Raw genomic sequence first — 56167 nt, 5'->3', positions numbered from 1 at the left:
TTTCATCGGCGGCAACAACTGACGATCCGAAAAGAGGCCGGTGGAATGCTCCACCGGCCCTTGAGTACCGCATGCGCTGCGGGGTGGTTCGGCCTCAGAAGCTCTTGCGCAAAGTTACGCCCCAAGTGCGCGGATCGCCCGGGAGTCCCGCGATCAGGCCGGTATTGCCTGGGCCGACGAAGAGCTGGTCGATGTAATTCTGGTCGAATGCATTGCGCACCCAGCCATAAATGTCGAACCCGTCGTCAGTGCGGAAGCCAACGCGGAAGTTCGACAGCGAATAACCATCAACCCAAGTGTAGATCGAGGGCGTCGGGTTCGACGAGAAGTTCGAGCGATAGCTGCCGTCATAGCCGAAGTAGACCTGCCCCTCCTGCTCGAGAAACGTGACTGGAGCATTGGCTTCAAGCCCGAAGGACAGTGACCACTTCGATACACCAGGCAGGCGCTGGCCCGAAATGTCGCAGTTGGCGGGGCTACTGGCTCCGCCCGAAAGCTCCGGCGGGCACGGAGCGTCGACGAACTTGCGGTAAGTGGCGTCGGTGTAGGCTCCGTTCACATAGACATTGAAGCGCTCGCTCGGCCGGACCGAGAAATCGGCCTCGACTCCCTGTGAGCGAACCGCTCCGGCGTTGGCGAGATAGCCGCGCAGAACGCCGAACTGGCCGTTGTTCACGTTGGCCTGATAGTCCTTGATGTCCGTGCGGTAGGCCGACAGATTGAGGATGGCCCGCCGGTCCCAGAACTCGGTCTTGAGGCCTGCTTCGTAGTGCTGCACCGATTCCGGCTTGACAGTAGCCGCCCCGAGGATCGGGTTGTTCGCGGCATCCGTGGGCACCCCGTTCTGGTTGATGCCGCCTGACTTGAAGGTCTTGGCGTACGTAGCATAGAACAGGATGCCGGGTGCGACCTTGTAGCTGGCGGTAAAATCGTAGCTGAAGTTCCAGTCGCTGAACTTGGGGGAGATGGTCTGCGGCGTGAAGATGCCGAGTTGCGCCGTCTTCACCGGGCTGGTCGTTCCGTCGATCAGGATTTCGCTGCCCGAGGCCGTGAAGACGCGCCGCTGGTAGAAGCCGTCCTTCTTGTCATAGTTCACGCGCACGCCCGGCTGCAGGGTCAGTTCCGGCGTCACTTTCCAGCTCGCCTGCCCGTAAACCGCCACGCTGGCATTCTTGAGATACTGCGTGTTGAGCGCCGTCAGCCCGTTCAGCACGTTGGAGTTATAGAGGGCATTGCTTGGCGCAAGGTTCCATTTGGTCGACGCGCTGCCATGCTGCTCGGTGCCCTGCGTGTCGATACGCTGGTAGAACCCAAAGGCTCCCAGCACAAAATCAAGGCGATCGCCGCTGTAGTTGTAGCGCAGCTCCTGCGTGTATTGATCCTGTTGCGACGGGTTCTGCGACTTTGTGACGATCGGCAGACCGGTAAAGTCACGGTCGTTCTGAGGCTGCCAGTCCCAGAAGCGCCAGGCAGTGACCGAGGTCAGCGTACCCGGCCCGATGTCCCACTTGGCCTTGAGCGAGACGCCACCGATCTTGTTGCCCGCCTGAAGGGTGGCGTCGAGGTCGGTCAGCCTGTCATACGGATTGGTGCTCGGCACGGTATAGCCTTGTGCCGCGGCAAGCGCTGCAAACTGACGATCGGCAGCGCGCTGCGTGGTTCCGGTCCGGACATAGACCGAACCGCAGCAGGCGGCGTCCTGTTCGTTATAGTCACCGGCGAGCGTGATGCTCAGCGCGTCGCTCGGCTTGAACAGCAGTTGGCCCCGCAGGCCGAGGTTGTCCTGCCCCTGAATCCACTGATTCGACGTCACATTGTAGATCGTACCTCTGCGGTTGGTTGAGGACACCGCCAAGCGCGCTGCCAGAGTATCCGTGATCGGCCCAGACACCGCAGCCTTCGCCTGCACGAAATTCAGGTTGCCGAAACTTACTTCCGCCTTGCCTTCAAAGTCGAAGGTCGGCTGGTTGGTGGTGATGTTGATCGCGCCGGCTGTAGTGTTCTTGCCGTAGAGCGTGCCCTGTGGCCCGCGCAGGACCTCAATCTGCTTCACGTCCAGGAAGTCGAACGTCGCCGAGGCGACGCGCGCGTTGTAGACGTCGTCGATATAGATGCCGACGCCTTGCTCGATGCCGTCGTTGGTCAAGCCGAACGGCGCGCCAAGGCCACGGATGTTCACCGCTGTGTTGCGCGGGTTCGATGAGTAGAACTGCAGCGTTGGCGTCAACTGCTGCAAACGGCCGACGTTGAAGGCGCCGGTATTGTCGATATGCTCGCCCCCGACGACAGAAATTGCCAGCGGCACATCCTGCGCTGTTTCCTGGCGCCGACGCGCGGTAACGACAATCTCGCCGCTGTCACTGGCCCCCGTTCCGACGGAAGTCGTCTGGGCGTCCTCGGGTGCGGGCACTGCGGCGTTGGTGGTGGTGGCAGGCGCTTCGGCAGCGTAGACGCCATGCGAAGCCAGGGCGAGCGGCGCAACGCCACCCGCAAGAAGGACGCGGAAATTCATCGTAGGACCTCATGTGTTCCCGAACGATGCTTCCGGTGGTCCGGTCAGCGGTGCGGTAGTTCTGCTTGTTTATTGGTATTGGCTGCGTGGAACGATCAGTTCGGCTTGAGCCGTCGCTTCTCGGTCACGTCAATCTGGACGACACGCCCTTCATGGACGGTCAGTTGCACGGCCCCGTAGCGCAGCCCGGTCAGGGCTTCGCGCACGCTTGCAATGCTTTCTTCGAGATGGCGTTCGGACTCACCCTGGTTGCCAGCTCCTGGTTTGGTGGGTTCGGTCATCTCCCGTTCGATCCTGTTGGCGCGAAGGGTGCCCGTCGATTGTGTTCGCATGATTGCCTTGCCCCTTTCCTGCGCGGTTTCCGGCGAATCGTCGCCGTTGCTCAGCTTCTATACTCAAGTTTTTTAGTAGACATTAAACTTCGTCTGTTACGGCTCAAAGCTTTCCTTTTGCCGATGCGATAGGCTGTCGCGCACTTGGCGCCGTCCAGTTCGATTAACTCTATCGAAGAGATAGACAATGCTCATGCGACGAACGGGCGTCAGCGCGCGACAGTTCGCGCGGCAGCCCTGCTGGAGCTTTCGACACCCCGCCCCGGCGGCTCAGTCGTTCTTGATCAGACGCAGTATCGGCGGCGCCCTCCGCGGAGCGTGCGGTTCGTCGTCCTCTAGCCTGTGAGCGAGGCATTCCACTGCCATGGCAAGATGGAGGGCGGCCATAGCCTCACCGTGCGTGTCGAGTTCGTCGAGCGCAGTCGACAGGGCTTCGAAAACTTCGACTAGTGGCTTGGCTGCTACCTGCATGGCGTAGACTGTTCCTGTTGCCCCGCACAACCGGACGGACCCTGTTGCATGCCAACTCCTAACCGCGAATTTGCAGCCAGAAAGGGAAGATTGCACCGGAAATGAACAACCGGAAACCGAGGTGGAAACAGATGGAGGACGTTGCCACGGAGATTTACTTACCTCTCTGACAGTTAGTCAGCCCCCTCCTTTGCGCTGCAGCATGCCTGCGACCTGCCGCCGCCAGAATCAATCGCCTCCGCTTTGGCAGTATCGACAGGCCCGGCGCCTCCGCGCTTTTGCACCTGCTTTCCAGTATGCTTCGGCCGCCGAATCAGCAGCGGGTTTTCCCCACAAGAGCGACAAAGCAAACATGCGCTCGACGGACGAAAGGATCGGCGCAGACCGCAAATCACCAAGAACTGTTAAGGTTCGGATTCGAACCAATCACCTACCGGCAGCGCTCCATGGCTTCTCTCGCCAGCCGCGCGAGTACCGGAAATGCCTCCGCACGGTCCTTGGCATGCGCTGATGCGGCAGTACCCCGAAGGTAGCGCCCCTTGATGCCGTGGAAAATCGCGGCGAGCCGGAAATAGTTGAAGGCGACATAGAAATCCCACGACGCAATCGAGTCTCGCCCTGTCCGGCGGCAATAGGCAGCGACGTACTCGGCCTCGCCGGGAATGTTCAGTTTTGCCAGGTCCGCCCCTTCCAGCCCGGCCACGATATTGGGCGGCATGTGGTACATCATCGCGTGATAAGCGAAATCGGCCAGTGGATGCCCCAGCGTCGACAGCTCCCAGTCGAGCACGGCAATCACACGCGGTTCGGTGGGGTGAAAGATCATGTTGTCACAGCGGAAGTCCCCGTGAACGATGCTGGTCTCGTCCCCTTCGGGAATGGCTGTCGGCAGCCAATCGACCAGGGCATCCATGTTCGGATCCCGCCCGGCAAGTTCGTCCTCGAGGTACTGCTTCGACCAGCGGCCGACCTGGCGCACGAAGTAGTTGCCAGGCTTGCCGTAGTCGCCCAACCCCACAGCTTCATGGTCGATCGAGTGCAATTGCGCGATCGTTGCGTTCATCGCGTCGAAATAGGCCGGCCGCTCTTCGCGGGAAACGTCAGGAAAGGTCGCATCCCAAAATATGCGGCCCTCGACCATCTCCATCACATAGAACCAGCTGCCAATGACACTTTCATCGGTGCACAATCCGTGGACATGCGCCACCGGAAAGCCAACGGACCCGAGAGCCAAGAGTACCTTGGCCTCCCGCTCGACCGCGTGTGCCCCCTTCAGCACTGGCCCTGGTGGCTTGCGGCGCAGGACATAGGCGCGGCCTGGCGTGATCAGCTTGTAGGTCGGGTTCGATTGCCCGCCCTTGAACTGCTCCACCTCAAGCGGCCCCGAAAAGCCCTCGACATTGGCCTCCATCCACTTCGCAAGCGCGGCCTCATCGAAGCGGTAGCCCTCGCGAACCGGCGTGGTGCCGGCATTTGCCTCCTGCGCCGTGCCGCCCATCAGTGTGCCGTCCCCGCCTGTGCGTGGCGCCAGTCGCGGCGGATCTTCTTGGCAAGGCTCCACTTGTGGACCTCGGTCGGGCCATCATAGATGCGGAACGCGCGCACTTCACGGAACATCTGCTCGACGATCGTGTCGGAGGTGACGCCCGTTCCGCCCATCACCTGCACGCACTTGTCGGCCACGCGCATCAGCGCCTCGGACACAGCAACCTTGGCCATCGAGCTTTCGACCGTGCCGAGCGAGCCGGTATCAAGGACGCCTGCGCACCAGTCGATCATCAGTTCGGCCTGCTTCAGGTCGATCATGTTCTCGGCCAGCATGAAGCCCACGCCTTCGTGATCGATCAACTGCTTGCCGAACGCCATGCGCCTGTTGGCATAATCGGAAGCGATCTCCTGCGCGCGGATGCAGCCGCCGAGCCAACGCATGCAGTGCGATAGGCGCGCCGGGCTCAGGCGAACCTGGGCATACTTGAAGCCCTCGCCCGGCTCGCCCAGCATCTGGTCTGCCGAAACGCGAAGGTCCTTGATGTCGATCACCGCATGGCCGCCGGGCATGTTGCTGTCGATGGTGTTCGGCACGCGCACGATCTCGATCGCCGGATCGGGCAGGTCGACGAGGAACATGCACGCCCCGCCCTGCTCGTCCTTCGCCATGACGATGCCGACCTTGGCACCCTTGGCACCGGTAATGAACGCCTTGCGCCCGTTGATCACCCAGTGGTTGCCGTCGCGGCGGCAGGTCGTCTGCATCATCGAAGGGTCGGAACCCGCTCCGCCGGTCTCCGCAGGCTCTGTCATGAAGAACGCCGACCGCGCCTTGCCCGACACCAGCGGCTTGAGGAACCGTTCCTTCAGTTCGGGGCTGCCAACCTTGCCGAGCAGGTACATGTTGCCCTCGTCCGGCGCCTGCGTGTTCACTGCCAGCATGCCGAGCGGCGAGAGGCCCGAACGGATCAGCACGACCGCCGTCTCGCGCTGGTTGAGGTGGCGACCATCGGCCAGGATGTGGGGCGTAAGCACGCCCGCCGCGCGGGCCTTCTCGCGCATTTCCATGACCATCTCGTCAAGCGGCGCGCCGTGATCGTCACGACGTGGATCGTTCTCGTACGGGATCACTTCCTCGCGAACGAACCGCTCTACCCGATCCGCGATTTCCAATGCGGCGTCCATGCCGATGCCAGTTGCCATTTGCTTCACTCCTCAATCGCGGGATCGGTTGACAGTTTTCAGCGCGGCGCCATGCGGATTGCGCCGTCAAGGCGGATGACTTCGGCGTTGAGCATCGGATTGGTCACGATGCTTTCGACCATGCGCGCGTATTCTTCGGGCTTGCCCAGACGGCTCGGGAACGGGACCTGGCTCCCCAGCGAATCCTGCGCTTCCTGCGGCAGGGACTGCAGCAGGGGCGTCAGGAACAGACCCGGCGCGATCGTGTTCACGCGGATGCCGTAGCGCGCAAATTCCCGCGCAATCGGCAGCGCCATGCCGACAACGCCGCCCTTTGACGCAGAATAGGCGGCTTGCCCGATCTGCCCTTCGAACGCTGCGACGCTGGCGGTGTTGATGATGACGCCGCGCTCCTCGCCAACCTGCTCGGCATCGAAGATGCGGGCCGCGAACTTCGAAAGCACGTTGAACGTGCCGATCAGATTGATCTGGATGATCTTGCTGAAATCCTTGAGCGGTATGGCCTTGCCATCGCGGCCGATGACCTTGGCGGGTGGGCCGATCCCGGCGCAATTCACCAGAATGCGTGCCTTGCCGTTCATCGCCTCAGCTTCAAGGATGGCGTTGTCGACCGCGTCTTCGTCGGTCACGTCAACCTTGAAGAAGCTGCCTCCGATGGTTGCCGCGTGCGCCCGCCCCAGGTCTTCGTTCAAATCAAAGATCGAAACTTTCGCGCCAAGTTCAGCGAGTCGCGCCGCAGTCGCTCCGCCGAGACCGGAAGCACCACCGGTTACGATCGCAGCCAGATCATTGATTTCCATAGCCAATCCAATCCTATCAGCAGCAAGCCAGAAGCTTTCCCGACCTACTGGAACAATATATACTCACGAGTAGGTATTGTTCTTTTGGGTATGGTGTCAATCGCAAGACTGCCCTACCCTGCGCGCGACAAAAGCGCCGCTCGCGTCGAGTTTCCAACTGGCAGAACACGCAGGTAACCGTCCTTGGCCCCACGATCGCCCTTCAAGACCGCCGCAGAACGCAGCGAAGAACGTGAAGCCAAGCGCATGGCCGTGCTGACCGCTGCAGTGCGCATGTTCAACGCGCGCGGCTATCACCAGACTTCGCTGGACGACGTGGCCGCCAGCCTCGGCATCTCCAAGCCGACGATCTACCACTACCTCGGCAACAAGGAGCAGGTGTTGATCGAATGCCTCACCATTGGCATGAACCAGTTGCTAGCCGCAGCCGAACAGGCGCGATTGATCCATGGCCTCGGCCTGGAGCGTCTGCGCGCGTTCCTGATCGACTATGCCGAGATCAACATGAACGACTTTGGCCGCTGCAACATCCTGACGGCCAACGAAGCCCTGTCGCCAGACGCCCGTGAGACGATACGCCTTCGCAAGCGCCGCATCGACGCAACACTGCGCGAGCTTGTCGCCGAGGCGATAGCCGATGGATCCGCCGCCCCGTGCGACCCCAAGCTCGCGTCGCTTACCTTGGCGAGCGCACTTAATGGCCCCTCCCGCTGGCATCGCCCCGATGGCGAACTGCCCGAGCGCGAGATTGCCGTAAAGCTGGTCGACTTCCTCACAGCGGGCCTTGCTCCGCGCTGATCAATTGCCGTTGTAGAAGTTGCGGAACGAGGCAGGTGCGCCGCACTTGCCGATCGCCGTTTCCACATGCCGCATGCGCTCACGCACCAGCGAGGCCGAGGTCAGCGCGAACTGACGCTCATAGCCGACCTCCGCCGCCGTGAAAGGCTTCGTGCCCGCTAGGACGCTCGTGCCGCCAAGGCCGAAGACCATGAAGTTGAGCATGTCAGCCAGTTGCTGGTTGTCGCTGATCCGGCTCTTGGCGATGTTTGGCAGCCGCAGTAGATAGGCGCGGGTATCGGCCGTGCACATCATGTAGCCTACGCGCCCGCGCAATTCCGGCAGCCTGGCTGGCGCAGAAAGGCCCTGCACCCCGTGGCACCCGGCGCAATGTTCGACATAATCGGCCTTGGCCAGCTCAGGATCGCCGATCGCCGCCAGTCCATTCGCAACCGTCTCGGCGCGGGGATCGCCCGCAGATACCGCAGGCATCGCAATTGCCAGCGCCGCGATAACTCCGGCCAAGGCCAACACGCGCATCGCCCGATCCTCAGGCCGCGCCGATCATCATCGCGGTGGAGCAGTGATACTCCATGCTGCTCGTACCGAAGCACCATATGATATTGTTGTTGAGCTGCGGCAGATAGAGCTGCGTCTCGCGATCGATATTGTCACAATTGCACTGGCCGCAGGCGGGCTTTCCGCAACAATCGCGATAGGCGATCATGTAGGCCTTGCCGTCATCCGGATTGATGCACGAACCCACCCACGAAACCGGCGATGGTTCGGCGCCTGCCGGGCAAGTGTGTATGCCGCCACCACAGCAGGTGCATAGCGCGCCATCGATGGCGCAATAACGCCAGTAGTTGCACTTGGTCTGGTCGGTCGTCTGCGCGCTGCGCGCAAACTCGGTCTTGGCCTCGGGCGAACGATCAGGCTTGGCCGCTTCGGCGCGGCTCACCGGCAGCAACGGGAAGACCGGTGCAGCCACCAGCGCCGCCCCCATCCGCGCCAGGATGCCACGACGCGATGTTCCGCCAGCAAAGCGCCGCAAAAGCTTCTCGCCCATCGCATCGGGATTGAAACGCTTCATCGAATGCCCCCTATGATCCTTTGGATGCGCGAGACCGATCAGGCCGCAGCGACGGTCTTCAGCTTGCCGATGTAATCCTGCACCGTGGCGATCCCCATTTCATGCGCCACCACCAGGCTCTCGAGATGCTCGCGGCTGTTTACCAGGCCCTTTGACAGGATCGTGCCGTCCGCATCGAGCAGCACCGCGTAAGGCAGCTTGCCCACTTCGAACGCCTGCCCCACCTCGGGACCGTTGATGAAGCGATAGCTTTCCAGCCCCTGCGCCGCAATCAGCCCGCGCTGCACCTGCGCGTCGTCGTCGCCGACGAAGGTCAGTTCGACCCGCTCGTCCTTGGCAAAGGAGCGTGCCGCCGGGATCAGGCCCTTGCACAGCGGGCACGTTGCCGAGACGAACATCAGCAGCCGAAGCGGCACGTTCCTTGCTGGCCCGCCCACCATCACATCCTTGCCATCCAGTGTGCGCGCCGGAACCGCAGGAGCCGTGCCCCCGACCGCAGGCCCGCCGCTGGTCTGCAAGGCGCCCGCCGGAGCCACCCGCATGTGCAGCACGCCCACCTGCCGCGCCAGCGCCAGCAGCGCCACCACCAGGGCTATGATCACCAGCCATGACAGGACCTGCCCAACGATCAGTGCCGTTATCATCGCGAATTCCTTTCCATGGCGAGAGGCCCTTGGGCCAGCGCCGCCAATGTGTTGGCCAGAAGGGTTATAAGATAAAGTGCCGTGCCAGCGGCTAGACCGATCAGCCATTGTGCCGAAGCGAACTGCGGCTGTGGCAGCAGCGCGGGAACCAGCAGCAGAGCCAGCACGAGGTTGCGTGTCACGAGCGCGCGACTGAGGGGCTGGCGAAGTTCTGACCGGCCGCACCCGCAATCGATGTGCGAACGGCCCCGGCCGATGTTGATCGCCATGGCCGCCGCAAAGACCAGCAGCAACAGACCGGCCGGCACTGCTGCAAGGCGAACGCCGCAGATCAGCGCAACCCCAACCGCCACTTCGGCAAAAGGCAGCGTCGCCGCGACCACCGGAACCAATGCCTCCGGCAGCAAGCGATAGTTGGCGACGACGCCGGAAAATATCCGCCGGCTGCGCAACTTTGCAATGCCAGCGCCAACGAACACCGCGCCAACACCGATCGCGCCTGCCGTGCCGGCGATCCCCATTGCTGTCTGCATGCTCAAGGCGTCGCCGGTGATCACATCGGCTCCACGACGGTGATCAAGCCGCCACCGGCGTTTTCGATCTCGTGCTTCACCTCGCCTGTCTTGGAATCAATAACCTGCGCATCGCCCTTGTAGCCGTTGACCATGATCATGGCCGCATCGTCCTGCGTGATCTGGATGTTGCCCGGCTTGCCTTCCACGGGAATGCGCTTGACCAGCTTCCTGGCCGCCAGGTCCACGCCCCAGATTTCCTCGGCGCCTTCCTTGTGGCTCCAGTATTCGCCTTTGTGCATCAGTACCCACAGCGTGCCGCTGGGCCTGTGCAGCGCAACCGGCTGCATCCCGCCGGGATACCAGGCAATATCGAGCGGCTTGACATCGGCGGACTTCATCCCGCCCGCTTCCTGGATCGAAAACGGCGTGCTGACCTCGACCTTGGCACCGATCGAAGCCGTGCGGATCAGGCCGGTATAGCTGACCATCACCGCCTGCTTCTTCTTGCGATCATAGACGGTGTTCGAAAAGATCGGGTCTGCCGCAGCGTCGAAGAACGGCTCGGTCCGCGTGATGTCCTGCGTTGTGCCCTTGATGGCCACGGTCGCGATCGTGCCGTCTGCGCAGAGCGAGGAAAACCCCACGCCCGGATTGGGAATCATCCCCGCGCACCCCGGCAGTTCCACCGCACGCACGAACTTGCGCTTCACCATGTCGATGATGTTCACCGACGAGGCCGGATCGAAGTTGTAGTCGTAGGCGGTCTTGCCATCGTCAGTCAGCACGAAGTTGGTCGTAAACCCGCCGACGATCAGGCGCCCCGGCGTGGGGATTTCGCTTACCAGCTTCAGAGTCTTGCTGTCGTAGACCGAAACCAGATCCTGGCGCGTGCCACGGTTGACCTTGGACCAGATTGTTTCGGCAACGTAGTAGAACTTGCCCGATGGGTCGATCGCCATATCGGAATCGCGGCTGGTGTTGACCATGCCGACCATCTTGCCCGTGCCAGCGTCGAAGATGCTCGAACCTGCCGATCCCCAGCCGCCACGGACGTAGAACCAGCTTGCCTTGGGCGGCTCCAAGGTCATCACGCCAGGCTCTTCGGCCTCCGGCACCACGGTTTCGGCGAATGCCGGCATGGCATGAAGACCTGCCAGCGCTCCGGTCAGCATCGAACCCAAAACAACTCGCGCCACCTTGCGTTGAAGCGTCATCTCGGCCCCCTTTGCCAGTCCGCAGGGCAGAGACTTGACGCATGTCCAGATTCGGTCAACGCCTTTTTTGCGTGTGCGAAACGATGCGCTACCTGCGGTTGGTCAAGCCCGCAATTTCTGCCGAAGTTATCGACTTGGCAAGCGATACCAGCGCATGTGTCGCAATTGCGGTATAGGCGCTCATCCGGGAGGCCCAAGGCTTTTGGTATCCGAGGAAAGGCGTCGCCCCCTCCATGGACGCACTGATGTACAGCGCGACATCGCGGACCTCCTGCGCGCTCAGTGACGGGTTCAGTTCAGCGATATACTCCGCGATGGATTCGTGCACGCGCTGATAGAACAGGCGTACACGGTCGGCCACGAATTCGTTGTGGTTGGCCAGAGCCCACAGCTCCGTGAACAGCCTGGTGGTTCGCTTGCCCGCGATGTCGTCGAGGCACATGACGACGATCAGTCGCAGCCGCTCCTCGGCGTCGAGACCAGGCTGACGGACGGTGCGCTCGAGAAGCTTGTCATAGTTCCCGATGATGTCATCGAGCAGCGTCTGGATCAGCAGTTCCTTCTTGGGAAAGTGGTAGCTGACATTCCCCACTTTCATCCCGCATTCCGCAGCGATCCGCCGAATGGTAAAGGCCCCTGCCCCCTCATCGATCAGGACGCGCAGCGCCGCCTTGATGATCGCGTCGACCGTCTCCGTCCCACGAGCGTAGGTTCCCGGCCGCCGGGCGGATGGCAAGTCGGTGTCTAAGGTCTCGGGAAGCGCAGCCATTACGCACCGCGCATAACACCGCGCCGCCCAGAGACCAAGGTCGCGCTTGCACCGATTGCCGCCCAACGGTTACTTGCCCAACAAGGCGCTTGACCCACACCGGATGCCTGTCCAGATTCCGGAAGTCACAAGCCGGTGCCATCAGGCGTCCCGCTCTGCCCTTCCGGATCATCCAGGGATTTCAGGCGATGAGCATTACCCTCACCGTAAACGGCCGCAAACGCGTTGTCGAAGCCGAGGCAGACAAGCCCTTGCTCTGGGTACTACGCGAAGATCTCGACATGCCGGGGACCAAGTTCGGCTGCGGCGCTGGCCTGTGTGGTGCCTGCACCGTTCACCTCGATGGCGATGCCGTTCGCTCGTGCCAGACGCCGATTGCCGATGCCGCCGGCAAGTCGATCACCACGATCGAGGGCATCGGCCTCAATGCGCTCGGCAAGCGCGTGCAGGACGCATGGGTCGCGCTCGACGTGCCGCAGTGCGGCTATTGCCAGGCCGGGCAGATCATGTCCGCCACCGCACTGCTCAAGCAGAACCCGAAACCTACACCGGCCGATATCGACGGCTGGATGAGCGGCAACATCTGCCGCTGCGCAACCTATATGCGCATTCGCGCCGCCATCCGCACCGCCGCAGGCCTTCCGGCTGAGGAGACCGCAGCATGAGCGACCAGTTGACCCTCTCCCGCCGCTCGTTCATCGCCGCCTCGCTGGCTGGCGGCACGGCACTCACTCTCGACGCATCGGTCGTCCTCGCCGCTGCAACGGCCACTGCACCCGCCGACGTCCTCAACGTCTTCGTCCGCATCAATGCCGACAACACCGTGACCATCGGTGCCAAGAACCCGGAGATCGGACAGGGCGTAAAGGTCATGCTGCCCATGCTGATCGCCGAGGAAATGGACATTGCCTGGGAGCAGGTTCGCATCGAGCAGACCGATGCAAACGAAAAGATCTATGGCGTACAGACCGCAGGAGGCAGCACGGCAACACCGCGCAATTGGCTACCCATGCGCCAGGTCGGCGCCGCAGCCCGCGCCATGCTTGTTTCCGCTGCAGCAAAGAAGTGGGGTGTCGATCCCGCCAGCCTCACCACGGCCAGGGGTGCCGTGATCCAGCCGTCCTCCGGCAAGAGCCTGACCTACGCCTCTCTGGCCAGGGCCGCCGCTGCCGAAACCCCGCCCGATCTCGCCAAGGTCCAGTTGAAGGACGAGAAAACCTTCACGATCATCGGCAAATCCAAGCCCGGTGTCGACGTGCCGAAGATCGTCAAGGGCGAGCCCCTCTACGGCATCGACACCAGCCTCCCGGGCATGGTTCACGCCGCCATCGTCAAGTGCCCGTCCCACGGCGGCACGGTCGCCTCGTTCGATGACGCGGCGGCAAAAGCCATCCCCGGCGTGCTCGGCGTCGTCGCCGTCAACAGCGGCTTCGTTCCACAGGGCAAGTCCGACACGGTGGTCGTCATCGCCGACAGCTGGTGGAAAGCCAGCAAGGCACGCGAAAAGCTCGCCGTGAAATGGGACGACGCTGCCGTCACAGGCTTCTCAACCGCCAAATACGAAGCCGACGCCGCGAAGATCGTCGACAACGCCCCGCAAGCCAGCCTGTTCAAGGTCGGCGATCCGGACGCCACGCTCGCCAAGGCGGCAAAGGTGGTCAAGGCGGACTACGAATACCCCTTCCTCGCCCACGCATCGCTCGAACCACAAAACTGCACGGCGATGTTCCAGAACGGCAAGCTCGAGATCTGGGCGCCCAGCCAGGCGCCCGCGGGCGGGCGCGAGGAAACCGCCAAGCTATGCGGCCTGAACGCCGATGACCTTACCATCCACCTGACACGGATCGGTGGCGGCTTCGGACGTCGCCTGATGAATGACTACATGGTGATCGCCGGCCAGGTCGCGAAGGCCATGCCCGGAAAGCCGGTCAAGGTCCTCTACGACCGCACGGACGATTTCCGCCACGATTTCTACCGCCCCGCCGGCTGGCACCGCTTCACCGCCGGTCTCGACGCCAACGGGGCGCTCATTGCCCTCAAGGACCACTTCGTGACGTTCGGCGCTGATGGCAAACCGATCCGCGCCGCGCAGATGGCGCCGAGCGAGTTCCCCGCGCCGATCGTGCCCAACGTCGACCTCGGCGCCAGCTACATGGCGACCAACCTCGCCACCGGCTGGCTGCGCGCGCCGACCTCGAACGCCATGTCGTTCGTGTGGCAGTCGTTCATGGACGAGGTTGCCGAAGTCGCAGGGCTCGATCTCCCCGAGTTCATGCGCCGCACCCTCGGGGCACCGCGCGAGATCCCGGGCGAGCGCGTGAAGTTCCACACCGGCCGGGCGCGCGGCGTGATCGACGCGGTGTGCAAGTCCGCTGGATGGCAAGGCCGCAAAAAGGGCCGCGGCTTCGGCTTCTACTTCAGCCACCTTGGCTATTTCGCTGAAATTGTTGATCTTTCGATGAAGGACGGCAACATCCAGATCGATAAGGTCTGGGTGGCAGGCGACATCGGCGCCCACGTCATCAATCCGATCAACGCGCTGAACCAGGCGCAAGGCTGCGTGATCGATGGAATTGGCCAGGCGCTCGTTGGACAGAAGATCGTGCAAGAGAACGGCGCAATCACCGCCGAGAATTTCGGGGACTTCGCCCTCATGCGGATTGATGCGGCGCCTCGAGAAATCGTGGTCGAATTCGTTAAGACAGACTTCCCGCCGACCGGTCTTGGCGAACCGGCTCTTCCTCCGGTCATTCCTGCTCTGGCGAACGCAATCTACTCGCTCACAGGAAAACGGCATCGCCGCCTTCCGTTGGAGATGATATAGCCCGCGGCGCATGGTCGCGACGACTCCCTTAGACATTCTTCGCTTCTTGTCCGCTCGTGCGGATGAAGGCGTGGAGACCGTGCTCGTCACTCTGGTTGCGGTGATCGGCGGATCCTCGCGCGGCATTGGCACGCAAATGGCCGTCGCGGCAGACGGTCGACGGGTTGGTTCGTTCTCAGGCGGTTGTATCGAAGACGCCGTGGCGGCGGAGGCACTGGAAACGCTGGCCGACGGCTGGGGGCATGTGGTCCGTTACGGTATCGGTTCACCCTATATCGACATTCGCCTGCCGTGCGGTGGGGGAATAGATCTCCTGTTCACGCCTCGCCCGGATACTGCGTCGATCCGCAAGGCTCTCGATTTGCTGGGAGAACGCCAGCCAGCCGCACTTCGGTTGGAATGCGATCGGGTCACAGTGGTGGCAGACGCGCAGGAAGCGCCATGGAATGGCGAATGTCTGACCCACTGCTACCAGCCGGCATTACGCATTCATGCATTGGGCCAAGGCGAAGATCTTACGGCTTTTGCCAGATTGGCCAAAGCCTTCGGCGCACAAGTTCATGCACTATCCCCTGACGTCGGCACTTGCATGGACCTTGCCGCTCTCGAGATCGCGGCCACCCGCATCCAGGTGCGCTCAACCTTACCATTGACCGCGTCCGATCACTGGTCCGCTATCGTGTTCCTGTTTCACGGGCGCGATTGGGAAGAGCATCTGCTGCCGCAGGCGCTTGCGCTCCCGGCATTCTACCACGGCGCCATCGGCAGTCGGCGCACACATCGCGCAAGGCTTGATGCCTTGCAGGCAAGCGGCGTCCCCTTGGAACAGATCGCGCGTCTGCGCGGCCATATCGGGCTTATTCCTTCCACCCGCGATCCGGCAACGCTTGCCGTTTCCCTGCTCGCCGAACTCGTTGCCGAATACAACACTCTCGCGCATTGGACCTACTGGACAGGCGAATCCCTGGCCGACGCAGAGCAATGACAGTTGCCGACATCTTCGTCGTTCTCCTCGCTGCCGGGCGCGGAAGTCGCTTCGGCGGCAGCAAGCTTGCCGCGACGCTTGCAGGCCGGCCACTGGCCCGGCACCTCGGTGACCGTCTGGCAGCCTTGCCGTTCAAGCGAAAGCTGATCATCTGCTCCGAAGCTACGCCCGAGGTCGAAGGCTTCGAGAGGATCGCGCTCGAACCAATCGGCGCTCCACTGTCCCGCTCGATTGCCACTGGCATTGGCGAAATTCCCGATGCCTGCGCTGCCTTGATTGCCCTCGCAGACATGCCGCTCGTGCCGACCAGCCATTTCGAAAATCTCATTCAGGCGTTCGATGGCGATCACATTAGCACCAGCGTGGCCGATCGCACGATGGTTCCTGCCATCTTCGGCGCGCGGCATTTTCCGGCTCTGCGCTCGCTCCAAGGTGATCGCGGAGCCGCTGCCCTGCTGCGCAATGCACCAGCAATCCCGCTGGATCAGCATCTTGCCCTTGATATCGACACGCCCGAAGACCTGGCGCGCGCTGAAGCGATCATTCAGGGGCGATAGGTCTTCTCGACATGCCCCTTGATGTCTTCGGGGTAGAAGTAGACCGCCCTCATCTTTCCTGCCGCATATAGCTCGGCCTGATCGTTGAAATGGGGTGACCCTTCGCGGCCACTGGCCCCGCCCGACGATACCGCCATGGCCCTCACTTTCGGGCCGAACTCGACCACGGCCACAAAGCTGTTCCCGCTCGTGCCGTACCACCGCCTGGTTCCCGGATATTGCTTCGTCCCAAACGATGCCAACGAACCCCAGCGGGCCGAAGAGAATGCCACGGGCAAGCTGGGCTTGTCGTCAGTAAACGGCTGGATGATGTCCGAAGTGGTGCGCTGATAGCGGTTGACCTCGCTCCAAGGCACTTGCCACCCGCCAAAGTCGGCCTGCAAGCGCGCAACCGCGCGTGCAAGCGCCGCCCTGCGCTGCTGCTCCGTCGTCGCCCGCATCGCGGCGAAGACGTTGCCGGTGCGCGGCAGCGACTTGCGCACGTCAGCCTCCAGTTCGTCGCCCCAATAGTGTGCAAGGCTCATGGCCTGTGAACCTGCCGACCATCGCCGGTCCCAGCCCTTGAGTAGCGCAACCGGCCCGCTCAGCGGATCTGTTGCAGCCACCTGCGCCAGCCCCGTAATCAGGTCTTCGAACAGCGGCATGTGCGGATCGTAGGCGAGCGCCCGCAGGCTTTCCAGATCGAGCCCCTGCGCCTTGCCCAGCAGCTCAAGCGCATGGTCGCCGCGTGGATTGGCCCCGACCTGGTCGAACGTCGCTGGCCAGCGCGCCGCATTCAGCGTGCCTTCCCCTGCCGCGCGCCACGGCGCATCGTTGGAATTGTAGACCCAGCCTGACTGCGGATTGACCACGTCAGGCCGCTCTGCCGGCCCATATAGCCCCTTCCAATCGGCTCCAGGATCGCTCCCATCCACCGGTTCGCGATAGTCGAACCTCGCATCCCGACGGGGCGCGAATTGCGGCATGAGCAGCGCGATATTGCCGGCACGATCGGCGTACAGGGTGTTGTTCGACGAATTGGCGCGATACTCGGCGATCCTGAGAAATTCCGCCTTATCGCGGGCCTTTGTGCGCAACCATGACTGGCTGAGCGCAGCTATTGGCCGGTGCATCAAGGAAAGGGCAATCCACTTGCGGCTTTTTCCCTCACCGCTCTGCCGCACTATTGGTCCATGGTCGCTGGCGTAAGTCCGGAAGGTTCGCTCGGCCAGGCTTCCATCCGGTTTGCGGAAGCGCAGAACGATCGGCTTCACCGCGAACGGCTTGAATGCAGATCCGCGCTTGTAAAGCCACTTGCCCCGCCTTCGCGCGATTGTCTCGACGAATTCGTCGACGTTGTCGGCACCGCTGGTGGTGTGCATCCAGCCAAGCTTCTCGTTGAAGCCCTGATAGATGAAGAACTGCCCCCAGGTTGAGGCGCCATAGGCATGCAGCCCTTCCCCGCTCTTCATCTCCAGCTCGGATCGGAAGAAGAGCGAGGTATGCGGGTTTATAAGCAGCAAAGCATTGCCATTCGCCGTGCGCTTGGGCGCTATCGCGATCCCATTCGAACCGCGCGGCTCGTCGTCCCGCAGCATTTCCCTTGCCAGCGCCAGGGGGCTTGCTTCGCCACCGTAGAACGCGGCGAGAGGCTTGAGCGCTGCCTTCTCGATGTCCCCACCGATCGATCCTTCGGTAAATGAGAGCGCCATCCATGGCTCGAAGCGGGTCAGGACTTTCGGCGTGTCTTGCGGGTGGGTCGCGATGTAATGGTTCAGGCCGGCCGCCCAGGCATCCATGAGCTTGCGCAGCCAAGCCGGCGAAGCCGCATAGTCGCGCTTGAGAGCGTCCGGATCGATCCACAACCGCTGTCGCAGGTCCTGCCACAGAAAGTCCTCGCCCTCGGTCTCCGCCCGTCGCCCCAGCGCAGTCAGCAGGTTCGCCTCGATGCGCGGGAAATCATCCTCCGCCTGCGCATAGATTGCGCCGAATACGGCATCGGCATCGGTCCTGCCATCGACATGGGCAATGCCCCAGTCATCGCGGGTTATCTTGACGTCATGGCTGCTTGCGTGCGCAGGTCGGGCAGCCATAAGAAGGGCCAGCAAGGCGCTGCGGGAAAGGGCTCCGAAGGTCATCGACCTGTCCTAGCGCCTTTCCCGCAGCATGGCGAAGGAAGAGAGCGGGACCCTTCGCCAATTCGGTAACCGGGCACGGCCTCAGGCAATTGTCCGCACCGCGAAAGCCGCCGCCGCCGCTCGTGTCTCGACGCCCAGCTTCTCGAAAACCTGCTCCAGATGCTTGTTCACCGTGCGCGGGCTGATCCCCAGGATCTCGCTGATCACCCGGTTGGGCTTGCCATAGCTGATCCACAGCAGAACCTCGGCCTCTCGCTGGGTCAGCCCATAACGGTCTCGCAGGCGCTCCAGGTCGGCGCCTTCGCGGATGAGATTCAACCGCACCAGCACCTCCCGCCCCTCGCCCTCGTCGCGACGTAAGGGTCCGACGAGGACCAGCTCGACGACCTGCGCCCCGGCCTCGAAACGCAAGGTCGCGTCCGGATTGTCACGCAGGGCCATCAAGCGGGCAACCGGCCCGGCAAAGTCCGGTGGCAACCGATCCCCGCCGCCCATCGACGCCATCAGGTGCTCCACTTGCGGCGTTGCCCAAAGCAGCTGCCCCGCACGGTCCACCGCGAAAAGATGCCTGCCGGTTGCGTCGAGAGCGGACCTTCCCGCCTGCGAGACCCGCGCGCCCGCAAGATGCACCCGCATCCGCGCCAGCAGTTCCTCGATCGCAATGGGTTTGCGGACATAGTCCACTCCGCCCGCGTCCAGCGCCCGGACTGCATGTTCGGTCTCGGTAAGACCGGTCATGAAGATCACCGGGATGTCCGCCAGCCGCGGCTGCTTCTTGATCGCTCGCGTCGTGTCGAACCCGTCCAGTCCCGGCATGATCGCATCGATCAGGATCAGATCCGGAGCAACGTGCTCCAGCAGCTCGAGGGCATTCTCACCATTCGTGGCGATCAGCACGGTCATCCCGGCCCGTTCGATCGTGTCGATCAGGAAATGCAGGGATTCGGGATTGTCGTCGACGACAAGCACGGTGTCGCGCCCGGCCTGCCCGGCAATGGTATCACTGAACATTGACGACGCCTCGTCGGAGGGCTTCGCGCAGGCCCTTGAAATCGAAGCATTCGAGACTGGAACGAAGGTGTGCGACGAAGCGGGCTGCATCGGGGACGGCATCCTCAAGCTCTGAGAGGCGGGTCTGGATCGCGCGGACATTGCCGATCCGCGCGAGGCTTTCGATCTCGGGTACAAAAGGCAGTGCTGCAGCCGGCAAGTGCAGTTCCACCGTCGCGGCAGCGGGCGATTTTCGCGGACTGCCATCCTGCACGGTCCAGGTCAGGTCCAACTGCCAGGAAAGCGCATCGAGCAGGCTGTCGAGTTCAATCGGCTTGGTCAGGAACATGTCGTGCGGATCGTGCCCGTCTCCGCCCCGCCTGAACTGGTGCGCGTCGGCCGAAACCATGACAATCCGCAAGGAACCGCCGTGCGCCGCTCGTAGCAGACCGGCCGTCTCCCACCCGGTCTTGCCGGGCATCGAGATGTCCATGAACACGATGTCGGGCCGCGTCGCCGCAGCCAGCGCGATCGCGGTGTCCCCGTCGCGCGCACCGGTAACCACAAAGCCCAGTGGCCGCAGCAGGTTCTCGATGACCGAAGCCTGCGCTGCATCGTCGTCAACTACCAGCACCCGGCGCCGCTCGCCTTCATACCCGGTAATGACATCCGCGCGATGGCTCTGCACCGGTTGCGTAACCGGCCGGGAAAGCATCAGCCGCAGGGCAAACCGCGTGCCCTCCCCCAGCGTGCTGTCGACGGTCAGGTCTCCGCCCATCACGTGCACCAGCGTCGAGGTGATCGCGAGGCCAAGACCTATCCCCGGCTGCCCCGCCACGGAATTGCTGTTCCCTCGCTCGAACGCGCCGAAGATACGGTCCATGTCCTCGGGCGCGATGCCGATGCCGGTGTCGATCACCTCGAACGTCGCGATCTCGCCGCGCCAGCCGATGCGGAAGGTCACCGAGCCGGCCGGCGTGAACTTGATCGCGTTCGAGATCAGGTTGATCAGCACCTGCCGCAACCGCTTCTGGTCGCCCCGCACGAACTCGGGCAGTTGCCTTGGCGTCTCCAGGCGGAACGTCAGCCCCTTGGCCTGCGCCTGCGGCCGGAACATGTTGGCGATTTGCTCGACGAACGCCGGAAGGCGGATCGTATCGCGCGACAAGCGCAGCACGCCAGCCTCGACCTGTGCAATATCCAGCAGCCCGTCGACCAGATTGGAAAGGTGCTCGCTCGACCGGCAGATGACCTTGCCCACCTCGCCCGGATTCAGGTCGCTCCCGCGCTCCAGCAATTGCGCGTAGCCGTAGATCGAATTGAGCGGCGAGCGGATTTCGTGACTCACCGAAACGAGGTAACGGCTCTTGGCGGCGTTGGCGTTCTCGGCCACCTCGCGAGCCTTCTGCAGCGCAGCGTCGGTCGCTTCATGCGCGACGATCTCCTGCTCCAGTTCCCCCAGATGCCGCCGTGTCTCGTCCAGCGCGGCCCGCCGGCTTTCATGCGCCAGCACGATGAACCAGGAGCCCACGCCCGACATGAAGAAGAACACCAGGAACACCGCAAACAGGATCGACCAGACGTGGGTCGAAAGCGCCGGATAGTAGCGCGCATACTCGCGTCCGATCAGGCCCAGCACCAGCATGTTGGCCAGCGTGAACGCTCCGGCCACGCCAACGAAATGCCCGGTGGTGGTGTGGACATGGCGCGCCAGGACGCGCGGCAGCAGGCGCTCGGCGATGTTGGTGAACTGCTCGGTGGCGCGGGCACCCTGCTTGCATGCATCGTGGCACCGCGTCTCCAGCGTGCAGCACAGCGAACAGATCGCGCCGGAATAGAACGGACAATGTGCAGTATCGGCTCGCTCGAACCTATTCTCGCAGATCACGCAGGCGACCCCCGCCGGAGCCCCGGCCTCTCTCCTGCGGGCAAGATAATAGCGCCCGTGCGTAAGCCCGGCGAGCAGCGGCGCGGCAAGGCATGCCACGACCAGCCCGATGACCGGCGAAAAGGCCTGCGCCACTTCCCCCGCAAACCCGAGCTGGCATACCGCCGAAGCGATCAGCGACAACAGCATCGCCCCGATGCCGACAGGGTTCACATCATAGAGATAAGCCCGCTGAAACTCGGGGTCGGCCGGGTTGAGCCGCAAGGCCCGTGACACCACAAGGTCCGCCGCGAGTGGTCCGATCCAGCTTGCTGCAAGGCTTGCATAGAGGATCATCACCACGTCGAACGAACGGGTGATGCCAAAGAACAGCAGCATGGCTGCCAGCCCGACATTGAACAGCAGCCAGACATGGCGGGAAGAGTACCCCTGCGTCAGCCGCGCAAACAGGTTCGACCACGCAACCGACCCGGCAAAGGCGTTGGTCAGGTTCGCACGCGTCTGACAGACCACCGCGAACAGCAGCACCAGCAGCACCCCCGCCTCGCGGCCACCTCCGATGGCGGCGAAAGCCTGCACGTGGATGCGACTGACTGATGCCGCGGCATCGGGCGCAATTCCCCGGCCAATCGTCCAGGCTGCCAGCACCCCGCCGATGGCCATTTTCAGGCCGCCAATCACGACCCAGCCCGAACCGCCGAGCAGCACCGCGCTCCACCATCGCTGCACCCCGATCTGCTCCGGCGGAGGCAGGAAGCGCAGGTGCCCGGCCTGTTCACCGATCCGCGGCAGCAGCGAGAGCATGACCGAAAGCGCAAAACCGAACGAAACGAGGGCAGAGCGTGGCGCGTATACCCCGTTGAACCCGCTCCACACGTCTCCGACGTCGCCAATGTTCCAGGCAATGTAGGCAACCGGCACCAGTTGCAGCGCAATCCACATGGGCTGCGTCCACGCCTGAAAACGTGCGATGAAACGCATGCCCTGGAGCGCCAGCGGCACCACGACGAAAGTCGCGACAAAGTAACCGAGCTCGAGCGGCAAGCCCGTCGCCTGCCGCAGCGCGTCAGCAAGGATGCTCGCTTCGAGCGCGAGCAACAGGAAGGTGAAGGTGGCGTAGATGAGCGTGCTGATGGTCGAACCGAGGTAGCCAAAGCCATTCCCGCGCGAAATCAGATCGACATCGATCCCTCGCCGCGCAGCATTCAGGGTTATCGGAAGACCGATCAGGAGCAGGATCAGGCAACCCGTAACAATCGCCGCAATGCCGACCTTGAGGCCGTACAGCACGGTGATGGCCGCTCCGATTGCCTCGTAGACCAGCGAGGAACTCGTCCCCAGCGCTGCTGCCACCACGCGCGAAGCCGGGCCTTCTCGCGCTTCCTCACCGGTATGGCGATGTGCGAAGTCATCGAGCGTCTGGACCGCCGCCCACTGATTGTAGGAGCGACGCTCGGGAACGATCGTGGTGGAGCGCGACATGCCCGATGCAGCCGCCCGTCCCGCAGAATCCAGCCTGGCTCGTTCCATGCAGGTGATAGTGGCCAAGACCGCGCCGTCAGAGGATGGGCCGATCTACGTACACCCAAAGGTGCGAACCCGCCCCGAAGGCCGCTGTAGTACGTCAAATGACCCATAGTCGCACGGCATGCAGCGGTTAGCTTCGCCCCATTCCGGATCGAATACCGGGGAGAAATGCATCGGCGCCGCGAACAGAGCTCAAGCCAGAGCCAGCGCTGCACCGATGCCGAGGGTGACTGAAGCCACAAGAGACAAAACAACAAAGTGAGGGTTTCATGACGTTTTCCCTGAAGCGCGCAGCGCTCCTTTCAGCCAGCGCGCTGGCCAGCATCGCGGCTCTTCCTGCTATCGCACAGGAAGCCCCGGCCGCCGACGGCGCCGAAGTTTCAGCCGAAGCTGACGCTGCAAGCGAGGGCGGCACCATCGTCGTCACTGCCACGCGCCGGGCCGTTTCTCTCCAGGATGTTCCGATCAACATCACTGCAGTCGGTGGTGCCGAACTGACGGAAAAGCGGATCGACGATGTCCGAGGCCTCGCAGCCTTCACTCCCGGCCTCACGATCCTCGACACCGGTCCGCGTTCTACCGGCTCGATCGTGATGCGCGGCCTTTCTGCCGCGGACGTCGGTGTGACCGGGAACAACTCCGACAACGCCGTCGCCATCTATCTTGGCGAGGTGCCGCTCTACCAGGATTTCAAGCTCCTCGACATTGCGCGCGTTGAAACGCTGCTTGGCCCGCAAGGCACCCTGTACGGCGTCGGAACCCTTGCCGGTGCCATCCGCTACATCCCCAACCGGCCGGACCCGACACGCTGGTCGGCCAGCTTCCACGGCCGCGTCTATGACGTGGCGCAGGCAGACGATCCCGGCTTCCAGGCTGACGCCACGATCAACATTCCGATCATTACCGACAAGGTCGCATTGCGCTCGACGGTCGGGTACTACAACGATCCGGGCTTCATCGATTATGTCGCGCTGTTGCGGGAACCGGGCGTCTCACTACCCCAGCCTGGCGGCCCGACCACGTCGCGCACCGATCCGCTCGGAACCCCGGAGCAGATTGCGGCCAACCTCTATACCTACAAGGATGCCAACTTCGAGCATACCTTCACCACCCGCAACACGCTCGCGCTGTTTCCCTCGGAAACCATTGGCATCTACATCAACTATGCTTTCCAGGACACGTCGACCAACGGTCGTCAGGTCAATGGCGCCGGCGTCTTCGGGACCGGTCGATACGAAGCGGTTTCGCGCTATCTGGAACCGTCAAGGCGCAAGGTCCACCTGGTCAGCGGCGAAGTCCAGATCGAGTTGGGCGACATTGCCCAGATGGTCTCGGCAACCGCCTATTCGCATCAGAAAATCCGCAGTTCAGCAGACGTTACCGACCTTCTGCTCGACCTCGATTATGGCTATGAACTGTTTCCGCAGTTCTCGGGCTTCACCCGCTCGGCAACCGACATCAAGCAGTTCAACCAGGAAGTGCGCTTCGTCTCGACGCACGGCGGACCGTTCAGCTGGGTGGTCGGCGGCTTCTACAACGAGCGCAAGACCAGGGGCACATACCGAGAAGTGACCCCCGGCCTGCCCGAATTCTACTTCGGCCCGGTAACCTATTCGCCCGCCTATCCCGAGCCGATCGAGTACGCGAGCTTCAACAACAGCAAGATCATCGAAAAGGCCATATTCGGCGAAGGCACCTTCGAGATCACGCCGCAGTGGCAGGTTACCGCCGGTGGCCGCTATTTTGATTATGATGCAAAGACGGACGGTGGCATTTCACTGCCTCTGCTCGAACCGGTACCGGTGCTGCGCTTTGATACGGGCGGCGGTGACTCTGGCCAGGACGGCGTGGTGTGGAAGTTCAACACGTCATTCAAGATCACGCCAGACCTGATGGTCTACGGGACCTACAGCGAAGGGTATCGCATCGGCGGTCCAAATAGCGTCCCGCCTTGCCCTGAAGACCTTGAAGACGTCCAGAACGCCTGCGCCTTGCCGAACGAACAGTTCTACGGTCCGGACAAGACCCAGAACAAGGAAATCGGCATCCGCGCCACGCTGTTTGGCGGCAAGCTTCAGACCACGATTTCCGGCTACCACATCAAGTGGGAAGGCATCCAGCTCGCCTCGCAAACGCAATACGGCATAGCCGGAATCACCGCCAACGGGGGCTCTGCGGTATCGAAGGGCATCGAAGCCACCTTCAATGCCAAGCCGGACGACGGGGTGACCATCACCGGCAGCTACTCCTACAATGACTCACGGTTGACCGAGGACGTGGTCGGCCTGCTGACAATCCGCAACCAGAACCTCAATCGGCGGCCCAAGAACATTCGCGTCACCGTCTTCGATGGCGATCGCCTGCCGGGCACGGCACGGCATACCGCAAGCCTCGGCATGACTTACGACATGAACGTTGGTTCCGACGCGGTTCTTTCGACCAACTTTACCGCCACCTACCAGGGCGAAGTCCTTTCGCGCATCGGTGGCCGCGCCGGGGGCGAAACCATTGCCGATTACCTCCTGGCCCGAGCGTCGATCGGCTACCGCCGCGACAAGTACGAGGTCCGCATCTACGCAGACAATCTGTTCAACACTTACGCAATATCGTCGGTCGGCGAAGACCGTTCGCGCCGCATCATAAACGATGGCATCGTCTCGCGCTATTACAGCAACTCGGTCATCGCCCCCCGCAAGGTCGGCATCGAGTACTTCCTGAGGTTTTGAATATCGGGCCGGTCTGTTTCAGCAGACCGGCCGCTTGTCCTGCCATGGACGCCAAGAGTTCCTGCGAAGACTGGGCCGCCCGTCGCAAGACAGGCGGCCCTTTTTTCGTCATCAACTCTGTCTGGTCAATCGAGCGGTATGCCATTCGCGGCGAAGAATTCCATGACCTCGCCAAGGTGCCTTTCATGGTCCCGCCACCGGCCAACCGATCCCGTATTGATCGGCTGGCGCACCTGTTGCGCGCTTGGCGTGGACACGGCTGCTTCGTTCCGGTGGAAGTCGAGGCAGGCCGGATCCCATTCAAGCCCGCAGTGAGTCAGCAGCTTGCGGGTCTCGGTCTCCTGATCCGCAACCAGCCATTCATAGGTAACCTCATGAATTCGGCCCGGAAAGCGCTGGCGCCAGAACGCCATCAAGCGCTGGAATAGCAGCACATAGCGCGCCGTGTCCATCAGATCGTAGGACCAGCGATAGTAGGGCGAACCCAAGGCGAACAGGTGCTTGTAGTTGCTCCACACACTGTCCATCGCCCCGCGCCGCAGACAGACGATGCTCGCATGCGGCAGCGCCTGGAGGATGTATCCTATGTACAGGAAATTCAAAGGAAACTTGTCGGTAAACCGGGGCCCGGAGGCCCCGGCATTCTGACGCGCACGAGCGAGATAGAGCTCTCCCATCTTCTGCGCCGAAACGCCTCGGCTCGCCTCCACTGTCGCCAAGTCGAGGACCAACCGCGATGATGTCCCGGACAATTGCTTCACCGCCAGCGGCATGGCTTGAAGCTCCCCGGCAGAAGTCACGTCGCCATGCGAGGACAGGATCCTGTCAACCAGGGTCGTGCCGGTGCGAGGCAGTCCGACGACGAAGATCGGTGCGTCGTCGAGGCGGCTGTCGGGGGCCAGTGGCAGGTCGCGAACGAAGGTGCGGCGGATGATCTCGAACAGCGCCTGATCGGTCTCGAACTGGTAGCCGAGGTGGGCCCTGTGCCTCGCGTTGGCCAGGGAGAGTTGTGCGTTTGCCTCGTCGAGTTGCCCTTCTGCCTCGTAGAGTTGGAAAGCGGCATAGCGCAGCCTGACTTCCTCTTCGGGATCGGGATTTTGCGACAAGGCAGCCGCAATCCGGGCGATTCCAGCCCCGGCGGAGGCTCGGCGCAGTCCTGCAAGGGCAAGATGCGCCCGGCCATGACCGGGCTCGCGCGCAAGTATGGCCTCATAGGCGCGGGCAGCTTCGTCAACTCGGCCGAAGAACCCCAGTGTGCTGCCAAGATTGAACTGGAATTCAATCACTTCCGGGGCAGACGCCACGGCCTTTTCGAACAAGGGCAGCGCCTCGTCATGCGCGCCAAGGCGGGCAAACACGCAGCCGATCGTGTCCAGCACCAGCGGCTCCGAACTCCCTGCATCTACTGCCTGCCGCGCCGCGGCAAGTGCATCGGCCTCCCGCCGGGCCAGAAGAAAAAATCTCGCCTGTTGAGCAAGATACTCGGCGTTGCTGGGTTCGGCTCTGAGCACTGCCCCAATCGCCTTCAGCGCATCGGCAACGCGCCCGCTCTCCGCCAGAGCAACTGCGACAACGAACCCGGCCTCGACGTCGTGCGGATTGGCCGCAAGCGCCTCTCCCGCCTTGACCAGAGCCTCGGAAATTCGCCCCGAGCCAAGCAGTTGTCGCAATGATGAACCCGCCGCCATAGTTGAAGCCTAGCTCCACGCACGACGGCAGGCGCTACGCAAATCGGCGCAGTTGCGGGCCGGGATTTCGGAACGGCAAACCTGCCCGAACGTTCACGTCGGGAACAATTCGGAGAACGACGATGCCAGCCAAATCAGCTGCCCAACAGAAAGCCGCCGGCGCTGCACTGTCGGCCAAACGTGGCGAGACCGACAAGGACGACCTCAAAGGTGCATCTCGATCGATGGAAAAATCGATGACCGAGAGGGAGTTGGAGGAGCTGGCCGCGACAAGTCGCAAAGGCAAGCCAGAGCACGTGCGCAAGGATTGATCGGTGGATCAGGCTTTCACCGCCGTTGCCAACCGGGTTTCCGGATGGGCCGGACGCCCCGCAACCTTCGTCATCGCGCTCGCCATCATCATCGGCTGGGGCTTGAGCGGCCCATTGTTCCAGTGGAGCGATACGTGGCAGCTCGTGGTCAACACCGGCACCACGATCATCACCTTCCTCATGGTTTTTCTGATCCAGAACAGCCAGAACCGCGATGCTGCCGCCATGCAGGCGAAGCTGGACGAGCTGATCCGTGCGGTAGACAAGGCCCGCGAAGGCTTTGTCGGCATCGAACATCTCACCGATGACGAGATCTGCCGACTGCGATCTGCGCTTGAACGCGAAGTTGGTGCATCGACCGACAAGCAGGGTACAGCAGACGAGACAGTGGAGCGACTGCTCGACCGAACCTGACCGGAGATGCGAATGCAGCGTATCGAGAGCGACAGCCTGGGCGAAGTGCGCGTGCCGGCCGAGGCCTACTGGGGCGCACAAACGCAACGCAGCATCGACAATTTCCCGTTCGGTTCAATGGAGCGGATGCCCTTGGGGGTGGTGCATGCGCTGGGTATCATCAAGCAAGCCGCGGCCCGGGTGAACCGTCGGCATGGGCTTGCCAGCAATCTTGCCGGCGCCATCGAGCAGGCCGCGGCCGAAGTCGCATCCGGAAAACTTGATGACCATTTCCCCCTGGTGATCTGGCAAACCGGCAGCGGAACACAGACCAACATGAATGCGAACGAGGTCATCGCGGGTCGTGCCAACGAGATGCTTTGCGGTGAGCGCGGCGGCAAGAGTCCGGTGCACCCCAACGATCACGTGAACATGGGGCAATCCTCGAACGATACCTTTCCCACCGCGCTGCATGTGGCGGCGGTGCAAGCGCTGAACGCCGAATTGGTCCCCGCCCTGAACAAGCTTTCCGGTGCGCTCGCTGGATGTGCGATAGCGTGGAAGGGTCTGGTCAAGATCGGACGCACCCACCTGCAGGATGCCACGCCACTGACTCTCGGACAGGAGTTTTCGGGCTACGCACAGCAACTCCGCAATGCGCACGATCATCTGCGACACATCGAGCTGCACCTGCTTCGACTGGCACAAGGCGGAACGGCGGTTGGCACCGGGCTGAACGCACCTGCTGGCTTTGCCGAAGAGATCGCTGCGGAAATAGCCGACCTTACGGGAAAACCCTTCAGCACGGCGCCCAACAAGTTCGAGGCGCTGGCTTCGAACGATGCGCTGGTCCAGCTTTCAGGAACCCTGTCGACGCTGGCGGTGGCGCTGACCAAGATTGCCAATGACATCCGTCTGCTTGCCTCCGGTCCACGCTCGGGCCTCGGTGAACTGGAGCTTCCGGCCAACGAGCCGGGCAGTTCCATCATGCCCGGCAAGGTCAATCCGACACAGGCCGAGATGCTGACAATGGTTTGCGCGCAAGTGATCGGGAACCATCAAGCCGTGACCGTTGGGGGAATGCAGGGGCACCTGGAGCTCAACGTCTTCAAGCCCATGATCGGGGCTGCGGTGCTGCGCTCGATGCACCTTCTGGCGGTCGGAATGGAAAGCTTTGCCAAACGCTGTGTCGAAGGGATCGAACCGAACCGACAGCGCATTGCGGAACTGGTCGAACGCTCGCTCATGCTGGTGACCGCGCTTGCCCCCGAAATCGGCTACGACAATGCCGCGAAGATCGCCAAGCACGCGCACCAGGAGAATCTGAGCCTGAGGGAAGCTGCGCTGGCCTTAAACCTGATCGACGAACCGACGTTCGATCGCCTGATACGTCCAGAGAACATGGTGTAACGGATTATTACCGCGCGCGGGAAAGCCTCACACGTCAGGAAGTGATTGCTCTGCGACTCCCCATCCTCGCAGCAGCTTGCCCTCGCTTCGCTTCAGCAGGGCGGCTGCGTCCGAAATAGTGAAAGCGCTGGCCTTGTCGAAATCGTCGAGTTCGTTCCAATCGATCGGCGCTGCAACCGGAGCATTGGCGCGTGCCCGGGCGGAATAGGGCATCACTGCCGTGCTGCCGCGTTGGTTGCGCAACCAGTCGACAAAAATTCGGCCCTTGCGCTTGGCCTTGCTCATGTTGGCAACGTAGTGCTCAGGGTCGGCCATACCGAGCGCCTTGGCAAAACGCTCGGCAAAGCTGGCGTGTGCCTCCCAGGAATGATCGCGACGCAGGGGAACGACGACGTGAACGCCCTTCCCGCCCGAAAGCATCGCAAAGCTTACCAGACCGAGATCAGACAGGCGTGACCGGATATCATTCGCCGCACGTTTGACGTCCGCAAAATCAAGTCCCTCGTCAGGGTCCAGATCGATGACCATGCGGTCCGGCGCTTCGACATCATCGGTTCGTGCGCACCACCCGTGGAATTCAATGGTGCCCATCTGGACGCAGGTGAGAATGCCCGCAGCATCGTCGACATAAAGATAGTCTTCGCTATCGCCATCCTTCTCGCGGATCGGGACATGATGGACATGTTCGCCGAACGAGCCGCTATCATGCTTCTGGAAGAAGCACTGCTTTGCCCTCCCCTGCGGACAACGCACGAGGCTGACCGGACGATTGGCGAGAAACGGGAGCATCGCTGGAGCAAGCTGAGCGTAGTAGTCTGCAAGATTGCCCTTGGTCTGCCCGCTCTCGGGAAAGATCACCCGCGAGCGGTTGCTTATCGCGATGATCTCCGTCGGGCTCTCGACCCGGACAGGTTTCTCTGGCATCACGTCCTCGGCCTTCTTGTCTTCGCGCAAGCCGACGAAGCTGGCATGGCGGACCCTGCCTTCGCCGGTGAACTCGGCAAAGGCAATTTCGGCAACGAGCACCGGTTCGAGCCACGACGCCCCGCGAGCTTCGGCCTTGGGCACTTCGAGCGCGCGGTCTTCTCGCCTCAGCGATTCAAAACGGGCGGCCAATTCATCAAGCAGTTCTTCATTGAACCCAGTGCCGACCTTTCCCTTGTAGACCAATACGTCAGCTTCTCGCTGCGCCAGCAGGAGCGACGCGAAGGGCCGACGGCGGGCATTCGATTTCGTCATGCCGACGATGATGAATTCCTGGCGGAGGATGCACTTGACCTTCAGCCAGTTTTGCGTCCGCTTTGGCAGATAGGGTGCGTCAGCCCGCTTGGCGATGATGCCCTCTTGCCCGGCGCGGCACATTGCCTCCAGCAGCTTCTCGCCCCCGCCAATGATGTGATCGGCGATGTGAATTGGCGGAGGAGCGTCGGCCAAGAGGCCGGCAAGCCGTTGCTTGCGCTCCACATTGGACAGCGGTTTCAGGTCCTCGCCGTCAAGTTCAAGGAGATCGAATGCATGGAAGGAAAGAGCATCTTCTTCGCCCTGTTCGCCATGGCCACGCTTCAGCACGGCTTGCAGGCGCGAGAAATCCGGGTTGCCTTCGGCGTCCGAGGCCGTGATCTCGCCATCGATCAGGCATGAAGGCAGATCGAGGCTTGCGAAGTGGCAGATCAGTGGGGAGAACTTCTCGGACCAATCGAGGCCACTGCGGGTGAACACCCTTACATTCTTGCCTTTTGCAGCGATGAGGGCCCGATAGCCGTCGAACTTGATTTCATGGAGCCACTGGCGTCCTTCAGGCACACTGTCGACCAATGTTGCAAGCTGGACTGGTTGAAACGCTGACAGTGGTGCGTTGCTGCGCTTCTTGCGCGGTGACTTGGCCTTGGACATCCGCGCATTGTGCTTGCTTGCCGCTTGCATCTCGGCCGCGAAGTCCGCTCCCCGCTTCCCCTTCAGCGAATGACTCGAACGTTTGTCGGCGGCGATTTCGGCCATGGTCCGCCCGGTAAGCACGCTGGTGAGCGCGCGTTCCACGAGGATATCTCCCTCTGCAGCAAACGCGTCATCGATCTTGCGCAGCAGCCAGTTTTCGCGCTTCTCGTTGCCCCGCTTCTTCAGGCGGATGAGAAGCCATTCGCCTTTCATCCGCTCGCCATCAAGACGGAAATGCAGATGTCCGTCTTCAAGGTCCTTCGCGCTTTTGCCCTCGATCGGTGCCCAGGTCCCGCGATCCCACAACATCACGGTTCCGCCGCCATACTCGCTTTCGGGTATGGTCCCTTCGAACTCGGCGTAGCTCAGCGGGTGATCCTCGGTCTGCACGGCAAGGCGCTTGTCCTCCGGATCTGGACTGGGGCCGCGCGTTACCGCCCAGCTCTTCAGTACCCCGTCAACTTCGATGCGGAAGTCCCAGTGAAGCCGCGTGGCGTCGTGCTTCTGAACGATGAAGAGGTTGCCAGTCTTGCTTGATGCCTTTTTGCCCGGAGGTTCTCCCGTGCGGGTAAAATCGCGCTTGGCGTTGTAGGCTGCGAGGGGATCGCGGGCGGCCATCACTCAAGCCCGCTTGCGGCGCGGTGGAGATGCGCGTTTGCGGGGTCTGCCCTCGTCGGCGTCTTCGTCGTCGTGTCCCAGCGATTGCTTGAGCGCTGCCATCAGGTCGATAACGTTGCCACCATGCGGAGCCTCGTCAGCATCGGGATCCTCGATAATGCGCTCACCCTTCGCCTTGATCTTCTTTTCGATCAGCGCGTGGAGTGCATCGACATAGCGGTCATGGAACTTGTCGGGCGCAAACTTCGCCGTCTTCTTCTCGATCAGGCTGGCTGCCAGATCGAGAAGCTCGGGGTCGGCGTCACGTGCGGGAATATCGCGGAACCAGTTGTGCGCGCGCTGGACCTCGTCAGCATAGCGCAGAACCTCGAGGATAAGTCCACGCCCGCACGGTTTGAGCGAAACGAACTGCTCGCGCCCACGGACCGAGAGTTGTCCCAGCCCGACAGTTCTCGTCTTTCTGAGCGCCTCACGAAGGACAATGTAGGCATCCTCTGCAAGGTCATCGGCCGGCACGACAAAATAGGGCTTTTCATAATAGAGCACATCGATTTCGTCCGAACCGACAAACTGGACGAGTTCGAGCGTCTTGCGGCTTTCGATGCGCACGGATTCGATCTCCTCGTCATCGAGCAGAACGTAATTGCCGCGTGATACCTCGTAGCCCTTCACGATCTCCTCGCGATCGACTGGACCGACGCCGGGCGCCACTTTCTCGTAGCGGATGCGCTTGCCGCTGGGTTCGTGGATCTGGTGAAAAGAAATGGCCGCACCGCTTCGCGTGGCCGGATAGATTTCGACCGGGATCGAAACCAGGGCAAGGCGCAATTGCCCTTGCCAGTATGCGCGAGCGGCCATGGCGGGCTTCCTTCCGGATCCTGACTGACGCGCGATGATGCGACAGCTTCGCTGGCTCTATGCGCGAATGGCGGATGCGGTTCCCGGAGGGAAGGAAGGGACGTTCAGACTTTTCGAGCGGCTTAGGTAATCAGACTTAGGCAGGTTGCGGAGAAAGAACGCCGGAATCCCGCCATTCCTAAAGCTTTTCCGGAAATTGTTAACCAGAAACCGGAACCCGACGTTGGCGGGCACCGATGCATGATGCCTGAGTGTTAATGGAGATTGTATCATGATTTCTGGCAGGATGGCGGCCTTGGCGCTCGCCGCGTTGGGTACGGTTGCCGCAGGCAGTGCGGTGCAAGCATCGCAAGGGTCCGCTTCGATCACGATCACCGGACAAGTGCCGTTGGTTTGCCGCGTTGCGGTGGACAACAGCGCCAGCGCAATGCTCAGCGCCAATGGCAACAAGAGCGAACTGCGCGAGTTCTGCAACAACGGTGCAGGTTACCGGGTGGTAGCGACCTATTCCAAGCAGCTTGCTGCGGGCCGACTGATCGTTGATGGCCGCACAATTGCCCTCGACGGTTCAGGCGAAGTCGTCATCAGTGACGTGAGCCACGCCGCCGCAACGACGCGCTCGATAGCGATTGAAGCTGACGGCAAGGCTGCTGGCTCGATCCGCTTCCGCATCGAGCCACGCTGACTTTCAGAGCGGGATGCTGCCGCAGTCCGTTGGTGCAACTGATCCAGCAACGAGCGGAGTGATCGTGACGACCAGGTTCTCCGAATAGTTCGGGGAGATCGCCTTGGTCGCTCCGCCATCGATCAGGGTTCCTTGCACTGGCAGACGGTCTTCGACCGCATCGCCAATCCCGGCGCGGGCGCATGTCTGGCTGATGGGCGACGTACTCGTGGGAGAACGGCTTTGCCCGAGGAAGCGGACGGAATAGCGGATCTGCTGGCTGCTGTCCGTCGTCGAGGCGCCACTTGGGGTCAGGACAAACGGCTGGGCATCGCCCGGCATGACGCCGAGCGTGACGGTGTAAGGCCCCGAGCTTTGCACGCGAACGTGGTTTGACGCAGAAGTCTTTACAGTGGGCGCCTGAACATTCGAAACTTGGGCAAGCTCGCCGAAATCTAGAGCGGTCCCAACGAAGCTAGCGCGAAGTGCGCTCAACACATTCACGTTGATCGAGATGGCGGCCGCACTGTCGATCGGCGTCAGGACATCGTTCAAACCGCCCGTGCCCTTGCAGACGTAGCGAATTCCGAACTGGATGAGGCCGCCAGCCGTCAGATCGACGTTGGCAGGTACGGTTACCCGCAGGTTGATCTGTAGCGTATCCGGCTGCGCAGCCCCACCGAACTGCACGGCAATCTGGCCGGTCTGAATATTGGAAATGGTCGGGAGATTGCTTGGCACCGCGTTGGAATCGTACAGCACGTCAAAGTAGGTACCGCCACCCGGCACGGTCGCCTGCACTTGATAGGCAGGGCTTCCCGCCGGCTTCGTCAACACGAAATAGGCTTCCTGCGTCTTCTTCCCGCCGCCTGCCGTAACGCGCGTAAGCGTCAGCGGAATATCGACCGACTGCAGGCCGGACGACGCAAACGGATCGTACTGGATGGACGTGCTTCCGCCGCTGCCGGTAACACCGCAGTTGGACTGAGCCTGGGCACTCTGGGCAGCAGTGATTATCAAAACAACTGCAGCCATCGCCAGAAAAGTGCGCAGGCGTGACATCACCGTCCAACTGTTCATTTCTTCTCTACCGCCTTTATCTCCCCGAGTTGGACAACTCCCGTAGCCTTCTGGGGGATTTCGATTTCGAATGTGGAGCGCGCAGCATCGAGCATTTCGACACGCCATTTTCCGGGCGCCAGTCCGGTCGCGCCGAAGCGGCCCTGGCGATTGGTAAACACGGTCTGCGCTGGCCGCTCGGGGTGAGCCACTTCCGTGGCCGTGCCGCTGACCAGTGACACCGGCTGGCCATCAAGATCGAGCATGATGCCGAGGGCTGTGACATTGTAGTCAGAGCCGACGGTGACGACGTATCCGCTGCGGTAGGACGGGAATACGCGGAAGGAACCTTGGCCAATGTCTGTGCCAGGAGGCGCATTCCGTACATCAAGCGGCACCGTGCGCTCGGAATAGGAAGGCAGGCTTGGCATCGTGGCCGAGCGCAAGCTACCGCTATTTGCAGCGTTGCCGAAGGTTGACGCGTCTACCACGATGTCGGCCTTGCCAAGGCTTCGGTGCGGCCGCACGATCGCAAAGCTGTCAAAGATGGGGCGGCCAAGCGAAACTGCACCATCGGCAAGGGCCAGCGAGGTGCCCAAGCGGAAAGTGCTGCGCTGGTTCTGACTGTCGCCGAAACCGCGCGTGTATGTTCCGAAGTGGCTAAAGCCAAGCTCTGCGCGATTGGCGAAATAATTGGCGTTCACCGAGACGCCTGCCCCGTTGTCCGAGCGTTCGACATCGGCTGTCACGTTGTAGCTGCCAACGCCGCTACCGCTTAGAGTCTGATAAGATGCGCGGAAGCGGTTGTCGCGGGTGTCAAAGTCGGAGCGGACAGTGGAATAGCGTCCCAGACGGACAATGAGCGAGACAAATCCGCTGAACTCCCGACCGAGCGTGTCTTCCTGGTAGCGCGCCTCTGCGTTCAGCGTTGCGCGGTCTGAAAACCGCCAACCCGCACTCAGGCGGTAGTTCTGAACGTTGGGCCTGCCAGTGCGGCCTTTGGAGAAGCGAACATCGGCGCCTCCGAAGAAGCTTGTGGTGAAGGCATGGGTGTAACCGCCACCCAGCTCGTACTTGTAGGGATTGTCAGGGAGGAAGAACGAGACCGGAGCGAAGCGGCGGCTCCGCCTTTCGACAAAGAGGTTGAAGGTATCGCCAAGGCCGCTCGGTCGCTGGATAAGGCGCTGGAACGTGGCGTTGAAGGCATGTCCCGACCCGACGCCGTCAACCTTGCTGAAAGATACATTTGTGCCAAGCGTGCCGAACGGCGTGCCGACCACGGCCTCGACCCCGCCCATCCGGCTATCAGCGTCAGCCTGAAAATTGACACCAACAGTCAATGCATCGGTCAGCCCTCGGCGGTAGTAGCCCGAGGCGATCCAATCATCGCTGTATCTGGGCCCGCGCGATCCGAGTGGAGCCTTCACGCCAGCGTAGAGGCCAAACTCGCTCAGGCCCTTGGCCAGCTGGGTCTGATCGACAAAAAGGTTGAACTGGACGACTTCCGTACGCCCCGTGTCGTCAAGAATATTCAGCCGAATATCATTGCCGCCCTGCGTGAATGGGAAGTCTCGCAGATTGTAGTTGCCTGGCGCCAGTTGCAGCCGGCGGACCTGCTGGCCATTGACGATGACCTCAACCGTAGACGCGCGGTCGAGGCGAAAAGCGCGGTCACCACGCGGACGCACGACTTGTTGAGGATTGAGGACGCTGTAGGACCGAAAGAACGAGATCCCGGCGATGTCCGGTGCAGACTGGAAACCACGTGCCTGCGCTTCAAGGTCGCCCGCAGAAATGCGCACCAGGTGCCGGGTGTCATCAAACACGAAACGACTGCCGAGCCTTTGGAAATCGCCACCCAATGCTCCCGGCTGCCAGATCGCATCGCTTTCCGCCACAATCGGGCCGAGGCGTAGCGCGCCATCGACAAGCATGACCGGTTGGCGCAGTCCCTGGTCAAACCCATCCTCCACCAGGTCTAGCGAACTCCGGAGATTGACATAGGCACTGAAGTTTGCCGGCTTCAGAAGTTCGCCAACACGCGATCGATCAAGCGCCGAGACCGAAACGGCCCGCGACGCGCGCCTCTCAGTGGGAATGCTGAATCGCAGTTCGAGCGTGCGTGGATCGTAATCCACGCCAATGCCAACAGGCGCCAGATCTTCTGCACTGACTTGCGTCTTGCCACCAAAGCTCGTCCGCAGACTTTCCAGCACGTCTGGCGCGAGCAACTCGGAAAGAAGCTGTACGACGCGAGCGGCCGGAAATGTCAGGCGGTCGTCGACATCGATCTGCACCGGAACGTCGCCGAGATAGCTCCCACCGTCCTTTGCAGGGACCGTCAGAACCACAGCGCGTCCCGTCGGATTGAGTTTCTGCGAGCGAAATGCCGGAGCGGGCAGTTGATCTGCCAGATTGGCCGCCGCCAGCTTTGTCGCTGGAGCCAGAGGAACGCGCATCCCGGCGCCGTCGTGACCTGGTTCGAGCGTGTCCGCCCAGACGGCAGGAGCCCTGCCCGCAAAAAGCAAGCTGGCTCCTATTGCGAAGATCTGCCGCGACCGCCCCTGCATGAGCTTAGCCCTCCGGTGTGATCGTCGCTTCAACCGTGCCAACGGCGAGCGGCAATTCGACAGGAATGGTCACCTTGCGGGTCTGGTTGCCGCCCACGAGGCCGAAGCCGATTGTCTGCTGGATTTCAGGACCGGAAAGCGTGCGCCTGAATTGCTCTTTTCCTGCGGCATCCTTTTCAACAATGCGCAATTTGCTACCGCTCAAGTAACCGTGGACGGCTGAAGCATTTCCAACGGTCACGACCGCCACCGGCTTGCCAGCGCCATCCTTGCCAACTTCGGCGCTTGTGACTTCCAGCTTCGGCTTAACACCGGCAGGCGCAACGCTGGCGAGGACCTGAAAATTGTAGAGTATCTGAATTGCAGATTGGCCTTCGGGCAACTTTACCGGCAGCTGTGCGACCGTGACGTAGTAGTGCCTGCTGCCAGCCAGAGCAGGGTCGCCAACGTATTGGACGCGGAAGGTTTGCGTCTGGCCCGGCTCAATAAGAGCTTGCGGGGGGAATACGAGAAGGTCTCCGGGGTCCTTGCCGGTCGGCGAAACGCCGGTCTCGGTCAGGCGGAGTTCCTGAACAGTCAGCTCGACCGGCAGCGGGCTGGCGAACGTGTTCTCGACCGTGATGACCTGCGACATGTCACGTCCCGATGTCTTGAGATCGATCACGACTGGCTGCACCGTCATCGCCATGGTCGAGGCAGCCGGCAGCAGCAGCGAAACGGCAGCAGCAGACATAAACGAGACATTCGATTTCACGTGAAGTTCCCCCTGCCCGCAGGCAATAGATTCAATCAGTTGGCTGCAGCTGAATGACGATCGTGTCGTCGTAGTCGCCGGCAATCAGCGGCGTGCCGCCATCGGGCGTGTTGACCAGAAGAGCGAGATTGCCCGTCGCGCCATTCGCCACCGCCAAGGTCAGCATGCCTGCGTTGCTGCTTCGCTCCTGACTGGCCCCGGCCCAGTCGAGGCGCAGCGTGTAGGGCAACAGATCCGCGAAGCCCTGCGCCTGCGTGCCGGCGGCTCCGATCCTGCCCAACCCGCCCCTGCCCGACGCTGCGGTTACCCGGTGCGAGGCATTGCAGGTGGCTGGAATTTCGAGCTCGAAACTGGCCCCCCTCGGCAGAGCGGTGTTGGGATCAACCAGGCGCGTCAACCCAACCGTGGCATTGCCGTCACCCGTCGCCTGGAAGTTGGCGTTAGTTACGGCTTTTGCTCTGGGGGTGCTGATTACACAGGCCGAACCTGCAGTCGCACTGAGTTCCAGCACTCGAGCTGCGCGATCCGCCTCTTGGGCATTGGCTGAGACGCCAAGCGCGAGGGCCGCGGTTATGAGCATGAAGCGCATTATTTCGGCTCCAGCGTAATGCGCAGCGTATCGCCATAAACTCCGGCAAGTACGGGCGCATTCACGCCGCCATTGGATGCTCCGGCGAGAATGGCAAGGCGCAAGGTGACAATTCCCGCTGTCGCCTGGTCAACGTCGATACGCTCCTCGCGATTGCTGCGAATGCGGGCATCCATCTGGATTTGACCGGAAGAATTACCCCAGGTGAGGTTGGCATCATAAGGCAAGGCCGTCGCAAATCCCGGTGCATCGGTGGCTTGCCGTCCATCGGTGGGCCACAAACCATTATTTTCGGACTGGATGCGGATCTGATGCGGATAGTTGCAGACGGCCGAGAATGACACGGTGGCGCTCGCCGGGCGGGCAGCGAGCGTCTGCTGATCCAGCAGTTGCGTTACCTGCAGAGTGTCACCCGAAATGCCATTGAAGTTGACGAGCTGACCTGCCCGCAGTTCGCCGCCAGCAAGCGTGCAAACCTGCGGCGCAGAACCGGTGACCGGGAGCCCCCGAGCGCTCGCCGTCTCCTGCGCGGCGGCCGGAATCGTGCCCAGCGGCAAGACCGCGATGGCGAACATGATGGAACAGCGCGCCATGCTTCAGCTTTCCGGCGTCAGCGTCACGGTAACCGTGCCGCGATAGGAGGTGTCGGCAACGAGGCGCAGGCCGCTTCCACCGGTGGTCGCGAAGTCAGCTATTCCCACGGTGATCGGTCCGCTGAAGGCCGTCGTCCGTTGCTGGATCGCTGCAGGGTTGCTTGCCGAAGCGGTGCTGAAGCTGGCTGGAACTGTCGTCCAGCCTGCCGCCGTCGCCGTAAAATCAACGCTGCGTGAGAATCCCGTCGGCGCAGTGGCCGTGAATGTCTGCGCAACTACGGGCGTGGCAGTAACCGCGATCGAACTGCGTGACGAACAGAAGCTCCCCGCCAGCACCTGGGAAGGTGCACTGAGATCGGAGCGGAGGAGACCTGTGGTCGTATCGACGAGAATGCCCAGGTCGAAAACGCCACCGGCTTCCGTCACCGAGCCACCGACACAGATTGCCGGAACAGTTCCGACAACCGCGAAGTCTGCCGAGTCACTGGTACTCTGGGCTTGGACCGGAGCCGAAACGACAACGGAAGAGATAGCTGTGAAAAGCTTAAGCCTGTTCATGGCCGCTTACTCCGTTACCGGTACGGGACCGAGGGTTACAGTGACTAGGCCGCTGTAGTTTCCCGCAACGAGCAGAGCGTTCTGAGGCGCCGAGAACGAAGACAGCGCGACTTCGATGTCACCAAGTTTCGGGCTGGGCTGCGTGCTTCCCGTCGCGGCAGAATCGGGAGAGGCCCCGTCGGCCGCAGCATTGGTTGTCGCAGCAGTACCGCTATTGCCCCATCCGGTTGCGGTGGCCGTGTAGTTCACGGCACGGGAAAATCCGGGCGGCGGCGCAATTGTTGAATCGCCAAGCAATGCGGTCGCCCTTACACCGAGCACCGAGCCGGCAAAGTTGCAGAAGCTTCCGGGTAGCGAGACCGACTGCGTGGCGAGCGCGGCAATCCGTCCGACGGATGTACCAGAAGTCTGCACCATCTGGCCAAGATCGACTACCGCGCGCGAAGGTTCACCCAGGATGCACAACCGTGCGACGGAGCCCGTCACAGCGACCTGACCCGACGCTGTGTCGGAAGCCGTTTCCTGCGCAGACGCAGGCGCAGCCATCCCATATAGAGGCAGCAAAAGCAGGCTGGACTTGAACAGTGCGGATTTCATCGTCGTGCTCCTGGATGAACTTTTCACGCGCAATGCAGATCAGACGGTGGGTGAGAGGAAGACCTCGACCTTGCCCGTGTAGGCACCAGCGACGAGCTTCTTGCTTGCGGCCGTGGACGCGCCCAGCGTGACGGCGATGTTGCCGGAGAACATGTCGACGTTGGCGGCAGTGCTGGCGACCGCATCGGTGCTGATGTCAGAGAAGCTCTTGCCGTTTGCCGAGACCGAAGCAGTGTAATTGACAGTGTCGGTGAATGCAGCCTCGGCACCGGACGTGACCGGCTGGTCTCCGGTCAACGCGGTCGCCTTGACAGAGAGGGTGGCTGCAGAATTGTTGCACCAACCCGTGAGCGTGCGGGTCTGACCATCAACCTTGCTGGTGTCGAGGCCGCCGTCTGCGTCAGCCAGTTCGCCCAGCGGCAGGTCCTGCGAGGACGTCACGAACTTGCACTTGGCGGTTACGGAACCGGTGATGTTGACAGTGCCGGTAACGCTTTGACCAGAAGCAGGCATTGCCGAGAGGGTTGCTGCGGCGGTCGCCGCGAGAAGGATCTTACGCATTTCATTTCTCCTGGAAAAAGGCTCGATCAATTCAGGCCACGGGTTGGATGTTTACGGTGATGGTGGAGGTGTAATTGCCGGCGACGAGCAGGTTCGACGCGCCACCTCTGGTCGAGAAGCCATAGGCCTTGACGGCTATGTTGTTCCCCGAAGCTGCGAGACGGCCAACAGTCGCTGAATTGGCTGCGGTGGCGCCGGTGGCGGTGCTGTATGTCACGGTGCCATTTCCGCCGGCCGCGAGCGCGACCTGCATTTCGGCGGTATAGTCAATCTCGTTGGAGTAGCCCGAAACGGCGGCGGCAGCTGTGCTGAGACGGTCAGCCACTATCGCAAGAGAGACGCTGGCCGAAGTGCAAACCACGCGCGTGGCGACCGGGGTTCCGCCCGAGGCTGCACTGGTGGTGGTGGTGAACCCGGTCGCCAAGGTGCCGTCCGAGGCGTCCAGCGCGCCTAGCGCGATCGTGCCGGTGAAGGCCTGGGTCGCCGAGCCGCCCGGTGCAACAACGGAGCACCTTCCCAGGACGCTGCCAGTGACATTGACCGTGCCAGTCGTCACCGTCTGCGCCTGTGCGGAAGCGGTTGTGATTGCAATTGCGGTAGTTGCGGCGAGCAAGGACAGCACGGTCTTCATGGCAATCGGCCTTTCAGTCTGCCGCCAAAGGCGGCGTGAATTGGTGCCGGGACAAGCCCGGCTGGAATCGTCAGGTTACAAAGCGGCGGAAACCGTCACGGTCAGGGTGTCAGAGTAGGTCCCCTGAACCAGAACGGACGGGCCCGCGTATGCCGGGGCGCTTATCTGGAGGTAGGCACCAGCAAGGTTCTGGGAACTGGGAGCGACACGAAGCCCTTGGCTTTGCGTGGCAGGTCCTATGAACGAGCAAGGCGTGCCCGCCGTGATGGAAAGGGTGGCTGCCTCGCACTGATCGGTCACGCTGCCACCTCCGGTGCCAACCAGGTTGAGTGTCACCAGATAGGGGGCGATCCCCGTATATCCTGGCTCCGAGGGTTGAGTACCGCTGCGCAATCCACCGTTTGCGGACGTGACAGCAACGCGCGCGGCGCCATTGCAATTCAATGTAAAGGGAAACTGATTGGACCAACCTGACTGGTCAATTTGCCCGGCATCGAAGCTGCCGGATGGTGCACCGCCAATAGCGAAGCCGCACCGGCCACCAACAGATGCGGTGACAGGTAGGGTCAGCGACACGGGAGTACCACCGGCGTATGCCGTCGGCCCCGCGATGGTTGACTGTGCCAGAACGGCAGACGGGCACGTGGCCGCAATCGCCGTCAAGCCGATCCTGATCTTGTGCATCAACATGCGCACTGCTCCCTGCTGCCTTACGGCAACTCGGCGCGCTTGCCTTGCGATGGAAACACTTGCCCTTTTACGGGCGCAATTCTTCAACCTTGGAAATGTAGGTCGACATCTCCAAGCGGATGAAATTGGCTTCAGTGTTCGTCTTCGGTGGCAATGCGCCTGAATTGGTTAACTTGCAGGTAACCTTTTACGCTCGACACAACGCCTGCCGTGACTCACGATGCATCCAAATCCGACAGAATTTGCCCCAGATGCGTCGCATCTGGAGAATTAAAAAATAGAGTAAACAGGCTTCACCTGGCCCCGTCGCTTGAAACAGGGAACAGCTGGTAAAACCGAAAATTCCTTTTGTTTTCGTATCTTGGTGATTTTTTACCGCCACTCGCCGAGAGCTTATCTACACTCAGAAGAGCGAAGAAACTGATAATATTAAAGAATATAGTTAATTACCGGCAGACGCCGATCCGTTAGGAATGACAAGAATCAATCAAAATCTCAGAGAATTTGCACCTGTTCGCTTCCGATTCGCAGCGTCTACCGGCGAGATGACTGAAGCTCTGCCTCCATCATCTTCCGCATCTCGAATTTCTGGGCCTTGCCAGTCACGGTCATGGCGAAAGCCTCGACTATGCGGATGTGACTGGGGACCTTGTAGTGCGCGATGCGCCCCTTGCAGTGCGCCAGCACATCATCCGGGCCGAGGTCTTCCCCTGCCCGGGCGATGACCCACGCGCAGACTTCCTCGCCAAACTTCTCGTCCGCAACACCAAACACTTGCGCGTCTTGAACGCCCGGGTGGGTGAGCAGGAACTCCTCGATCTCGCGCGGGTAGATGTTTTCACCACCGCGGATGATCATGTCCTTTATACGGCCGGTAATCCGGATGTATCCATTCTCGTCCATGGTAGCCAGATCGCCGGAATGCATCCAGCCGTCAGCATCGATGGCTTCGGCAGTCTTGGCAGGATCATCCCAGTAACCAAGCATGACGGCATAACCGCGCGAACAATACTCGCCCTGTTCGCCAATCGGAAGGACCTCGCCATCGAGCCCCACGATCTTGGCCTCGGCATGGGGATGGACGCGGCCGACGGTGCCAACGCGCTCCTCAATTGGATCGTCGGTAGCCGTCTGCGTGGTCAGCGGACTGGTCTCGGTCATGCCATAACCAATCGTGACCTCCGTCATGTTGAGGCGATCCATGACCTGGCGCATCGTGGTAACCGGACAAGGCGAGCCCGCCATGATTCCGGTACGCAATGTGCTGACGTCGTAATCATCGAGGTCGGGCTGTGCGAGGATGGTGATGAACATCGTGGGGACGCCGTACAGCGCAGTGCAACCTTCAGCCTGCACCGCCTCAAGCGCCGTCTTGGGATCGTATGCCTCACCGGGATAGACCATGGCCGCGCCACTCGCCAAGGCGGCGAGGTTGCCCAAGACCATACCAAAGCAGTGATACAGCGGGACCGGAATGCAGATGCGGTCGCTCACCCCGAGCTTGATTGTCCGCGCCGTAAAGTAGCCATTGTTTAGGATGTTGCGATGGGTGAGCGTTGCGCCCTTGGGGAAGCCGGTCGTGCCGCTGGTGAACTGGATATTGATCGGATCGTTCTGACTAAGCGTGGCGTCTACGGCCGTTAGCCGACCATGATCAGGTTCGGCGCGCAAGGCGTCCCACGGTTCGAAGCCATCATGTACCGCATCACCAAGAGCAACCATGCCGCGCAGCATCGGCAACTTGGCGTGTCCCAGTTCGCGCAGCATCGCAATGTAGTCGCTGGTCTTGAAGCTGGCTGCGGTGACGAGAAAGGTACAGCCGACCTTGTTCAGCGCATATTCCACCTCGCTGGTGCGGTAGGCAGGATTGATAGTGACCAGAATCGCGCCAATCCGGGCCGTGGCAAACTGCAGCACGGTCCATTCAGCGCAATTGGGTGCCCAGATGCCGACGCGGTCGCCCTTTGCCACCCCACGATCGAGCAGGCCGGTGGCAACCCGATCGACCTCGATGTCCAATTCCGCCCACGTCCAGCGAATGCGTTGATGGCGAGAGACGAGAGCCAGTTCCCCTCCCCATGCTTGCGCCGCGTCGCGCAACGCCTGTCCGATCGTCTTTTCCAGGAGCGGCTCTTCCGTGGCGCCCTTGGTGTAGGAAAAATGCGTCATCGTTTGATATTCACCACTTGGGTCTGTGTGTATTCGGCAAGGCCCTCGACCGATTGTTCCACGCCAAGGCCACTGGACTTGAAACCGGCCATCGGAATGTGGGGGCCAATCGCGATGTGCTGATTGACCCACACCTGCCCGCTTTCGATCCGCGAAGCAATGTCCGCCGCACGCGCTACATCCTTTGACCATACCGAACCGCCAAGACCGTAGTCCGATGCGTTGGCGCGTGCGATCACATCTTCGACATCATTGAATTCGATTACTGGAAGAATGGGGCCAAACTGCTCTTCATCGACAATCCTGTCACCGTCGGTCACGTCACGGACGATGGTAGGGCGGATAAAGTACCCCGCACGCTCCATCACTTCGCCGCCCGCAACGATCGTGCCATCGGCTCGTGCCGCCGCGATGAAATCCTTGATCTTCTCGAACTGCATCGCGTTCTGGATCGGCCCGATCTGGGTGCCTTGCTGCAGCCCGTCGTCCACGACGGCAGCTTCGGCAAGGCGGGCGAGTTCCTCGCACATGGCGTCATATATGTCAGCGTGGACGTAGGCGCGCTTCACGGCAAGGCAGACCTGCCCGTTGTTGAAGAAGGCGTTGCCGAAGATCGCCTGCGCCGTCTCGCGAACATCCACATCTTCCAGTACAATAGCAGGGTCGTTACCGCCCAGCTCCAGTGTAACGCGCTTCAACGTATCGGCACCGCTTGCAGCGATGCGCTTGCCAGTGGCCGTAGAACCGGTGAAGCCGACCTTGGCGACGTCCGGATGAGCTGTCAGGTGCGGTCCGAGGTCATTGGCATCTGTAATGATATTGACCACGCCAGCGGGGAATACGTCCCGGCAGATCTCGCCAAGGATCAGCGCACAGACCGGCGTTGTCGGCGCGGGCTTGAGCACAATGGCATTGCCCGCCAGAACCGCAGGACCAATCTTCCAGCAGGCGACGAGCAGCGGAAAGTTCCAGGCGATAATTCCGACCACCACGCCCAACGGACGGTGCTTGACCGCGATGTAACCCGATTCATCGTCCTGGATGACACGATCGGGCAGCTCCAGCGTGGCATAATGGCGCAGATAGCCATCGGTCATGGCCAGTTCGCCCATGGCCTCGGCAAGCGGCTTGCCTTGTTCCATGGTCAAGGTCCGAGCCAGTTCGTCCTTGCGAGCAGCAATTGCGTCCGCAAGCTCAAGGAGCTTTGCCTGCCGGTCGGCCCAAGGCACGGCTGACCAAGAGGGGACGGCCATCTTGGCTGCTGCGATAGCCGCATCTGCCTGAGCGGCAGAGGCCCGGGGAACCGTACAGAACGGCTCGCCGGTTGCGGGATTGATCACATCCATCGTCAGTTCGCCATCGACGAGGTTGCCGCCGATCAGCAGCTTGTAGTCAGCCATGGTCCTCTCCTGGCGGCTTTGCCGCCTTGCAATGTCAGAATGTCAGAATTTTGCGCCCACCGTGACCCCGTACATGCGAGGGTTGCCGATGTGGTTGTAGTCGAACCCGAAGCCTGCCAGCAGATCAACCCGAGAGGTGAAGTAGAACTTGTCGGTCAAGTTCTTACCCCAGATCGAGGCATTGAACCGCCCGTCCGCGCTTTCCCAGTCGATGTGCCCGCCGACCAGAGCGTAGGAGGACTGGCGCAAGCGGGGAACATTGAGGACTTCGAAGAACTGGCTCGATTGGTATGCGACGTCAGGATGCAGCGAGAGCTTGCCCATTCCGCCGTCGAAAACCGTCAGGTCGATGGTCGCGTTGAAGGTCAGCGTCGGCGCATTTGAAAGGCGGTTGCCTGCCACGTTCACGCCGCTCACGCTGCCACGCTGAATCTTGGTCGCCAGCAGGCCCATGCCGCCATGGAAAGTCAGCCGGTCGCTCGCACGGATGGTCAGCTCGGCCTCACCGCCATAGATACGGGATTTGGGAATGTTGAGCAGTGTCTGTGCAGCCGACGCCGGATCGACATTGATGAACTGCTGGTTGCGATAATCGTAATAGAAGCCAGCGACATTGAGCGTGACCTTGCGGTCAGCGAATTGTGTCTTGGCTCCCACCTCGTAGGACGTGACCTGCTCCGGCTTGGCGATCGACAACTCGGACGGATCAAAGAAGGCCTGAGCGTTGAAACTCGGCGCACGATAGCCCCGGCTGATGCTTGCATAGACAAGGTTGCCGTCGGCCAGCTTGTAATCGAGGCCAATCTTGCCCGAGAGGTTGTCCTGCGAATAGCGCAGCGAGGACAGCGGGATCAGATTGGCGATCAATGTGCCATCAACGCCAAGTGCATCTGACCGGAAACCGCTCTGGACGCCGGTATCGTGGGTGTAGCGCAGGCCACCCCGCATCGTGACGGATTCTGTCAGCTCGTATTTGACATCGGAATAGATCGCATAGCTCTTCTTCAACTGATCGAAGCGATTGCGGAAGAGGCACGCGAGCGGAAGGCCCACCGCACAGTCATCTGCGGTGATTCCCGGGACGCCGTCAGAGTCTATATCCTTGCCGATCTCGAAGGTCGTTTCGTTGAACACCTTCTCGCGGTGGAAATAGCCGCCAAGGATGAATTCGAATGGGCCACCGAAGTCGCTGGTCAGGCGCAGATCCTGGGCGAACTGGGTCGCACGGTCGTTGTAGGGAATCTCCAGCAATTCACTGGCCGTGCCATCGGTATCTTCGTAGAAGAACAGGCTACCCTTGTCCCAGGCGGTGATGCTCGTGACGGTCAGCGTATCGGATATGTCGAACGTGCTGGTCAGTGCCACCGAATAGGTACGCGCCCGGCGCTTGGCATCGATGTTCGAAGCGATCTCCCGCTTGCCAAGGCCAGGACGGTTCGCTGCTTCGGGCTGCGCATAGATTCCGTAATTGTAAGGGTTCTGGAAACTGGTCGATGCGCGCAGGACAAACCGGACCGTCTCGCTCGCCTCGACATTCAAGGTGGCCCTGATCGCGTACTCGTCAGTCGAGGCAAGGTCCGGCTTTCCCGGCACCACGTTCTTGAACCAGCCATCGGCCTTGGCATAGGTCCCGGCAACGCGCAGCGCCGCCTTTTCCCCCAGCGGCACGTTGACTGCGCCGTTCAGGTCGACGCGGTTGTAATTCCCATAGCCTGCATTGAAGTAACCGCTGGTTTCGCCAAGCTTGGCGTTATTGGCAATGATATTGACCGCGCCGCCCGTGGTGTTCTTGCCATAAAGCGTGCCCTGGGGGCCACGCAGGACTTCGACCCGTTCGAGATCATACATGGCCACGCCTAGAAAGGCGAAGTTCCCCTTGTAGACTTCGTCATAATAGGTCGCGACGGGGCTTGCCTGATTGAGGCTGTAGTCCGACATCGAAACGCCACGCAGCGAGAAGATTGGCGTATTGTCGCCCACGATCGATGTCAGCTGCAGATTGGCAACCTTGGTGACGAGGCTGTCAACATTTACAACCCGTGATTTGGAGAGCGTGTCGCCGCCGATCGCTGAAACGGAGATCGGAACGGACTGCAGGCTTTCGGCCCGCTTTGTCGCCGTGACGACGATCTCCCCCGCTGGTGCTGCTTCTTCGGTCTTGGCATCCTGGGCAAGAGCCGGTGTCGCGACGAGAACGCATGTTGCGGCTACCCCAGCCAGCGCGATCCCACGGAAAAGACGTTCCCTCATTGTCTTTGCTCCCAAGTTCAGGGTGACTGCGTTTGTGTTCTTTCCTGCTCGAACCCTGCGACAAGCCGCGCCCTCATCGGCGCTCTTTCCAGTCTCAGGGGGTGGCGCCGCAGGCTGCCGATTTCCTGAGCCGTGTATGGTCTGAAATCGGCCGGCATGTGCGCCGGGTCGTAAGTGTAGAGTGTCCAGTTCAGGAGGTTTGCCAGACGCACGTCATCGAGATCGACGGTCGAGACACCCGGCACCCTACCGAGAAATTCTCGCCCGCCGGGGACCTGTAGAAATCGGGCGACAACATTCTTCATCGGCGGATTGGAGCGATCATCGCCGCCGCCATCGGGGCGATGGCACCCCTGGCACTTCAGTATGTAATCGATCCGAGCCTGCTGTGGATTGCTGACGCCACGCATTACCGGCTCGCCCGCCTCGACGCCGGCCCCCGCTGCCAGCGCAGCGAGGACGGCAACCAGAGCGAGCGCCAGGCGCTTCATTTCCCGCCGGCTCCCGAATGAAGCCTTGCGACATCCGCTGCAGAGAGCGAAGCGCCGGAATCGCGATGGGCAGCAACCTCCCTATCGCTGTACGGCGTGAATTTCGGCCCGGTCTTTGCGACCTGCGTACCAATATGGTTTAACACCGCGGCCACCGCAGCATCGTCCAGCACTTGAGCGGGCATGACACCGCGATAGGGTTTTCCCTCAACCGTGATCGGGCCTGACAGACCGCGCAGCACTGCAAGCGCAAGATAGCGGCGCCCTGCCGGCTTGGTTGCCAAGGCCCGAAAATCCGCCCCGAGCGGAGGGTAGGCACCCGGCACGCCCGCACCAGTCTTGGTGTGGCACGCAGCGCAGCGCTGGAACACTGCCGCGCCATCGGGGGCGGCAGTGGCAGGCAGCGCCACTGCCGCCATCACCATGACCGGGATCAGACCGACCAGCGCTCTCATTTCGGTGCGTCCAACGCTACGCCGACGATCACTGCGGTCGAGCAGTTGTAGATGCTGCTTTCCGTGCCCAAGCACCAATTGTAGTCGTTGTTCGATTGCGGGCGGACTTGTGGACGGTCCCCTTCGTTACGGTTGCACAGGCACTGTCCGCACGAGGAAATGCCGCAGCAATCGTTGTAGCTGATCACGTAGGCGCGGTTGTCGGCCGGGTTGGTGCACGTGCCGATCCACGTAATCGGCGACATTTCGGTGCCGGGAGGGCAGGAGCTGACAGTACCGCCGCAGCACGAGCACAAGAACCCGTCGATCGCGCAGTAGCGCCAGTAATCGCACGAAGACTGATCGCCCGGATCCTGCGGATTGCCGGATGAGATGGGAGCGTGCTTGCCGCCATCGGCATGCGATGATCCGCTTGCCGCCCGGGCAACGGGCAGGACCGGAAACACTGCCGCACCGGTAATCGTCGCTCCCAGCCAGGCGAGAGTGCTGCGCCGCGATGTTCCCCGTGCAATGCTGCGGGTCAGGCGCTCAGTCCACTTGTCGAAGCCAGCCATTGATCAGGCCTCCTTTCGGCGTGCGAGAAATTCCTGGATCGAGGCAACACCGCGCTCCTTCGCCTCGAACAGGCTTTCCAGATGCTCGCGGCTGTTGACGAGACCGAGCGAGGCAACGCGGCCATTTTCGTCCAGCAGGACCGCATAAGGCAGTTTGGAGACACCGAATGCCCTGCCGACCGCTTCGGAAAGGACAATGGGAACACGCTCGAGACCATGCGTGCCGCGGAGCCGCAGGTATTCAGCCTTGGTTCCATCTCCAGCGATTACGACATCAAGCCAATCGGCTTCGGCGCTCGCCGCCGATCGCACAACTGGTAGCAAGGTCTTGCAAACTGGGCAGTCAGGCGAGGCAAAGAACAGCAATTGGCTGCGCCCTTCCCGCTTGCCACCAATCTCGATGGTTGCGCCCTCGATCGTGGTGACGGTCATCAGACTGGCGACTTCTCCGACCTCTACCTTTTGGTGCAGCGTCAACGCGCCAGCAGGGGCAATGCGTTCGTGAAGGATGCCAACCTGGCGAGCGAGGGCCGCGATCAACAAAGCCTGCACGACCACAGCGGTCCACAAGAGAATCTGGGACGTCAACATCACGATTTCCTCCAGCGTGGAAGGGGAATGGCCAGCAGTTCCGAAGCAGCGAGATAGAGCGCCAAAAGGCCGGCGGCAGCAAATGGAGCGTCAACTCCGATCGATGCCGCCGGCAGGGTGGAAGCGATAGCGACAAGCATGGCGAGCGCTGTGGGACGAGCGATAGTCAGCCAGCCAACTGGCCTCTCGCGACCGACAAGATCGCAACCGCAGTCGAGACTCTGTCCGCGATGTGCCAGCAGGGCTGCGGCATAAGCCAACCATACGACCAGTCCCAATATCGCACCGGTCTTCTGAAGCGGTGCAACCAACAGGCAAACAGCGGCTGCTACTTCCAGCGTGCCGGCGATGATGAGAAACAGTTGACCCTGCGACGGCATGCCGACCAATCGTGCTGCGGCAATGGCCAGACGCCGATGAGAGACTGCCTTGTGCACGGCTGATCCGGCAAGCAGCATGGCGAGAAAGATAATGACCGGGGCCATATCAGGGCGCCGTGATCAAGATGGGATTTGCGCCACCTGCAGTGCCGAGGGAGCGCACGAATGAGCCGGTGGCTGCATCGTGAATATCGATGACCCCGTCACCGCGAGCGACAACAAGTTGCGGCTTGCTTTCCCTTGTCAGCGCAATTGCCGATGCCACTGCGCGCAGGGGAATGCGAGCCACGCGTGCCTTGGACGCCGTATCGACAACCCAGACTTCCGTCCCGCCATCCTTATGGCTTCCCTCGCGGCCATTGGGACTCATCAGGACAAACAGCTTGCCTGCGCCATCGGCTGCGATCACTTGCCAGCCGCCCGGCCGCCATTCCGGCGCGCCACCGTCTGCGGTCCCGACGTTGAAGGATCCGCCGAGCGCGCGCGCAACATCCCCCGAAAAATCGAAAGCCTTGATCTGTCCACGGTAGCTGACAAACCATGCTGTGCGCCCGACCCATGCCGGGGTGCTGAACAGCGGCTGATTGTCGATATCCTGAACCTTCTCGAGCGTCCTCGACGACACGGCCTGTCCATCAGCGCCAAGCGTCACGCTCAAGATTGAACCATCCGCACAGAAGCTTGAGAACCCGCGCTCACCAGTGGGATAAACCTGCGCGCAGCCAGGGAGATCGACTTCCGCCAGGACTTTACGCGAGTCGAGATCGACAACGCTAACTGACTGAGCAGGTGTGAAATTTGCGACAAGTGCCCACTTGTCCGCATTGGTGAACTGGAACAGCTGCGGATAGGTGACCGACTGCTGGCGCTTGCCGCCCGGCAACACAATTTCACCTTTCGGCTGAAGCGTGGCCATGTCCCAGATGGTAATCGCATCTGTCCGATCGCCACGCGTCAAGCGCGAGTAAAAGGTCTCTGCAGTCAAGACCTCTCCGCGCCGAGGGGAGACGAGCATGTTCGCGAACTGCGCAGCGCGCACGATGCCTTTCAGGGGCTGGTCTTCGGACGAGGTGTCCACGAGCATGACCCGACCATCAACGATCGAGCTGAAATGGAAATCGTGGATAAGCACCCATGCTGCTGGCCAAGCTGTTGGCAGGCCTCTGACCGAAGGAATGGGCTCTTCAGGTAGCGGCTCGGGAAACCGGGAAGTGGCTTTTACGGGGTTAGCAGCAGCACCCGCTGCAACACTGGCTGCCAGGGTAAAAGCCATGGTCAATCCAACAATTCTCATGCCGGCACTCCCCTTGTCCGCCGAGCCCGCTCATCGGCTGCGAACCATAGTCTCAGAGGAGCAACAAATCTGTCAAGTGACCTAAATATCCTTTGTGACAGGGGTCCGAAGTGGCGATATGTTAGAATTGAGTTGAAGGGTTATTGTGATGAATCAGGCTGATGATGCGCCGAAGTACGTGACGGACATGGTCATGCCGGAGCGAGAAGGCGGCTACGTCAAAGGTAATGAAACTCGCGAACACATTCTCCGCACGGCGCTATCCATCCTGATTGAAGAGGGATATCGGGCTATGTCGATGCGCCGAGTCGCAGCTGCCAGCGGTATGAAGTTCGGCAACCTGACGTACCATTATAGAAGCCGGGAAGACCTGGTTCGGGAGCTGCTCGAAGCCGTGATCCGCAGTTACGAACTCGAGTTTGTCGAGATCGTGCACATGCCGGGAGTACCGGCAGAGGAGCGGCTATGCCGGATTTGCAATCTCATCCTGGACGACATCCGATCGAAGAAGACAACCAATTTCTTTCCGGAACTTTGGGCGCTGTCGAACCACGACACGTTCGTTCTGGAACGCGTTCAGGAACTCTACGTCTGGGCTCGCGCCCCCCTTCTCGAGATCATCGCCGAAATGCGTCCCGATCTGGATGAGGCGAGCCGGGAAACGGTGGCTCTCTTCATTTCGGGATCGATGGAGGGAATGACCATCTTCGCTGGGCACGGCAAGCCGTTCGAACGCCGGATGCCGCAGATCGAACGTATTGCAGCGCGTTCGTTTGTACTGCTGGTCAAGACGATAAGCGAAAGCGAAATCAAGGGGCTTGGCCACTCCTGATTGCGCCAATCCTGACGGGATAGCCCCGCATCTGCTTTATCCGGCGCAAGGAAAAGCTGGATCTCATCGCAGAAACACCGGGCAGGCGAGCAAGGCACTCGCGGTGCACCCAGTCGTATTGCTCCAGATCCTTTGCCGCCACGCGCAGAATGTAGTCCGCTGCACCGGACATCAAATGACATTCGAGAATTTCGTCGAAATCGCAAACTGACCTTTCGAAGCGGTCCATCGCCTCGCGGCTCTGGCTAGTCAGCGTGATCTCCACGAATACCTCGACCGACAGGCCAAGTGCACGTGGATCCAATACTGCGCCATACCGCGCAATGACGCCGCTCTGCTCCAGCGCCTTGATGCGACGATGGCAGGCGGAAGAGGACAGAGCGACCTTCTCCGCAAGGTCGGACACGGACAAGGACGAGTCGTTTTGCAAGGCTTCAAGCAGGGCGAGGTCTGCACGGTCCAAAGGACAATATCCCATTGATCTCCGATTATGCGAAGAATATCACCACCACGAAGCTGTTCAACGCGAAAATTAGGCAAAAACTGCCGGCCATATCGCGATACTCTGCCCGCACTGAATAGACCTGCTTCTGGGAGCGATTCAATGCGCGTCGGCACCGTCAAGGAAATCAAGAATCACGAATATCGCGTCGGCCTGACGCCGGAAAGCGTTCGGGAATTGGCCGCACACGGACACGAGGTGTGGGTGGAGACCGGCGCTGGGAACGGCATTGGGGCCAGTGATGCGGACTACGAAGCCGCCGGTGCGATGATCAAAGCTGACGCCAAGATCGTCTTCGACGGCTGCGAGATGATCGTGAAGGTCAAGGAACCGCAGGCGGTCGAGCGGGCAATGCTCCGCAAGGGCCAGATCCTCTACACCTATCTCCACCTCGCTCCGGATCCCGAGCAGACTGCCGATCTGGTAAAGTCCGGCGTCACGGCCATCGCCTACGAGACGGTTACGGGCACGGGCAACACCCTGCCTCTTCTCAAGCCGATGAGCCAGGTTGCAGGCCGCATGGCAATTCAGGCGGGCGCGACGGCTCTTGAAAAGGCACATGGCGGACGCGGCGTGCTCCTCGGTGGCGTACCCGGCGTATTGCCCGGAAAGGTCGTCGTGATCGGCGGTGGCGTCGTCGGCTTCAACGCGGCGCAAATGGCCGTTGGGCTTGGCGCGGACGTAACGATCCTTGATCGTGACCCGGACGTGCTCGAGCGCCTCGACAACCACTTCGAAGGCCGCGCCCGCACGCTTTATTCAGGCAAGGCTGCGCTTGCCTCTCTCATTGCCGATGCCGATCTGGTCATCGGCGCAGTGCTCATCCCCGGAGCAGCCGCGCCGAAGCTCGTTACGCGCGACATGCTGTCGACCATGAAGCCAGGCGCCGTTCTGGTGGACGTTGCCATCGATCAAGGCGGGTGCTTCGAGACCTCGAAGGCGACAACTCATGCCGAGCCGACATACATCGTCGATGGCGTCGTTCACTATTGCGTGGCGAACATGCCTGGCGCTGTGGCACGCACCAGCACTTATGCCCTGAACAACGTCACCCTGCCCCACGCGCTGCGCATTGCGAACATGGGCTGGATGGCAGCGTTGAAGGCCGACCCCAATCTCGCCGAGGGTCTCAACGTTCACGAAGGCAAGGTTACATATCAAGCCGTTGCCCGTGAACTCGGGTACGACTTCGTTCCGGTTGGAGAGGTCCTCGCCTGATCAGACGGCGTTGATATCAACCACGGTAGGGATCGTGTCGTTGAGAAGAGTGATCTTCTTGCGTGCGATCCGCCACCGCCCGTCGGAGATGACCAGACGGTACTCGTATCGGCCAAAAAAGCAGTCCGACCGGTTCATGCGCACGTCATGGCGGTGGCAGTTAAATGCTGCGCACACTTCGGCATATCCGTCCCCTGCGTCAGTCAACAGAACGTTCGTCACCTGGTGAACCACGCGCGGCAAAGGCGAAGAAGCGGTAGACAGACCGGACGTAAGCCGCATGACTCGATCCTCAAGGTTGCGGCGCCCCCTGTAGTAGATCAGCGACAACTCTCGATCCGGGTCATCGGTAAGCGTCACTTCATCACGCCACGCGGGCATCCAGAATTCCACGTCTGCAGTAAACAGGTCGATCCATTCGTCGAAGCGACCGGTATCGATCAGCAGGGCCTCCAGATAAAGGAGTTCTTCGGCTTGCTCTCGCGTCATCGCTGGCGTCATTCCGCAAACTCCGCGCTCATGCGCTTTGCCCACGCACGGTAGTAGCTGTGATACAGCGTCTCGTCGCAAAGCTGGGAATCAGCCAGAACACTGCGTTCCGGGTAGAGATCAATTCTGTCCGAGAAGCGATTTCCCCCTATGGCGGACGCCGTCATCCCTCGTGCGTAACCCTGTAGCCAAGGTTCGATTTCTGCAGCAAAGCCGATCTGGCAGTTCTCGTACGATACCGTGTCGTCGGGCGTGGCCATGCCGGTGGGATTGAAGAAATCCTCGTACTGGCGAATGCGTTGACGCCTGGCGGCATCGCTCTCCCCTTTCGGCGCGATGCACCACGTTCGCATTTCCGTTAAGCCCGGCCCGAGCGGACGTATCACGCGCAGCTGGCTTGAAGCATTCTCCGCAATCTGTAGGTTCGGAAAGATGGTGAGGTTGCGCATGTTGAACATCCAGTCACGCCTAGCCTCGCCATGTTGCGCAGCAAGCGCTTCCGCCCGTTCATACAGGGGTATGGCCGGCGTCACGCCAAACACGCCCCAGTTCAGCACGTGCCCGTTGGCGAAGCTGAAACTGCCACCGCCGATACCTTTCGTATCCTCCTTCCAGTAATCGCTGTTTTCCCAGACCGAAGCGACGACGTCCGCGCTCAACTCCTTCTGCCGCTGCTCGAGAACTCGGATGTAGGACGGGTGAGCAGAGGTGAAGTGATAAGCGTCCGAACAGTTCTCCAATTGCAATTTCCAGTTGGCCTCGAAGGTAAAGGTGACCTGACCGGGTACAAGCTCCAAGCCATCGGCGCTCTGGTCGGCAACGAGATCGAGCAACTTGGCGGCCTCGCCAAGGTATTCCACCAGAGGCGGGACGTCTGCCGCCAGACTACCAAACAGGAAACCGCGATAGGAGGAAAACTGCGCCAAAGGCACGAGCCCGTGATTGTCCTGATCGAAGGCCTCCGAATAGCACCCGGCCGCCTTCCATTTCACCGCCTTGTTCCTGCCCGCGCTGTCGAACGACCAGCTGTGGTAAGGACAGACGTGCAGGCGCGCGTTGCCCTGTCGCACCTGCGCCAGGCGCGCTCCCTTGTGAGGACAGGAGTTTATGAAGCCTCGCAGGATGCCCCCACCATCTCGCTGGACGAGGACCGGCACCCGCCCGGCGAAAGTCGTGAAAAAGTCGTGTGCCCCGCTCGCCTGGCTTTCCAGTCCGAGGAATATCCAGCCGCCCTCGAACAATCGCCGGATCTCGGCGTCGAAAACGCGTTGATCGGCGAAGATCGCACGGCTCACGCGGAACACGCCTTCATCAGGTCTGTCGTCAATGAGGTCTGTAAGACGCAGCGTCATGCCACAATTGCTTCGACAAGCGTGGGATCCTTCGAAGCCAGCGACCATGAAAGCGCGGCATCAAGCGAGGCTGCGTCAACAGCCCTCCGCGCCGTCAAGCCATGGCCTTCGGCAATCTTGCAGAAATCGAGTTCCGGAAACTTGGTCCCGACGAGCTCCTGCATTCCGAAGTGATGCCCGAAATGGTGTAACGCTTCATAGCGGTTGTTCTTGATTATGATGAAGCTGACTGGAAGCCCATGCTGCACCGCTGCGTGTAAGCCCTGGATTGCATACATG

At 61.4% G+C, this 56167-nt stretch carries 54 protein-coding genes (2 of these 54 only partly in view); 13 read left to right on the top strand and 41 right to left on the bottom strand.

Annotated features, from left to right (window positions below; translation table 11 throughout):
- A protein-coding gene (locus NJ75_RS09870; protein ID WP_039334072.1) for a TIGR00266 family protein crosses the window boundary here: on the top strand, positions 1-22 show its 3' portion. It extends 812 nt beyond the left edge of the window; 22 of the gene's 834 nt are visible here — the last part of the coding sequence; its start codon lies off the left edge, out of view; its stop codon occupies positions 20-22.
- Positions 23-94: 72 nt separating this feature from the next.
- Here the strand turns inward: NJ75_RS09870 and NJ75_RS09865 are convergent, their stop codons facing one another.
- From NJ75_RS09865 to NJ75_RS09840, 6 genes are all read right to left on the bottom strand, one after another.
- Positions 95-2512, bottom strand: coding sequence for a TonB-dependent receptor (locus NJ75_RS09865; protein WP_039333934.1), 2418 nt, complete (start codon positions 2510-2512; stop codon positions 95-97).
- A 95-nt stretch (positions 2513-2607) separates the two neighbouring features.
- Positions 2608-2793, bottom strand: coding sequence for a YezD family protein (locus NJ75_RS09860; protein ID WP_039334070.1), 186 nt, complete (start codon positions 2791-2793; stop codon positions 2608-2610).
- Positions 2794-3114: 321 nt separating this feature from the next.
- Positions 3115-3315 carry a hypothetical protein gene (locus NJ75_RS09855; RefSeq protein WP_039333932.1) on the bottom strand — a complete coding sequence of 67 codons (201 nt, stop codon included), beginning with the start codon at positions 3313-3315 and terminating at the stop codon, positions 3115-3117.
- 430 nt (positions 3316-3745) lie between these two features.
- Positions 3746-4813, bottom strand: a complete 1068-nt coding sequence (locus NJ75_RS09850) for a phosphotransferase (protein ID WP_039333930.1) — start codon at positions 4811-4813, stop codon at positions 3746-3748.
- The gene (locus NJ75_RS09845) at positions 4813-6006 is read right to left on the bottom strand and encodes an acyl-CoA dehydrogenase family protein (protein WP_052242290.1); all 1194 of its coding nucleotides are present in this window, start codon (positions 6004-6006) and stop codon (positions 4813-4815) included. The genes NJ75_RS09850 and NJ75_RS09845 overlap by 1 nt, the downstream gene beginning before the upstream one ends.
- 38 nt (positions 6007-6044) lie before the next feature.
- On the bottom strand, positions 6045-6806 hold the full coding sequence (locus tag NJ75_RS09840) for an SDR family NAD(P)-dependent oxidoreductase (protein ID WP_039333928.1): 762 nt from the start codon (positions 6804-6806) through the stop codon (positions 6045-6047).
- 183 nt (positions 6807-6989) lie between these two features.
- Here NJ75_RS09840 and NJ75_RS09835 point away from each other — a divergent pair, with 183 nt between their 5' ends.
- Positions 6990-7604 (top strand): TetR/AcrR family transcriptional regulator, encoded by a 615-nt coding sequence (locus tag NJ75_RS09835; RefSeq protein WP_039333926.1) that lies wholly within the window; start codon positions 6990-6992, stop codon positions 7602-7604.
- Here NJ75_RS09835 and NJ75_RS09830 read toward each other — a convergent pair whose 3' ends face one another.
- The 6 genes from NJ75_RS09830 to NJ75_RS09805 form a co-directional block, all read right to left on the bottom strand.
- Positions 7605-8123, bottom strand: coding sequence for a cytochrome c family protein (locus tag NJ75_RS09830; protein ID WP_039333923.1), 519 nt, complete (start codon positions 8121-8123; stop codon positions 7605-7607).
- Positions 8124-8133: 10 nt separating this feature from the next.
- Positions 8134-8676 (bottom strand): methylamine dehydrogenase light chain, encoded by a 543-nt coding sequence (locus NJ75_RS09825; RefSeq protein WP_039333921.1) that lies wholly within the window; start codon positions 8674-8676, stop codon positions 8134-8136.
- 38 nt (positions 8677-8714) lie between these two features.
- Complete coding sequence (locus NJ75_RS09820) at positions 8715-9320, bottom strand: thioredoxin domain-containing protein (protein ID WP_039333919.1); 606 nt, start codon at positions 9318-9320, stop codon at positions 8715-8717.
- The gene (locus tag NJ75_RS09815; RefSeq protein WP_039334066.1) at positions 9317-9853 is read right to left on the bottom strand and encodes a MauE/DoxX family redox-associated membrane protein; all 537 of its coding nucleotides are present in this window, start codon (positions 9851-9853) and stop codon (positions 9317-9319) included. The genes NJ75_RS09820 and NJ75_RS09815 overlap by 4 nt, the downstream gene beginning before the upstream one ends.
- Positions 9854-9873: 20 nt before the next feature.
- Positions 9874-11031: an amine dehydrogenase large subunit gene (locus NJ75_RS09810; RefSeq protein WP_211257936.1), complete on the bottom strand. Its 1158-nt coding sequence runs from the start codon at positions 11029-11031 to the stop codon at positions 9874-9876.
- A gap of 106 nt (positions 11032-11137) precedes the next feature.
- Positions 11138-11818, bottom strand: coding sequence for a TetR/AcrR family transcriptional regulator (locus NJ75_RS09805; protein WP_039333917.1), 681 nt, complete (start codon positions 11816-11818; stop codon positions 11138-11140).
- Between the two features lie 188 nt (positions 11819-12006).
- Between NJ75_RS09805 and NJ75_RS09800 the strand changes: the two genes are divergently transcribed.
- The 4 genes from NJ75_RS09800 to NJ75_RS09785 are packed head-to-tail and all read left to right on the top strand — an operon-like array spanning position 12007 to position 16184.
- Entirely contained in the window at positions 12007-12483 is a 477-nt protein-coding gene (locus NJ75_RS09800) for a (2Fe-2S)-binding protein (RefSeq protein ID WP_039333915.1), read from the top strand.
- Complete coding sequence (locus tag NJ75_RS09795) at positions 12480-14642, top strand: xanthine dehydrogenase family protein molybdopterin-binding subunit (RefSeq protein WP_039333913.1); 2163 nt, start codon at positions 12480-12482, stop codon at positions 14640-14642. Before NJ75_RS09800 ends, NJ75_RS09795 begins: the two co-directional genes overlap by 4 nt.
- Positions 14643-14688: 46 nt before the next feature.
- On the top strand, positions 14689-15627 hold the full coding sequence (locus tag NJ75_RS09790; protein ID WP_236727116.1) for an XdhC family protein: 939 nt from the start codon (positions 14689-14691) through the stop codon (positions 15625-15627).
- Positions 15624-16184 carry a nucleotidyltransferase family protein gene (locus NJ75_RS09785; protein ID WP_039333908.1) on the top strand — a complete coding sequence of 187 codons (561 nt, stop codon included), beginning with the start codon at positions 15624-15626 and terminating at the stop codon, positions 16182-16184. The genes NJ75_RS09790 and NJ75_RS09785 overlap by 4 nt, the downstream gene beginning before the upstream one ends.
- Here NJ75_RS09785 and NJ75_RS09780 read toward each other — a convergent pair.
- The 3 genes from NJ75_RS09780 to NJ75_RS09770 form a co-directional block, all read right to left on the bottom strand.
- A complete protein-coding gene (locus tag NJ75_RS09780; RefSeq protein WP_039333906.1) occupies positions 16172-18301 on the bottom strand; it encodes a penicillin acylase family protein in 2130 nt (709 codons plus the stop codon). The two genes, NJ75_RS09785 and NJ75_RS09780, sit on opposite strands and share 13 nt — an antisense overlap.
- Before the next feature lie 81 nt (positions 18302-18382).
- A complete protein-coding gene (locus NJ75_RS09775; RefSeq protein ID WP_039333904.1) occupies positions 18383-19312 on the bottom strand; it encodes a response regulator transcription factor in 930 nt (309 codons plus the stop codon).
- The gene (locus NJ75_RS09770; RefSeq protein ID WP_236727115.1) at positions 19302-22709 is read right to left on the bottom strand and encodes a hybrid sensor histidine kinase/response regulator; all 3408 of its coding nucleotides are present in this window, start codon (positions 22707-22709) and stop codon (positions 19302-19304) included. The genes NJ75_RS09775 and NJ75_RS09770 overlap by 11 nt, the downstream gene beginning before the upstream one ends.
- Positions 22710-22975: 266 nt before the next feature.
- Here NJ75_RS09770 and NJ75_RS09765 point away from each other — a divergent pair, with 266 nt between their 5' ends.
- Positions 22976-25432: a TonB-dependent receptor gene (locus NJ75_RS09765; RefSeq protein ID WP_039333901.1), complete on the top strand. Its 2457-nt coding sequence runs from the start codon at positions 22976-22978 to the stop codon at positions 25430-25432.
- Positions 25433-25557: 125 nt separating this feature from the next.
- On the opposite strand, the gene NJ75_RS09760 is transcribed toward NJ75_RS09765, so the two are convergent.
- On the bottom strand, positions 25558-27102 hold the full coding sequence (locus tag NJ75_RS09760) for a tetratricopeptide repeat-containing sulfotransferase family protein (protein WP_236727114.1): 1545 nt from the start codon (positions 27100-27102) through the stop codon (positions 25558-25560).
- A 140-nt stretch (positions 27103-27242) separates the two neighbouring features.
- Between NJ75_RS09760 and NJ75_RS09755 the strand changes: the two genes are divergently transcribed.
- From NJ75_RS09755 to fumC, 3 genes are read left to right on the top strand one after another with little or no spacing between them, the layout of a single operon-like run.
- Positions 27243-27431: a DUF3008 family protein gene (locus NJ75_RS09755; protein ID WP_039333899.1), complete on the top strand. Its 189-nt coding sequence runs from the start codon at positions 27243-27245 to the stop codon at positions 27429-27431.
- A 3-nt stretch (positions 27432-27434) separates the two neighbouring features.
- A complete protein-coding gene (locus NJ75_RS09750) occupies positions 27435-27845 on the top strand; it encodes a low affinity iron permease family protein (protein ID WP_039333896.1) in 411 nt (136 codons plus the stop codon).
- Positions 27846-27851: 6 nt separating this feature from the next.
- A complete protein-coding gene (fumC, locus tag NJ75_RS09745; RefSeq protein WP_039333894.1) occupies positions 27852-29234 on the top strand; it encodes a class II fumarate hydratase in 1383 nt (460 codons plus the stop codon).
- A gap of 27 nt (positions 29235-29261) precedes the next feature.
- Here the strand turns inward: fumC and ligD are convergent, their stop codons facing one another.
- Entirely contained in the window at positions 29262-31787 is a 2526-nt protein-coding gene (ligD, locus tag NJ75_RS09740; protein WP_039333892.1) for a DNA ligase D, read from the bottom strand.
- 3 nt (positions 31788-31790) lie between these two features.
- Entirely contained in the window at positions 31791-32645 is an 855-nt protein-coding gene (ku, locus tag NJ75_RS09735) for a non-homologous end joining protein Ku (RefSeq protein ID WP_039333890.1), read from the bottom strand.
- Between the two features lie 271 nt (positions 32646-32916).
- Between ku and NJ75_RS09730 the strand changes: the two genes are divergently transcribed.
- Complete coding sequence (locus NJ75_RS09730) at positions 32917-33330, top strand: hypothetical protein (protein ID WP_156135756.1); 414 nt, start codon at positions 32917-32919, stop codon at positions 33328-33330.
- Positions 33331-33333: 3 nt separating this feature from the next.
- Here the strand turns inward: NJ75_RS09730 and NJ75_RS09725 are convergent, their stop codons facing one another.
- The 19 genes from NJ75_RS09725 to NJ75_RS09635 all read right to left on the bottom strand — a co-directional run bounded on the left by NJ75_RS09725 (position 33334) and on the right by NJ75_RS09635 (position 51285).
- Complete coding sequence (locus NJ75_RS09725) at positions 33334-34344, bottom strand: hypothetical protein (protein ID WP_156135755.1); 1011 nt, start codon at positions 34342-34344, stop codon at positions 33334-33336.
- 41 nt (positions 34345-34385) lie between these two features.
- Positions 34386-36827: a fimbria/pilus outer membrane usher protein gene (locus NJ75_RS09720; RefSeq protein WP_039334064.1), complete on the bottom strand. Its 2442-nt coding sequence runs from the start codon at positions 36825-36827 to the stop codon at positions 34386-34388.
- Between the two features lie 115 nt (positions 36828-36942).
- Entirely contained in the window at positions 36943-37692 is a 750-nt protein-coding gene (locus tag NJ75_RS09715) for a fimbria/pilus periplasmic chaperone (RefSeq protein WP_236727113.1), read from the bottom strand.
- A gap of 31 nt (positions 37693-37723) precedes the next feature.
- Positions 37724-38281, bottom strand: coding sequence for a hypothetical protein (locus tag NJ75_RS09710; RefSeq protein ID WP_039333882.1), 558 nt, complete (start codon positions 38279-38281; stop codon positions 37724-37726).
- On the bottom strand, positions 38281-38874 hold the full coding sequence (locus NJ75_RS09705; RefSeq protein WP_039333880.1) for a hypothetical protein: 594 nt from the start codon (positions 38872-38874) through the stop codon (positions 38281-38283). Before NJ75_RS09705 ends, NJ75_RS09710 begins: the two co-directional genes overlap by 1 nt.
- Before the next feature lie 3 nt (positions 38875-38877).
- A complete protein-coding gene (locus NJ75_RS09700) occupies positions 38878-39432 on the bottom strand; it encodes a hypothetical protein (RefSeq protein WP_039333878.1) in 555 nt (184 codons plus the stop codon).
- 6 nt (positions 39433-39438) lie between these two features.
- Positions 39439-40029 (bottom strand): hypothetical protein, encoded by a 591-nt coding sequence (locus tag NJ75_RS09695; protein WP_039333876.1) that lies wholly within the window; start codon positions 40027-40029, stop codon positions 39439-39441.
- 39 nt (positions 40030-40068) lie between these two features.
- A complete protein-coding gene (locus NJ75_RS09690) occupies positions 40069-40590 on the bottom strand; it encodes a hypothetical protein (protein ID WP_039333874.1) in 522 nt (173 codons plus the stop codon).
- Positions 40591-40621: 31 nt separating this feature from the next.
- Complete coding sequence (locus NJ75_RS09685) at positions 40622-41221, bottom strand: hypothetical protein (protein WP_039333872.1); 600 nt, start codon at positions 41219-41221, stop codon at positions 40622-40624.
- 75 nt (positions 41222-41296) lie between these two features.
- Positions 41297-41911, bottom strand: coding sequence for a hypothetical protein (locus tag NJ75_RS09680; RefSeq protein WP_039333870.1), 615 nt, complete (start codon positions 41909-41911; stop codon positions 41297-41299).
- Between the two features lie 534 nt (positions 41912-42445).
- Positions 42446-44080, bottom strand: coding sequence for an AMP-binding protein (locus tag NJ75_RS09675; protein ID WP_039333869.1), 1635 nt, complete (start codon positions 44078-44080; stop codon positions 42446-42448).
- Positions 44077-45480 carry an aldehyde dehydrogenase family protein gene (locus NJ75_RS09670; RefSeq protein ID WP_039333867.1) on the bottom strand — a complete coding sequence of 468 codons (1404 nt, stop codon included), beginning with the start codon at positions 45478-45480 and terminating at the stop codon, positions 44077-44079. Before NJ75_RS09670 ends, NJ75_RS09675 begins: the two co-directional genes overlap by 4 nt.
- Positions 45481-45522: 42 nt before the next feature.
- Positions 45523-47730, bottom strand: a complete 2208-nt coding sequence (locus NJ75_RS09665; protein WP_052242284.1) for a TonB-dependent receptor — start codon at positions 47728-47730, stop codon at positions 45523-45525.
- A 17-nt stretch (positions 47731-47747) separates the two neighbouring features.
- Positions 47748-48221 (bottom strand): hypothetical protein, encoded by a 474-nt coding sequence (locus tag NJ75_RS09660; protein ID WP_039333865.1) that lies wholly within the window; start codon positions 48219-48221, stop codon positions 47748-47750.
- The gene (locus tag NJ75_RS09655; RefSeq protein ID WP_039333864.1) at positions 48218-48676 is read right to left on the bottom strand and encodes a c-type cytochrome; all 459 of its coding nucleotides are present in this window, start codon (positions 48674-48676) and stop codon (positions 48218-48220) included. The genes NJ75_RS09660 and NJ75_RS09655 overlap by 4 nt, the downstream gene beginning before the upstream one ends.
- Entirely contained in the window at positions 48673-49230 is a 558-nt protein-coding gene (locus tag NJ75_RS09650; protein ID WP_039333863.1) for a methylamine dehydrogenase light chain, read from the bottom strand. The genes NJ75_RS09655 and NJ75_RS09650 overlap by 4 nt, the downstream gene beginning before the upstream one ends.
- 3 nt (positions 49231-49233) lie before the next feature.
- Positions 49234-49821, bottom strand: a complete 588-nt coding sequence (locus NJ75_RS09645) for a thioredoxin fold domain-containing protein (RefSeq protein WP_174544573.1) — start codon at positions 49819-49821, stop codon at positions 49234-49236.
- Complete coding sequence (locus tag NJ75_RS23295; RefSeq protein WP_052242282.1) at positions 49821-50306, bottom strand: MauE/DoxX family redox-associated membrane protein; 486 nt, start codon at positions 50304-50306, stop codon at positions 49821-49823. Before NJ75_RS23295 ends, NJ75_RS09645 begins: the two co-directional genes overlap by 1 nt.
- 1 nt (position 50307) lies before the next feature.
- Positions 50308-51285, bottom strand: a complete 978-nt coding sequence (locus NJ75_RS09635) for an amine dehydrogenase large subunit (protein WP_236727112.1) — start codon at positions 51283-51285, stop codon at positions 50308-50310.
- Positions 51286-51643: 358 nt separating this feature from the next.
- Between NJ75_RS09635 and NJ75_RS09630 the strand changes: the two genes are divergently transcribed.
- A complete protein-coding gene (locus NJ75_RS09630; protein ID WP_052242280.1) occupies positions 51644-52327 on the top strand; it encodes a TetR/AcrR family transcriptional regulator in 684 nt (227 codons plus the stop codon).
- Here the strand turns inward: NJ75_RS09630 and NJ75_RS09625 are convergent.
- On the bottom strand, positions 52305-52790 hold the full coding sequence (locus NJ75_RS09625) for an Lrp/AsnC family transcriptional regulator (RefSeq protein WP_039333860.1): 486 nt from the start codon (positions 52788-52790) through the stop codon (positions 52305-52307). The two genes, NJ75_RS09630 and NJ75_RS09625, sit on opposite strands and share 23 nt — an antisense overlap.
- Positions 52791-52931: 141 nt before the next feature.
- On the opposite strand from NJ75_RS09625, the gene ald reads away from it, so the two are divergent.
- On the top strand, positions 52932-54047 hold the full coding sequence (ald, locus tag NJ75_RS09620; protein WP_039333859.1) for an alanine dehydrogenase: 1116 nt from the start codon (positions 52932-52934) through the stop codon (positions 54045-54047).
- On the opposite strand, the gene NJ75_RS09615 is transcribed toward ald, so the two are convergent.
- The 3 genes in view from NJ75_RS09615 to mdlC are tightly spaced (each overlapping or abutting the next) and all read right to left on the bottom strand, a layout consistent with a single transcriptional unit that may run on beyond the window.
- Entirely contained in the window at positions 54048-54548 is a 501-nt protein-coding gene (locus NJ75_RS09615) for an aromatic-ring-hydroxylating dioxygenase subunit beta (protein WP_052242279.1), read from the bottom strand. It abuts the gene before it with no gap.
- Positions 54545-55936: an aromatic ring-hydroxylating oxygenase subunit alpha gene (locus tag NJ75_RS09610; RefSeq protein ID WP_236727111.1), complete on the bottom strand. Its 1392-nt coding sequence runs from the start codon at positions 55934-55936 to the stop codon at positions 54545-54547. Before NJ75_RS09610 ends, NJ75_RS09615 begins: the two co-directional genes overlap by 4 nt.
- On the bottom strand, positions 55885-56167 hold the 3' end of the coding sequence (gene mdlC, locus NJ75_RS09605; RefSeq protein ID WP_039333855.1) for a benzoylformate decarboxylase. Its footprint extends 1274 nt past the window's final position; only the last 283 of its 1557 coding nucleotides appear in the window; its start codon lies beyond the right edge, outside the window; it ends in the stop codon at positions 55885-55887. The genes NJ75_RS09610 and mdlC overlap by 52 nt, the downstream gene beginning before the upstream one ends.

Origin of the sequence: Novosphingobium subterraneum (assembly GCF_000807925.1) — a bacterium.
Lineage (GTDB): Bacteria > Pseudomonadota > Alphaproteobacteria > Sphingomonadales > Sphingomonadaceae > Novosphingobium > Novosphingobium subterraneum.
The sequence above is the reverse complement of the archived record's forward strand: the minus strand, read 5'-3'. Positions and strand labels throughout refer to the sequence as shown.

Excerpts from the sequence above, each read along its gene's own strand:
- NJ75_RS09865 (WP_039333934.1), bottom strand. The coding sequence starts at position 2,512 with ATGAATTTCCGCGTCCTTCTTGCGGGTGGCGTTGCGCCGCTCGCCCTG.
- NJ75_RS09860 (WP_039334070.1), bottom strand. The coding sequence starts at position 2,793 with ATGACCGAACCCACCAAACCAGGAGCTGGCAACCAGGGTGAGTCCGAA.
- NJ75_RS09855 (WP_039333932.1), bottom strand. The coding sequence starts at position 3,315 with ATGCAGGTAGCAGCCAAGCCACTAGTCGAAGTTTTCGAAGCCCTGTCG.
- NJ75_RS09850 (WP_039333930.1), bottom strand. The coding sequence starts at position 4,813 with ATGGGCGGCACGGCGCAGGAGGCAAATGCCGGCACCACGCCGGTTCGC.
- NJ75_RS09845 (WP_052242290.1), bottom strand. The coding sequence starts at position 6,006 with ATGGCAACTGGCATCGGCATGGACGCCGCATTGGAAATCGCGGATCGG.
- NJ75_RS09840 (WP_039333928.1), bottom strand. The coding sequence starts at position 6,806 with ATGGAAATCAATGATCTGGCTGCGATCGTAACCGGTGGTGCTTCCGGT.
- NJ75_RS09830 (WP_039333923.1), bottom strand. The coding sequence starts at position 8,123 with ATGCGCGTGTTGGCCTTGGCCGGAGTTATCGCGGCGCTGGCAATTGCG.
- NJ75_RS09825 (WP_039333921.1), bottom strand. The coding sequence starts at position 8,676 with ATGAAGCGTTTCAATCCCGATGCGATGGGCGAGAAGCTTTTGCGGCGC.
- NJ75_RS09820 (WP_039333919.1), bottom strand. The coding sequence starts at position 9,320 with ATGATAACGGCACTGATCGTTGGGCAGGTCCTGTCATGGCTGGTGATC.
- NJ75_RS09815 (WP_039334066.1), bottom strand. The coding sequence starts at position 9,853 with ATGCAGACAGCAATGGGGATCGCCGGCACGGCAGGCGCGATCGGTGTT.
- NJ75_RS09805 (WP_039333917.1), bottom strand. The coding sequence starts at position 11,818 with ATGGCTGCGCTTCCCGAGACCTTAGACACCGACTTGCCATCCGCCCGG.
- NJ75_RS09800 (WP_039333915.1), top strand. The coding sequence starts at position 12,007 with ATGAGCATTACCCTCACCGTAAACGGCCGCAAACGCGTTGTCGAAGCC.
- NJ75_RS09795 (WP_039333913.1), top strand. The coding sequence starts at position 12,480 with ATGAGCGACCAGTTGACCCTCTCCCGCCGCTCGTTCATCGCCGCCTCG.
- NJ75_RS09785 (WP_039333908.1), top strand. The coding sequence starts at position 15,624 with ATGACAGTTGCCGACATCTTCGTCGTTCTCCTCGCTGCCGGGCGCGGA.
- NJ75_RS09780 (WP_039333906.1), bottom strand. The coding sequence starts at position 18,301 with ATGACCTTCGGAGCCCTTTCCCGCAGCGCCTTGCTGGCCCTTCTTATG.
- NJ75_RS09775 (WP_039333904.1), bottom strand. The coding sequence starts at position 19,312 with ATGTTCAGTGATACCATTGCCGGGCAGGCCGGGCGCGACACCGTGCTT.
- NJ75_RS09770 (WP_236727115.1), bottom strand. The coding sequence starts at position 22,709 with ATGGAACGAGCCAGGCTGGATTCTGCGGGACGGGCGGCTGCATCGGGC.
- NJ75_RS09765 (WP_039333901.1), top strand. The coding sequence starts at position 22,976 with ATGACGTTTTCCCTGAAGCGCGCAGCGCTCCTTTCAGCCAGCGCGCTG.
- NJ75_RS09755 (WP_039333899.1), top strand. The coding sequence starts at position 27,243 with ATGCCAGCCAAATCAGCTGCCCAACAGAAAGCCGCCGGCGCTGCACTG.
- fumC (WP_039333894.1), top strand. The coding sequence starts at position 27,852 with ATGCGAATGCAGCGTATCGAGAGCGACAGCCTGGGCGAAGTGCGCGTG.
- ligD (WP_039333892.1), bottom strand. The coding sequence starts at position 31,787 with ATGGCCGCCCGCGATCCCCTCGCAGCCTACAACGCCAAGCGCGATTTT.
- ku (WP_039333890.1), bottom strand. The coding sequence starts at position 32,645 with ATGGCCGCTCGCGCATACTGGCAAGGGCAATTGCGCCTTGCCCTGGTT.
- NJ75_RS09730 (WP_156135756.1), top strand. The coding sequence starts at position 32,917 with ATGATTTCTGGCAGGATGGCGGCCTTGGCGCTCGCCGCGTTGGGTACG.
- NJ75_RS09725 (WP_156135755.1), bottom strand. The coding sequence starts at position 34,344 with ATGGCTGCAGTTGTTTTGATAATCACTGCTGCCCAGAGTGCCCAGGCT.
- NJ75_RS09720 (WP_039334064.1), bottom strand. The coding sequence starts at position 36,827 with ATGCGCGTTCCTCTGGCTCCAGCGACAAAGCTGGCGGCGGCCAATCTG.
- NJ75_RS09710 (WP_039333882.1), bottom strand. The coding sequence starts at position 38,281 with ATGCGCTTCATGCTCATAACCGCGGCCCTCGCGCTTGGCGTCTCAGCC.
- NJ75_RS09705 (WP_039333880.1), bottom strand. The coding sequence starts at position 38,874 with ATGGCGCGCTGTTCCATCATGTTCGCCATCGCGGTCTTGCCGCTGGGC.
- NJ75_RS09700 (WP_039333878.1), bottom strand. The coding sequence starts at position 39,432 with ATGAACAGGCTTAAGCTTTTCACAGCTATCTCTTCCGTTGTCGTTTCG.
- NJ75_RS09695 (WP_039333876.1), bottom strand. The coding sequence starts at position 40,029 with ATGAAATCCGCACTGTTCAAGTCCAGCCTGCTTTTGCTGCCTCTATAT.
- NJ75_RS09690 (WP_039333874.1), bottom strand. The coding sequence starts at position 40,590 with ATGCGTAAGATCCTTCTCGCGGCGACCGCCGCAGCAACCCTCTCGGCA.
- NJ75_RS09685 (WP_039333872.1), bottom strand. The coding sequence starts at position 41,221 with ATGAAGACCGTGCTGTCCTTGCTCGCCGCAACTACCGCAATTGCAATC.
- NJ75_RS09680 (WP_039333870.1), bottom strand. The coding sequence starts at position 41,911 with ATGTTGATGCACAAGATCAGGATCGGCTTGACGGCGATTGCGGCCACG.
- NJ75_RS09675 (WP_039333869.1), bottom strand. The coding sequence starts at position 44,080 with ATGACGCATTTTTCCTACACCAAGGGCGCCACGGAAGAGCCGCTCCTG.
- NJ75_RS09670 (WP_039333867.1), bottom strand. The coding sequence starts at position 45,480 with ATGGCTGACTACAAGCTGCTGATCGGCGGCAACCTCGTCGATGGCGAA.
- NJ75_RS09665 (WP_052242284.1), bottom strand. The coding sequence starts at position 47,730 with ATGAGGGAACGTCTTTTCCGTGGGATCGCGCTGGCTGGGGTAGCCGCA.
- NJ75_RS09660 (WP_039333865.1), bottom strand. The coding sequence starts at position 48,221 with ATGAAGCGCCTGGCGCTCGCTCTGGTTGCCGTCCTCGCTGCGCTGGCA.
- NJ75_RS09655 (WP_039333864.1), bottom strand. The coding sequence starts at position 48,676 with ATGAGAGCGCTGGTCGGTCTGATCCCGGTCATGGTGATGGCGGCAGTG.
- NJ75_RS09650 (WP_039333863.1), bottom strand. The coding sequence starts at position 49,230 with ATGGCTGGCTTCGACAAGTGGACTGAGCGCCTGACCCGCAGCATTGCA.
- NJ75_RS09645 (WP_174544573.1), bottom strand. The coding sequence starts at position 49,821 with ATGTTGACGTCCCAGATTCTCTTGTGGACCGCTGTGGTCGTGCAGGCT.
- NJ75_RS23295 (WP_052242282.1), bottom strand. The coding sequence starts at position 50,306 with ATGGCCCCGGTCATTATCTTTCTCGCCATGCTGCTTGCCGGATCAGCC.
- NJ75_RS09635 (WP_236727112.1), bottom strand. The coding sequence starts at position 51,285 with ATGCTCGTGGACACCTCGTCCGAAGACCAGCCCCTGAAAGGCATCGTG.
- NJ75_RS09630 (WP_052242280.1), top strand. The coding sequence starts at position 51,644 with ATGAATCAGGCTGATGATGCGCCGAAGTACGTGACGGACATGGTCATG.
- ald (WP_039333859.1), top strand. The coding sequence starts at position 52,932 with ATGCGCGTCGGCACCGTCAAGGAAATCAAGAATCACGAATATCGCGTC.
- NJ75_RS09615 (WP_052242279.1), bottom strand. The coding sequence starts at position 54,548 with ATGACGCCAGCGATGACGCGAGAGCAAGCCGAAGAACTCCTTTATCTG.
- NJ75_RS09610 (WP_236727111.1), bottom strand. The coding sequence starts at position 55,936 with ATGGTCGCTGGCTTCGAAGGATCCCACGCTTGTCGAAGCAATTGTGGC.